This is a genomic window from Pseudomonas oplopanacis, from assembly GCF_057128725.1.
On the sequence record NZ_JBSKHV010000005.1, the window covers coordinates 168,899 to 226,569 of the forward strand.

Annotated in this window: 49 protein-coding genes (2 of these 49 running past the window's edge); 20 read left to right on the forward strand and 29 right to left on the reverse strand. The window is 59.6% G+C overall.

All coding sequences use genetic code 11. From position 1 onward, the window contains the following. From bufB to cfaB, 3 genes are all read left to right on the forward strand, one after another. Positions 1-568: the 3' portion of an MNIO family bufferin maturase gene (bufB, locus tag ACWKV5_RS13095; RefSeq protein WP_483841578.1), read on the forward strand. Its footprint begins 278 nt before the window's first position; the window shows 568 of its 846 coding nt (coding positions 279-846); the start codon falls outside the window, past its left edge; its stop codon occupies positions 566-568. Continuing rightward, positions 559-1,347 carry an HvfC/BufC family peptide modification chaperone gene (locus ACWKV5_RS13100; RefSeq protein ID WP_483841579.1) on the forward strand — a complete coding sequence of 263 codons (789 nt, stop codon included), beginning with the start codon at positions 559-561 and terminating at the stop codon, positions 1,345-1,347. The genes bufB and ACWKV5_RS13100 overlap by 10 nt, the downstream gene beginning before the upstream one ends. Before the next feature lie 84 nt (positions 1,348-1,431). Further along, positions 1,432-2,619, forward strand: a complete 1,188-nt coding sequence (gene cfaB / locus ACWKV5_RS13105; RefSeq protein ID WP_483841580.1) for a C17 cyclopropane fatty acid synthase CfaB — start codon at positions 1,432-1,434, stop codon at positions 2,617-2,619. On the opposite strand, the gene cls is transcribed toward cfaB, so the two are convergent. Next, positions 2,616-4,055, reverse strand: coding sequence for a cardiolipin synthase (cls, locus tag ACWKV5_RS13110; protein WP_483841581.1), 1,440 nt, complete (start codon positions 4,053-4,055; stop codon positions 2,616-2,618). The genes cfaB and cls overlap by 4 nt on opposite strands. A 131-nt stretch (positions 4,056-4,186) precedes the next feature. Here cls and ACWKV5_RS13115 point away from each other — a divergent pair, with 131 nt between their 5' ends. Beyond that, entirely contained in the window at positions 4,187-4,708 is a 522-nt protein-coding gene (locus tag ACWKV5_RS13115; protein ID WP_483841582.1) for a DUF3617 domain-containing protein, read from the forward strand. Between the two features lie 24 nt (positions 4,709-4,732). On the opposite strand, the gene ACWKV5_RS13120 is transcribed toward ACWKV5_RS13115, so the two are convergent. The 7 genes from ACWKV5_RS13120 to folE2 are packed head-to-tail and all read right to left on the reverse strand — an operon-like array spanning position 4,733 to position 10,873. Further along, positions 4,733-5,629 carry a His/Gly/Thr/Pro-type tRNA ligase C-terminal domain-containing protein gene (locus tag ACWKV5_RS13120; RefSeq protein WP_483841583.1) on the reverse strand — a complete coding sequence of 299 codons (897 nt, stop codon included), beginning with the start codon at positions 5,627-5,629 and terminating at the stop codon, positions 4,733-4,735. A gap of 32 nt (positions 5,630-5,661) precedes the next feature. Then, the gene (locus ACWKV5_RS13125) at positions 5,662-6,999 is read right to left on the reverse strand and encodes a dihydroorotase (RefSeq protein WP_483841584.1); all 1,338 of its coding nucleotides are present in this window, start codon (positions 6,997-6,999) and stop codon (positions 5,662-5,664) included. Between the two features lie 2 nt (positions 7,000-7,001). Further along, on the reverse strand, positions 7,002-7,562 hold the full coding sequence (locus ACWKV5_RS13130; protein WP_483841585.1) for a gamma carbonic anhydrase family protein: 561 nt from the start codon (positions 7,560-7,562) through the stop codon (positions 7,002-7,004). Further along, positions 7,559-8,434 (reverse strand): metal ABC transporter substrate-binding protein, encoded by an 876-nt coding sequence (locus ACWKV5_RS13135; protein ID WP_483841586.1) that lies wholly within the window; start codon positions 8,432-8,434, stop codon positions 7,559-7,561. The genes ACWKV5_RS13130 and ACWKV5_RS13135 overlap by 4 nt, the downstream gene beginning before the upstream one ends. 11 nt (positions 8,435-8,445) lie before the next feature. After that, complete coding sequence (locus ACWKV5_RS13140) at positions 8,446-9,312, reverse strand: metal ABC transporter permease (protein ID WP_483841587.1); 867 nt, start codon at positions 9,310-9,312, stop codon at positions 8,446-8,448. After that, on the reverse strand, positions 9,312-9,980 hold the full coding sequence (locus tag ACWKV5_RS13145; protein ID WP_483841588.1) for a metal ABC transporter ATP-binding protein: 669 nt from the start codon (positions 9,978-9,980) through the stop codon (positions 9,312-9,314). Before ACWKV5_RS13145 ends, ACWKV5_RS13140 begins: the two co-directional genes overlap by 1 nt. Beyond that, positions 9,977-10,873, reverse strand: coding sequence for a GTP cyclohydrolase FolE2 (folE2, locus tag ACWKV5_RS13150; RefSeq protein ID WP_483841589.1), 897 nt, complete (start codon positions 10,871-10,873; stop codon positions 9,977-9,979). Before folE2 ends, ACWKV5_RS13145 begins: the two co-directional genes overlap by 4 nt. 85 nt (positions 10,874-10,958) lie before the next feature. Here folE2 and ACWKV5_RS13155 point away from each other — a divergent pair, with 85 nt between their 5' ends. Continuing rightward, entirely contained in the window at positions 10,959-12,155 is a 1,197-nt protein-coding gene (locus ACWKV5_RS13155; RefSeq protein ID WP_483841590.1) for an N-acetylmuramoyl-L-alanine amidase, read from the forward strand. Here the strand turns inward: ACWKV5_RS13155 and ACWKV5_RS13160 are convergent. Further along, positions 12,152-12,529 (reverse strand): glutamine synthetase, encoded by a 378-nt coding sequence (locus ACWKV5_RS13160; protein ID WP_483841591.1) that lies wholly within the window; start codon positions 12,527-12,529, stop codon positions 12,152-12,154. The two genes, ACWKV5_RS13155 and ACWKV5_RS13160, sit on opposite strands and share 4 nt — an antisense overlap. Before the next feature lie 143 nt (positions 12,530-12,672). Between ACWKV5_RS13160 and zigA the strand changes: the two genes are divergently transcribed. Both zigA and ACWKV5_RS13170 read left to right on the forward strand, forming a co-directional pair. Then, positions 12,673-13,881 (forward strand): zinc metallochaperone GTPase ZigA, encoded by a 1,209-nt coding sequence (gene zigA / locus ACWKV5_RS13165; protein WP_483841592.1) that lies wholly within the window; start codon positions 12,673-12,675, stop codon positions 13,879-13,881. Continuing rightward, on the forward strand, positions 13,881-14,531 hold the full coding sequence (locus tag ACWKV5_RS13170; RefSeq protein WP_483841593.1) for a DUF1826 domain-containing protein: 651 nt from the start codon (positions 13,881-13,883) through the stop codon (positions 14,529-14,531). The genes zigA and ACWKV5_RS13170 overlap by 1 nt, the downstream gene beginning before the upstream one ends. Before the next feature lie 4 nt (positions 14,532-14,535). On the opposite strand, the gene ACWKV5_RS13175 is transcribed toward ACWKV5_RS13170, so the two are convergent. Further along, positions 14,536-14,892: an NADH:ubiquinone oxidoreductase gene (locus ACWKV5_RS13175; RefSeq protein ID WP_483841594.1), complete on the reverse strand. Its 357-nt coding sequence runs from the start codon at positions 14,890-14,892 to the stop codon at positions 14,536-14,538. A gap of 27 nt (positions 14,893-14,919) precedes the next feature. Between ACWKV5_RS13175 and ACWKV5_RS13180 the strand changes: the two genes are divergently transcribed. Further along, positions 14,920-15,885, forward strand: coding sequence for a CobW family GTP-binding protein (locus ACWKV5_RS13180; protein ID WP_483841595.1), 966 nt, complete (start codon positions 14,920-14,922; stop codon positions 15,883-15,885). Here the strand turns inward: ACWKV5_RS13180 and ACWKV5_RS13185 are convergent. After that, a complete protein-coding gene (locus tag ACWKV5_RS13185; RefSeq protein WP_123433186.1) occupies positions 15,882-16,295 on the reverse strand; it encodes a DUF3301 domain-containing protein in 414 nt (137 codons plus the stop codon). The genes ACWKV5_RS13180 and ACWKV5_RS13185 overlap by 4 nt on opposite strands. A 120-nt stretch (positions 16,296-16,415) precedes the next feature. Between ACWKV5_RS13185 and pdxY the strand changes: the two genes are divergently transcribed. Continuing rightward, on the forward strand, positions 16,416-17,288 hold the full coding sequence (pdxY, locus tag ACWKV5_RS13190; protein ID WP_027926264.1) for a pyridoxal kinase PdxY: 873 nt from the start codon (positions 16,416-16,418) through the stop codon (positions 17,286-17,288). 112 nt (positions 17,289-17,400) lie between these two features. Here the strand turns inward: pdxY and ACWKV5_RS13195 are convergent, their stop codons facing one another. Continuing rightward, positions 17,401-17,883 (reverse strand): acyl-CoA thioesterase, encoded by a 483-nt coding sequence (locus ACWKV5_RS13195; protein WP_123433184.1) that lies wholly within the window; start codon positions 17,881-17,883, stop codon positions 17,401-17,403. 201 nt (positions 17,884-18,084) lie between these two features. Between ACWKV5_RS13195 and ACWKV5_RS13200 the strand changes: the two genes are divergently transcribed. Then, positions 18,085-19,848: a cation:proton antiporter gene (locus ACWKV5_RS13200; protein WP_483841596.1), complete on the forward strand. Its 1,764-nt coding sequence runs from the start codon at positions 18,085-18,087 to the stop codon at positions 19,846-19,848. Between the two features lie 29 nt (positions 19,849-19,877). Here the strand turns inward: ACWKV5_RS13200 and ACWKV5_RS13205 are convergent, their stop codons facing one another. From ACWKV5_RS13205 to uvrD, 4 genes are all read right to left on the reverse strand, one after another. Beyond that, the gene (locus tag ACWKV5_RS13205) at positions 19,878-20,285 is read right to left on the reverse strand and encodes an SMI1/KNR4 family protein (RefSeq protein ID WP_007943369.1); all 408 of its coding nucleotides are present in this window, start codon (positions 20,283-20,285) and stop codon (positions 19,878-19,880) included. A gap of 285 nt (positions 20,286-20,570) precedes the next feature. Next, a complete protein-coding gene (locus ACWKV5_RS13210; protein WP_483841597.1) occupies positions 20,571-21,446 on the reverse strand; it encodes a Tim44 domain-containing protein in 876 nt (291 codons plus the stop codon). Between the two features lie 179 nt (positions 21,447-21,625). After that, complete coding sequence (locus tag ACWKV5_RS13215; RefSeq protein WP_483841598.1) at positions 21,626-22,066, reverse strand: EamA family transporter; 441 nt, start codon at positions 22,064-22,066, stop codon at positions 21,626-21,628. A gap of 159 nt (positions 22,067-22,225) precedes the next feature. Then, positions 22,226-24,409: a DNA helicase II gene (uvrD, locus tag ACWKV5_RS13220; protein ID WP_483841599.1), complete on the reverse strand. Its 2,184-nt coding sequence runs from the start codon at positions 24,407-24,409 to the stop codon at positions 22,226-22,228. Between the two features lie 258 nt (positions 24,410-24,667). On the opposite strand from uvrD, the gene ACWKV5_RS13225 reads away from it, so the two are divergent. The 3 genes from ACWKV5_RS13225 (at position 24,668) to ACWKV5_RS13235 (ending at position 28,965) form a co-directional block, all read left to right on the forward strand. Then, positions 24,668-27,538 carry an EAL domain-containing protein gene (locus tag ACWKV5_RS13225; RefSeq protein WP_483841600.1) on the forward strand — a complete coding sequence of 957 codons (2,871 nt, stop codon included), beginning with the start codon at positions 24,668-24,670 and terminating at the stop codon, positions 27,536-27,538. 135 nt (positions 27,539-27,673) lie between these two features. Then, the gene (hexR, locus tag ACWKV5_RS13230) at positions 27,674-28,540 is read left to right on the forward strand and encodes a transcriptional regulator HexR (protein ID WP_008027445.1); all 867 of its coding nucleotides are present in this window, start codon (positions 27,674-27,676) and stop codon (positions 28,538-28,540) included. A gap of 215 nt (positions 28,541-28,755) precedes the next feature. Beyond that, complete coding sequence (locus tag ACWKV5_RS13235) at positions 28,756-28,965, forward strand: PA3496 family putative envelope integrity protein (RefSeq protein ID WP_027926271.1); 210 nt, start codon at positions 28,756-28,758, stop codon at positions 28,963-28,965. Here ACWKV5_RS13235 and ACWKV5_RS13240 read toward each other — a convergent pair. Next, positions 28,907-29,869, reverse strand: a complete 963-nt coding sequence (locus tag ACWKV5_RS13240) for a LysR family transcriptional regulator (protein ID WP_027926272.1) — start codon at positions 29,867-29,869, stop codon at positions 28,907-28,909. The genes ACWKV5_RS13235 and ACWKV5_RS13240 overlap by 59 nt on opposite strands. A 192-nt stretch (positions 29,870-30,061) precedes the next feature. Between ACWKV5_RS13240 and ACWKV5_RS13245 the strand changes: the two genes are divergently transcribed. Together ACWKV5_RS13245 and oadA are read left to right on the forward strand one after the other, a co-directional pair. After that, positions 30,062-31,477, forward strand: coding sequence for an acetyl-CoA carboxylase biotin carboxylase subunit (locus ACWKV5_RS13245; RefSeq protein WP_046030798.1), 1,416 nt, complete (start codon positions 30,062-30,064; stop codon positions 31,475-31,477). 11 nt (positions 31,478-31,488) lie between these two features. Beyond that, positions 31,489-33,297, forward strand: coding sequence for a sodium-extruding oxaloacetate decarboxylase subunit alpha (oadA, locus tag ACWKV5_RS13250; protein WP_483841601.1), 1,809 nt, complete (start codon positions 31,489-31,491; stop codon positions 33,295-33,297). Positions 33,298-33,375: 78 nt separating this feature from the next. Here the strand turns inward: oadA and ACWKV5_RS13255 are convergent, their stop codons facing one another. Both ACWKV5_RS13255 and ACWKV5_RS13260 read right to left on the reverse strand, forming a co-directional pair. Then, positions 33,376-35,571: an autotransporter outer membrane beta-barrel domain-containing protein gene (locus tag ACWKV5_RS13255; protein WP_483841695.1), complete on the reverse strand. Its 2,196-nt coding sequence runs from the start codon at positions 35,569-35,571 to the stop codon at positions 33,376-33,378. 201 nt (positions 35,572-35,772) lie between these two features. Then, a complete protein-coding gene (locus ACWKV5_RS13260; protein WP_483841602.1) occupies positions 35,773-38,736 on the reverse strand; it encodes an autotransporter outer membrane beta-barrel domain-containing protein in 2,964 nt (987 codons plus the stop codon). A 225-nt stretch (positions 38,737-38,961) separates the two neighbouring features. On the opposite strand from ACWKV5_RS13260, the gene ACWKV5_RS13265 reads away from it, so the two are divergent. Beyond that, entirely contained in the window at positions 38,962-39,240 is a 279-nt protein-coding gene (locus tag ACWKV5_RS13265) for a helix-turn-helix domain-containing protein (RefSeq protein WP_483841603.1), read from the forward strand. A 69-nt stretch (positions 39,241-39,309) separates the two neighbouring features. On the opposite strand, the gene ACWKV5_RS13270 is transcribed toward ACWKV5_RS13265, so the two are convergent. From ACWKV5_RS13270 to ACWKV5_RS13280, 3 genes are read right to left on the reverse strand one after another with little or no spacing between them, the layout of a single operon-like run. Continuing rightward, on the reverse strand, positions 39,310-39,981 hold the full coding sequence (locus ACWKV5_RS13270; protein ID WP_483841604.1) for a GNAT family N-acetyltransferase: 672 nt from the start codon (positions 39,979-39,981) through the stop codon (positions 39,310-39,312). A gap of 17 nt (positions 39,982-39,998) precedes the next feature. Next, positions 39,999-40,445: a GNAT family N-acetyltransferase gene (locus ACWKV5_RS13275; RefSeq protein ID WP_483841605.1), complete on the reverse strand. Its 447-nt coding sequence runs from the start codon at positions 40,443-40,445 to the stop codon at positions 39,999-40,001. Between the two features lie 10 nt (positions 40,446-40,455). Further along, the gene (locus ACWKV5_RS13280) at positions 40,456-41,079 is read right to left on the reverse strand and encodes an FMN-binding negative transcriptional regulator (protein WP_483841606.1); all 624 of its coding nucleotides are present in this window, start codon (positions 41,077-41,079) and stop codon (positions 40,456-40,458) included. Between the two features lie 90 nt (positions 41,080-41,169). Here ACWKV5_RS13280 and pdxR point away from each other — a divergent pair, with 90 nt between their 5' ends. Continuing rightward, positions 41,170-42,717, forward strand: a complete 1,548-nt coding sequence (gene pdxR, locus ACWKV5_RS13285; protein ID WP_483841607.1) for a MocR-like pyridoxine biosynthesis transcription factor PdxR — start codon at positions 41,170-41,172, stop codon at positions 42,715-42,717. 5 nt (positions 42,718-42,722) lie between these two features. Here the strand turns inward: pdxR and ACWKV5_RS13290 are convergent, their stop codons facing one another. The 7 genes from ACWKV5_RS13290 to aspA all read right to left on the reverse strand — a co-directional run bounded on the left by ACWKV5_RS13290 (position 42,723) and on the right by aspA (position 55,422). Further along, entirely contained in the window at positions 42,723-47,270 is a 4,548-nt protein-coding gene (locus tag ACWKV5_RS13290; RefSeq protein ID WP_483841608.1) for a dermonecrotic toxin domain-containing protein, read from the reverse strand. A 150-nt stretch (positions 47,271-47,420) separates the two neighbouring features. Continuing rightward, on the reverse strand, positions 47,421-48,521 hold the full coding sequence (locus ACWKV5_RS13295; RefSeq protein WP_123433168.1) for a polyamine ABC transporter substrate-binding protein: 1,101 nt from the start codon (positions 48,519-48,521) through the stop codon (positions 47,421-47,423). A 12-nt stretch (positions 48,522-48,533) separates the two neighbouring features. Further along, positions 48,534-49,565, reverse strand: coding sequence for a histone deacetylase family protein (locus tag ACWKV5_RS13300; RefSeq protein WP_483841609.1), 1,032 nt, complete (start codon positions 49,563-49,565; stop codon positions 48,534-48,536). Between the two features lie 263 nt (positions 49,566-49,828). Further along, the gene (locus ACWKV5_RS13305) at positions 49,829-50,827 is read right to left on the reverse strand and encodes an AraC family transcriptional regulator (RefSeq protein WP_483841610.1); all 999 of its coding nucleotides are present in this window, start codon (positions 50,825-50,827) and stop codon (positions 49,829-49,831) included. Positions 50,828-51,000: 173 nt separating this feature from the next. Then, a complete protein-coding gene (locus ACWKV5_RS13310; RefSeq protein ID WP_483841611.1) occupies positions 51,001-52,005 on the reverse strand; it encodes an asparaginase in 1,005 nt (334 codons plus the stop codon). 77 nt (positions 52,006-52,082) lie between these two features. Continuing rightward, positions 52,083-53,534, reverse strand: coding sequence for an alanine/glycine:cation symporter family protein (locus ACWKV5_RS13315; protein ID WP_483841612.1), 1,452 nt, complete (start codon positions 53,532-53,534; stop codon positions 52,083-52,085). Positions 53,535-53,997: 463 nt separating this feature from the next. Then, positions 53,998-55,422, reverse strand: coding sequence for an aspartate ammonia-lyase (aspA, locus tag ACWKV5_RS13320; protein WP_027926288.1), 1,425 nt, complete (start codon positions 55,420-55,422; stop codon positions 53,998-54,000). A 180-nt stretch (positions 55,423-55,602) separates the two neighbouring features. On the opposite strand from aspA, the gene ACWKV5_RS13325 reads away from it, so the two are divergent. The 3 genes from ACWKV5_RS13325 to ACWKV5_RS13335 form a co-directional block, all read left to right on the forward strand. After that, positions 55,603-56,511, forward strand: coding sequence for a LysR substrate-binding domain-containing protein (locus ACWKV5_RS13325; RefSeq protein WP_027926289.1), 909 nt, complete (start codon positions 55,603-55,605; stop codon positions 56,509-56,511). A 330-nt stretch (positions 56,512-56,841) separates the two neighbouring features. Next, positions 56,842-57,333, forward strand: coding sequence for a 5-(carboxyamino)imidazole ribonucleotide mutase (gene purE, locus ACWKV5_RS13330; RefSeq protein WP_008030713.1), 492 nt, complete (start codon positions 56,842-56,844; stop codon positions 57,331-57,333). An 11-nt stretch (positions 57,334-57,344) separates the two neighbouring features. Next, positions 57,345-57,671, forward strand: partial view of a 5-(carboxyamino)imidazole ribonucleotide synthase gene (locus ACWKV5_RS13335; protein ID WP_483841613.1) — the beginning only. Its footprint extends 756 nt past the window's final position; only the first 327 of its 1,083 coding nucleotides appear in the window; the start codon lies at positions 57,345-57,347; the stop codon falls past the right edge of the window.

Sequence of the window (57,671 nt, forward strand, 5' to 3'; positions counted from 1 at the left end):
GATCTCTGATCACTTGTGCTGGAGCCGAGGCAACGCCCATCAGCTGCATGATTTGTTGCCGTTACCGTACACCGAAGAAAGTCTCTATTACGTGGCAGGCCGAGTGCGCCAGGTGCAAGACGTATTGCAGCAGCCACTGGTACTGGAGAACGTCTCCAGCTATGTGCGCAGTGCAGGCGATGATTTCAGCGAGTGGGAATTTCTTCATGCCCTGAGTCAGCTGAGCGATTGCGAGCTGTTGCTGGACGTCAACAATGTCTATGTCAGCTCACGCAATCATGGCTTCGACCCGTGGACCTTCATTCAAGGTTTACCGGCAAACAAGATTCGCCAACTTCACTTGGCGGGCCACAGCGACTACGGCGATTACGTCATCGACACCCATGACCATCCCGTCAGCGATCCGGTCTGGGCACTTTACCAACGAACCTTCGATTACCTCGGCCCGGTCGCCACGCTGCTGGAGCGCGATGACCATTTCCCGCCGTTTGAAGAACTGCTAACAGAACTGCAAAAAGCCCGGGAGCTCGGCGAGAGTTCGCTGGCCCGGAGACGAAAATGCGCCTGAACGAATGGCAACAGTCCTTTGAACGTTACCTGTCGGGAGAGTCTTCAGCGGCGGATGTGGCGCTTGGCTCAAGCCTTATCGGTGGACCGACGCTGGACGTCCGCACGGGGCTGGCGATTTATCACAATGCTTATCAAGCCCGGCTGCAGGAAGTGCTGCGCGGCGACTATCCCGCAGTCCTCAACTGGCTGGGTGACGACGAGTTCGAACAGCTCGCCGCAACGTATATCCGCCAGAATCCCTCGACTCATTACAGCCTTCGCTGGCTCGGCAAAGGCTTCGAAACGTTTATTCGCCAGCACCTGGTGCCTGAGCAAAGTGCGCCTCTGGCCGAACTCGCCGCCCTTGAGTGGGCTTTTACGCTGGCATTCGATGCGCCACCGGGAACGCCGTTGACGGTGCAGGACATGGCGGAACTGGCACCGCAAGACTGGCCGACGCTGCAAGTGCGTCCCAGCCCTTCGCTGCAATGGTTTGAATGTGCTTTCAACAGTGTGGCGCTTTGGCGATCGGCCAAGGATGAAACGCCGTTCCCTGGCAGTACGAGACTCGACGCTTCCAGCGTTGTGGTGATCTGTCGAAATGATCTTGTTTGCCAATATCGAAGCCTGGAGCTCGAAGAGGCCAACGCGCTAAAAGGACTGTTTGAGCAGGGCTGGAATTTTGCTGAACTGTGCTCTGAATTGACAGTCATCTATGGAGAGGGCGCACCACTTCAAGCTGTGACCTGGTTCAAGCAGTGGATTCACGAGGGTTGGTTACAGCGTAACGCATCATAGAAAACGGCTATTAATTCGATAGCCAGCTAATTTTCTAGGATGGTCTACCCTCACATCAGACGTCTGAAACCAGGGGAACACTCCATGCTCGCGCATCTTCCACCGGCCTTACAGAATCTGCAGCTACCGTTACGCCTGCGACTCTGGGACGGCCATGAATTTAATCTGGGGCCAACGCCCAGCGTCACGATTGTGGTCAAGGACCCACAAATGGTTACCCAGTTCACCCATCCAAGCCTGGACGCGCTCGGAGCGGCGTTTGTCGAGGGCAAGCTTGAGCTTGAAGGCTCCATCAGCGACGTTATCCGCGTCTGCGATGAGTGGAGTCAGGCGATGCTGGACGAAAACGACGACAATCAGCCGGTGCGTACCGTCCACGACAAAGAAACCGACGCCAAAGCCATCTCCTATCACTACGACCTTTCCAACGCGTTTTACCAGCTGTGGCTCGACAGTGACATGGCGTATTCCTGCGCGTATTTCGAGACCGGCAGTGAAACCCTGGAGCAGGCACAACAAGCCAAATTCCGTCATTTGTGCCGCAAGTTGCGGTTACAGCCGGGTGAATATTTGCTGGACGTCGGTTGCGGTTGGGGCGGACTGGCGCGGTACGCGGCGCGGGAGTTCGGCGCGAAAGTGTTCGGCATTACGCTCAGTAAAGAGCAACTCGCCCTGGCCCGTGAACGCGTGAAAGAGGAAGGCCTGGAGGATCTGGTCGAACTGCAACTGCTCGACTACCGCGACCTGCCTCAAGACGGGCGCTTCGACAAAGTAGTCAGCGTCGGCATGTTCGAACACGTCGGCCACGCCAACCTGGCTGAGTACTGCAAAACCCTGTTCGGCGCGGTGAAAGAGGGCGGCCTGGTGATGAACCACGGGATCACCGCCAAACACACCGACGGCCGTCCGGTGGGACGCGGTGCCGGCGACTTCATTGAGAAATACGTGTTCCCCAACGGCGAGCTGCCGCACTTGTCGATGATATCGGCAGAGATCAGTGAAGTGGGGCTGGAGATCGTCGACGTCGAGAGCTTGCGCCTGCACTACGCGCGCACTCTGGACCATTGGAGCGAACGTCTGGAAGACAATCTGGAGGCGGCGTCCAGGCAAGTGCCAGAACAAGCCTTGCGGATCTGGCGGCTGTACCTGGCGGGATGCGCTTATGCGTTTGCCCGGGGCTGGATCAACCTGCACCAGATCCTCGCGGTCAAAGCCCACCCCGATGGCAGCCATGAATTGCCATGGACCCGCGACGACATCTACAACCCTTAGAGAATCGGTGAAATAAGCCGGGCGACCCGCATGCCGACTTGTTGCAGGCGGTGGGTCTCCCGGCCTTCGTCTTTGGCGATTTCATGGGCCTGATCGAAGTCATCGTTAAGCATCTGTTCCACCTCGGCAGCAAACGCGCTGTCGACCGTCAACAACATCACTTCGAAGTTAAGCCGGAACGAGCGGTTGTCCAGATTGGCACTGCCGATGGCGCTGATTTCACTGTCGATCAACACCACTTTCTGATGCAGGAAACCGGGCTCGTAGCGGAACACCCGCACGCCGGCGCGTACGGCTTCGAAGGCATAAAGGCTGGAGGCGGCGTAGACGATGCGGTGGTCCGGACGCGAGGGCAGCAGCAGTCGCACATCGACACCACGAAGTACCGCCAGCCTGAGTGCGGCGAACACCGCTTCGTCGGGGATGAAGTAGGGGCTGGTGATCCACACCCGTTCAGTCGCGGCATGGATGGCTTCGACGAAGAACAATGAACAGGTTTCGTAGGAATCCGCCGGACCGCTTGCCAGCAATTGGCACAGTACGCCGTCGTCTGGATACACGTCCGGCAGGATCAGCGGTGGCAGCGAGCGTGCAGCCCAGAACCAGTCTTCGGCAAAAGACTCCTGCATACAGGCGACTACCGGCCCGCGCACTCGAACATGGGTATCGCGCCAAGGTGCCAGTGGTGGTTTCTCGCCCATGTACTCGTCGCCCACGTTGTGCCCGCCGACGAAGCCCAGCACACCATCGACCACTACAATCTTGCGGTGGTTGCGGAAGTTGACCTGGAAGCGATTGAGCCAGCCACTGCGAGTGGCGAACGCTTTGACCTCGACGCCAGCATCGCGCAACGGTTGCACGTAGCTGTGGGGCAGGGAGTGGCTGCCAATTCGGTCGTACAGCAGGTAAATCGCGACGCCTTCGGCCGCTTTCTTCAGCAGCAGGTTTTGCAGGCGTTGGCCGAGACGATCATCGTGGATGATGAAAAATTGAATCAGCACGGCTTCTTTCGCCTGGCTGATGGCGTCGAAAATCGAATCAAACGTGGCTTGGCCATTGATCAACAAATGCACTTCGTTGTTCGCCAGGCACGGCATGCGGCCCAGCTTCGGCATCGCCCGCAGCGACGCATAGGCATTGGAAGCACGAGCGGTCAGCGCCTCCTCGACCCAGGGGCGCCAGTTGAGCTCGGAGATGGCCTTGCGCATCTCTTCGTTGGCCTGGCGCCGCGCCTTGATGTAGCCATCAAAGGTACTGCGGCCGAAAACCAGATAGGGGATGAGCGTGAGGTAAGGCATGAACACCAGCGAAAGCGCCCAGGCGATCGATCCCTGGGCGGTGCGGACGGTGAGCACCGCGTGAATGGCAGCGATCAGGCCCAGCGTGTGAAGCAGTGCAATGGTGTAGCCGAAAATGTGCGGTCCAAAGTAATCCATGGGGCAGCCTTGCTCCTGAAGATTCAGTGCTTAACAGACCATGTTCCGTGCAGAATGTCGCTATTTAATTGGCCCATGAACCGAAGCCGATGCCCGGCGTCTAACGGCCACAACTGATCAGGAGTTACTCGATGAACGTTCGTCTGCTGGGTTTGGCCATGGCTATTGGTTTGTCACTTCCTTTGGCAGCGCAGGCGCAAATGCTGCAACCCGGGTTGTGGGAATTGACCACCAGCAACATGCAGGTCGATAACCAGAACCTGCCGGACTTGCAGCTGATCCTCGGGCAGTTGCAGAGCCAGATGACCCCGGAACAGCGCGCGCAACTGGAGAAACAGGGCATCACCATGGGCGGCAAAGGGATTCGGGCGTGCCTGACGCCGGAGCAGGTGAAGACCGACAATATTCCTCTGACCGACCCGCAATCGGGCTGCAAACAGGAAATCACCGACCGTACTGGTAACCAGTGGAAATTCCGTTTCAGCTGTCCGAAAGCGCAAGGCGCCGGTGTGGCTACTTTCCTCAGCGACCGTGAGTTCACCACCAAGGTCAACGGCACCTTCAATGCCACCGGCATCCAGCAAAAGGGTAGCCTGGAAAGTCGCGCCGTGTGGCTGGGGCAGGATTGCGGGACGGTCAAACCTCGCGCTTAAGACCTTCGCCGTTACACCCGTTCCCTACACGCTCGTGTGGGAGCGGGCGTGATTGAGCCACTGACACGCCGCCTCAACATCCATCCTGCCGAAATCCTCACCGGCACCGCTGCGCAAACTGACGAACTCACCTTCCTGTTCCTTCTCGCCCACAACCATCAGGTACGGCACTTTTTGACCGTGCTCGCGAATCTTGTGGCGGACCTTTTCATGCCGCAGATCCACATGGACGTGCACACCGCTTCGGCGCAATGCCTCGGTCACCGACTGGACATAACCCGCCTGACGCTCCGCCATGCTGACAATCATGACCAGGGGCGGTGCTCGCCAGCTGTCCAGTTCCTGTTGGCAAGACCAACACGTGCCGTAGATCCGTTGCTCAGATTTACCGTTGATGTGGTCGAGGGAGAATGCCTGCAACACCTTCGTGGCTGGAACGTGCGGGCCTGTCGTCAACTGTTCGAAGTCTCCCAGGCGGTATAGCGACAAATGCTCTGCTGGCTTCATTGTCTGTCGGCGGATCGAATGGTTGGTCGCGGCCAGCAATTGCATCCGGGCTTCGATGAGGGGCAGGTCGGACCGGGTCAGCGACTGCTTGACGGTAAATCCATAAAAGAACCCGTCACCCAGAGACGATCCAGACTGCAACTGCACATGGGGATAAAGTTGCTTGACCGCCATTGCCAGTATCAACGCGCAGGAGCGTCGAAGAATCTCCAGGCCGTCGGGCTCTTGAGGCGTGACGATGCTGACCCGTGCATCGCCCCGGATCACGTGTTCGCAGTCCACCAACACGCCGTCCACCCGACCGGCCACCGCCGCTTTGGCCAGTCCGGTGCTGATACTCGCGGCGAGTTCATACACGGACAAAGGCTGGCTGTATTCACGCAATGAACCATCGGGCAGGCGGATCTGAATCATGGTGATGCTCTCGAGTGCTTCTGTATTGCGCGCTAGCGCATAAACCGTAGAGGTAATCCCTGACAGTTGTCATTAAGACGTTTGTCGTGCCAGGCAATTTGCCCGGACACCAGCGTGGTATTGACGCTATGACGAAAACGCTGCCGGGCGAAGGGCGTCCAGCCGCATTGAGACAGGATGGGTTGCTGGGAAACGGCAACGCCATCAGGTTCGGATTTGATCAGAACGAGGTCGGCCCAATAGCCTTCGCGCAGATAACCGCGGTCGGGGATGGCGAACAAATCGGCTACGCGGTGACTGGTCTTGGCCACGAGGGTGGTTATCGGCAGGACTTCGTCAGCCATTAATTCCAGCAACGCGGGCAGGGCGTGTTGCACCAGCGGCAGGCCGGAAGGTGCCTGACGATAAGGCTGTTGTTTCTCCGCCCAGGTGTGCGGCGCGTGGTCGCTGCCGATCACATCGAGTCGATTGCTCAGCAATGCGTGGCGCAATGCATCGCGGTCGGCTTGAGACTTGATGGCCGGGTTGCACTTGATCAGATTACCGAGGCTCGAGTAGTCCCGATCATCGAACAGCAAGTGGTGCAGGCACACTTCGGCGGTAATGCGTTTCTGCGCCAGCGGCTTGTCTTCAAACAGCGCCAGTTCGCGGGCGGTGGTCAGGTGCAGCACATGCAACCGGGTGCCATGCCGCTTGGCCAGGTCCACGGCCATCGAGGAGGAGCGAAAGCACGCCTCGGCGTTGCGGATGAGTGGGTGGGCGGCCGCAGGAATATGTTCGCCGAACAGGTCTCGAAGGTTTGCGTCGTTGGCATTGATGCTGGGCGTGTGCTCGCAGTGGGCCAACAAAATCGTCGGCACTTGTGCGAATAGCCGCTCCAGAATCCGAGGATCATCGACCAGCATGTTGCCGGTGGAGGCGCCCATGAACACTTTGACGCCGGCGACTTCGCAAGGATTGAGCGCAGCGATGGTGTCGAGGTTGTCATTGCTGACGCCGAAATGGAACCCGTAATTGGCCACTGAACTGATCGCTGCGCGGCGCTTCTTGTCCGCCAGGTCTGCGAGGGTCAGGGTCGCCGGACGGGTGTTGGGCATGTCCATGAAACTGGTGATTCCACCGGCCACTGCTGCCCTCGATTCCGTGTAGAAACTGCCCTTGTGCGGTGCGCCGGGATCGCGAAAGTGCACTTGGTCGTCGATCATTCCGGGTAGCAGCCATTGGCCGTCGGCATCGATTTCCACGTCGGCATTTTCATCCTGGATGCTGCTGGCGATCTTCACGATCCGACCATTGCTGACCAGCAGATCTCCCTCGAACTCACGGCCCTCGTTCACCAGCCGGGCATTGCGAATCAGCACACTGCTCATGATCAGAACTCGTTTTGCAGCGCTTTGTAACCGCGCACCAGGTCGACGTTGGTGCGCGCCACGTCCTCGGAAAACTCCGAGGCGCTGACACTCACCGGTGGAAACTGCGACAGGTCGGTGTTCGGTCCGATGCGGGTGGTGGAGGGTACGTAAAAGTCATCGGGCAAGTCGCGACCGTCGACCACCGAGTTATGCCGCACCACGCAACCATCACCCACCGCGCAATTGAACAGCACGCTGTTGAAGCCGATGAACACCCGGTCACCGACGGAGCAAGGGCCATGCACAATGGAGCGGTGGGCGATCGAACTGAACTCGCCGATGGTGACGGCTGCGCCAGACTTGGAATGAATCACCACGCCGTCCTGGATGTTCGAGTTGGCGCCGATGGTGATTGGCTCCATCTCACCACTGGCGTCTACTTCGTCGGCACGAATCACCGCGTAAGGGCCGACGAAGACGTTCTCTCCAATCAGCACTTTGCCGCAGATGATGGCGGTCTTATCCACATAGGCGGACTGCGCAATTTGCGGTAAATCCCCTGAAGGGTTCTTGCGGATCATTGCTTGCTCAACGCTTGGTAGAGAGTGTTGAGGTTGTATTCGAACAGCCCGGCAAAGGTGCTGGCCGGCCCGGTGGCAGCGAGCGCGTCGGAGTACAACGTGCCACCGATCTGCGCGCCGCTTTCATCGGCAATCTGTTTGAGCAGTCGGGCGTCCTTGATGTTTTCCATGAACACCGCTTTGACCTTGGCCTGGCGTATCTGGGTGATCAGCGCAGCCACTTCGGCAGCCGAAGGTTCACGTTCCGTGGACAGTCCTTGCGGTGCCATGAAGTCGATCCCGTAGGCCTGACCGAGATAGCCGAAGGCGTCATGGGAGGTGACTATTTTGCGATTGCCCGGTGGCAGCGAACCGAGCTTGGCCTTGGCTTCGGCAAGCAGGGCGTAGATCTTTTTCAGGTAGGCCTGGCTGTTGCGTTGGTAGTCCGCCGTGTTCGCCGGGTCGGCTGCGATGAGCGCCTTGGTGATGTTGGCGATGTACAACTCAGTGTTCGCCAGGTTGTGCCAGGCGTGAGGGTCGGGAATGGTCTCGCCGTCTTCATCCAGAGAGCGCGGGATGACGCCGTGACTCGCACTGATCACCGGTGCTTTGGTTTCGGTGCTGGTCACCAGACGGTCCAGCCATGGCTCAAAACCCAATCCATTCTTGATGATCAGCTTGGCCCTGAGCAGCGCCTTGGCGTCGTCCGGCGTAGGCTCGTAGGTGTGGGCGTCGGCGTCCGGACCGACCATGTTGGTGATCTGGATATGCTCGCCGCCGACCTGATGGGTCATGTCGGCGAGGATGCTGAAGCTGGTGACCACCTGAAGTTTTTCCGCCGCAGACAGCGACATCGACAGCATCAAACTGAACAGCACAAGTAGAGCGCGCATCGGGCAACACCTCATTGGGATGTGAGCAAAGGCGGGCGGCGCAACAAACCGTGCACCGGACCGAACACCACGGACAGCAGATAAAGACCGCCGGCAACCAGCACAATCGCCGGACCGCTGGGTAGCGAGTAGTAGAACGACAGCAGTAATCCGAGCCACACCGAGAGGCAGCCGAGCATGGCGGCGATGACAATCAACACCGGCAAGCGGCGGCTCCAGAAACGCGACGCGGCGGCGGGCAACATCATCAGACCGACCACCATCAGCGCGCCGATGGCCTGGAAACCGATCACCAGATTCAGCACCACGAGCGTCAGGAACACACCATGGGCCAACGGTCCGAGGCGGCTGACGGTTTGCAGGAAGAGCGGGTCGAGGGTGTCCAGCAACAGCGGTTTATAGATCAGGCCCATGGCGATCAGGCTGAAGCCCGAGACCCACAACATGCCGGTCAACGTCGGGCCATCGACCGCCAGAGCGGAGCCAAACAACAGGTGCAAAAGGTCCAGGCGTTTGCCGGCGATGCCCAGGATCAGCACTCCGCTGGCGAGGGAAATTGGATAGATCGCTGCCAGGCTGGCGTCTTCTCGCAAGCCAGTACGGCGGGTGATCCATGCGGCCAGTCCGGCCATGCTCAGACCGGCGCCCAGGCCACCGAAGGTCAGTGCGGGCAAACTCAAACCCGCGAACCAGAAGCCAAGTGCGGCGCCGGGCAGGATGCCGTGAGCGACCGCATCGCCGATCAGGCTCATGCGCCGCAAGATCAAAAACACCCCCAGCGGTGCCGTGCTACACGCCAGGACGAGTCCGCCGAGCAGTGCCCGACGCATGAACACAAACTCGTGGAAGGGCTGCCAGAGTTGAGCAGCGGCGAGCATCAGGCCACCTGCGATTGTGGTTGTTGGTGGATCAGTTCGGTACTTGGTCCAAGTAGGCAACCGCTACTTTTGATCAGCAGCGTGTGTGGAATGTGTTGGCGCACGGCGGCCAGGTCATGGCACACCACAACCAGGGTTCGACCCTCGGCCTGCCATTGGTGGATGTGTTTCCAGAGCAGCGATTGACCGAGCTCGTCGAGCGCCGCGTGCGGTTCGTCGAGCAACAACAATGGCGTTTGCGCAAGGCTCAATCGGGCGAGCAGGGCGCGTTGGAGTTCTCCTCCGGACAAGGCCATCAACGGGCGGTGCTCCAGACCGCTGAGGCACCAATCTTCCAGCACGTTTTTCAGGCGTTGGCTGCGCTGTTCTGGCGATTGCTTGTTGCCCCAAAATCCGGCGGCCACCAGCTCTTGGAGACTGATGGGAAATTGCCGGTCCAGGTGTTGTTGCTGGGGGAGGAAGGACAGCGAGCCTTTGCGTGGAACATCGAGGATGACTTTGCCTGTGAGGGGTTTTTGTAATCCAGCGATGACTTTCAGCAAGCTGCTTTTCCCCGACCCGTTTGCACCGATCACGGCGGTCAGGCTTCCCTTGGGCAGTTCGAAATCCACGGGAGGGGTGAGTGGCTGGCCGGGGGCGCCCCAGCGCAATGCCTGGCAACGGATCATGCAGCCTCCCAATTCCAGCGGCTTTCGGCAACGGCATCATGGGCATGCAGGCTTTCGGCGTGGACGACCCGGATGTGAAAGGCGTGGATGCCGGGTGAGCGTTTCAGGGCGAGGTTCAAACGTCGCGCGGCGTCTTCGCAGAACATCAGGTTCTGACCATTGGCCAAGGCGAAAGCTTGTTCATCGGCGCGCTTGACCGCGGTTTGCACGGCGGTGCCGAGCGTGGCTTCGGCGTCGTTGATGAGGGCCATCAGTGGTAAGTCGTCCAGATAATCGTCCAGGCGTACGTTTAGGTGCGCTGTGCTGCGTTGACTGTGGGGCGTCGCAACGATGCCTTTTGTGGAACCGAGCCACGCCAACACATCGGCGTGTTGCAGCGATCGGTTCGCGAAGTCATCGACGAATTGCTGCTGAATCAACTGCCGTGACAGTGCCGCTGAACACGGGCAAGTCGAGGAATAAGCAACGTCGATTTTTAGTTCCACGTGGAACATCGCGTTTTTCAATCGCGCTTCGATGCTCACCGGATAGCGTTTCCAACCGGCCAGCGGGCTGATTAGCGCTGGCCTTTTGAGCAGCAAATCAGCGTGAATTTTCAAGTAGGCGTTGCGGGACAGTCCTTGATGACTGTCGAGAAAACTTTGCAGGATTCGTCGCAACAAGGTCGGTGTCAGGTTTTCCTGCTCGAGCATTTCCAGCGCCAGATACAACCGCGACATATGAATCCCGCGTGCCTCTCCATCATCAAGGCTCACGCCCGCATCAGCTGTTGCGCTCAGACGCTGGCCATCGAACAGAACAGGAAGAGCAATGCCGCACATGCCCACCCAGTCGAGCGGCAGGGCTTGGCGAGAGGCTTGCGCGGCGATATCCGGCAGAGTCAGCGCATTCATGAGCAGGTCCATCGTGGGAATCGATTCGGCATGTTATGTTATTACATTAAATTCGACCACGTCTTTTTCTCGAGCGGTTCTCTTCATGCACAGACGTCACTTGCTCAACCTGATTCTGGCCAGCGCAGCCTTCGCGTTGCCCTTTGGTGTCTCGGCCACGCAAATTCGCAACGCACGGTTGTGGCGGTCGGATGACAAGCTGCGACTGGTGTTTGATCTGAGCGGGCCGGTGCACTACAAAACCTTTTCACTCAGTGCGCCCGAGCGGTTGATCATTGATCTGAATGGCGCCAACGTGAGTGGCGATTTCAGTCAGCTATCCCTCGCCGATACGGTGATCCGCTCGATCCGCTCCGGGCATTTTGGTCTGGGGGATACGCGAATCGTCCTCGACCTCAACGGCCCGGTGCAGCTCAACAGCTTCTTGCTCCCGCCGCAGGATGGCCAAGGCCATCGGCTGGTGCTCGATCTGAAGTCCGCTGCGTCATTGCCCGTTACGGTGCCCTCTGAGGCGATTCAGGAGCCGGCGCACCTCAAGCGCGACATCATCGTGGTGGTCGACCCTGGTCACGGCGGGAAAGACCCTGGTGCGGTCGGCGCCAAAGGGGAGCGAGAGAAAGACGTGGTGTTATCCATTGCTCAGCTGCTGGCCAAGCGTCTGAAGCGCGAGAAGGGCTTTGACGTGAAGCTGGTGCGTAACGACGACTTCTTTGTTCCGCTGCGCAAACGGGTAGAGATAGCGCGCAAGCACAACGCCGACATGTTCATCTCGGTGCACGCGGACGCCGCGCCGCGTCTTACGGCTTCCGGTGCCTCGGTGTATTGCCTGTCTGAAGGCGGCGCGACCTCAGCCACGGCACGCTTCATGGCGCAGCGTGAGAACGGCGCGGACCTGCTGGGCGCCACTCGTTTGCTCAATCTCAAGGACAAGGACCCGATGCTCGCCGGGGTGATTCTCGACATGTCGATGAACGCCACCCTGGCCGCCAGTTTGCAGTTGGGCAGCACGGTTCTCGGCAGCTTGGCGGGGATCACCACGCTGCATCAAAAGCGTGTGGAACAAGCTGGATTTGCGGTGTTGAAGTCGCCGGACGTGCCGTCGATCCTGGTGGAAACCGGCTTCATTTCCAATGCTCGCGACAGCCAGCGACTGGTCACTACTCGTCATCAGCAGGCCGTGGCGGACGGTTTATTCGAAGGGTTGCAGCGCTATTTCCAGAAAAATCCGCCCGCCAACAGCTACATCGCCTGGCAACAAGCGCAGAAAAAAGCGCAGGTCTAGCAGCCGCTGATCCGGCTGCAGGTGAATTTGGCGCTGCTGCCACCCGAACTGGAGAAGCGATTGATGGTGGTCCAGCCCACCCGACGGTTGTAGCCAACCCAGGCTTCGCCGTCGGAAGCGATGCCGGTGAAAAAGGTCAGTTGCCCGTAGCGGCTGTTGGTCTGTGCCCAGTAGCGCTTGCCCGCCATTTCGAAGCCGCGCAGATAGATCGTGCTGCCGACGGTGTTGACGCTATAGGCATTGCCGTCGACATCCACACAGGCCAGCAGATTGGCGCTACGGGTGCATTGGGCCAGGCTCGGAACCTGCGCCCAGGCCTGTGTAGCCACCAGTAGCGAAACACTCATAAGCGCCAGTTTCAGGGCAATACGCATGGGGTTTCTCGGGGATTGGACGGCCTTTAGCATCGGTCGCTTTGTCGTCATGGGCAAGAGGAGAGTGGCTTGATTGCATTGTTATACTATAACATTGAATCAAGCCCGACACTGCGACCGGGCATCCTTGTGAGGAATACCTGATGCCCAATCGTCTCCCTGTGACCGTGCTCTCGGGCTTTCTCGGTGCCGGAAAAAGTACGCTGCTCAACTACGTCCTGCGCAATCGCGACAACCTGCGAGTCGCCGTCATCGTCAACGATATGAGCGAGATCAATATCGATGGCAGCGAAGTCCAGCGTGACGTCAGCCTGAACCGCGCCGAAGAGAAACTCATCGAAATGAGCAACGGCTGCATTTGCTGCACCTTGCGCGAAGACCTGCTCGAAGAAGTCAGCAAACTCGCCAGGGACGGGCGTTTCGACTACCTGTTGATCGAATCCACCGGCATCTCCGAACCGCTGCCCGTGGCGGAAACTTTTACCTTCCGCGATGAAGAAGGGCAAAGCCTGGCCGACATCGCGCGGCTCGACACCATGGTCACGGTGGTGGATGGCATGAACTTCCTGCTCGACTATCAGGCCGCCGAAAGCCTCGCTTCCCGTGGCGAAACGCTGGGTGAGGAGGACGAGCGCTCGATCACTGATCTGTTGATCGAGCAGATCGAATTCGCCGACGTCATCCTGATCAGCAAGATCGACCTGATCAGCCGCCGCGAACGCGAGGAACTGATCGCGATTCTTCAACGCCTCAACGCACAGGCAGACATCATCCCCATGGTCATGGGCGAAGTGCCCCTGGAAAAAATCCTCAATACCGGTCGCTTCGATTTCGAAAAAGCTGCTCAGGCGCCGGGCTGGTTGCAGGAATTGCGTGGCGAGCACGTGCCGGAAACCGAGGAATACGGCATCGCTTCGACCGCTTACCGGGCCCGCCGACCCTTTCATCCACAGCGCTTTTTCAGCTTCATCGACCGCCCTTGGGTGAATGGAAAACTGCTGCGCTCCAAAGGTTTTTTCTGGCTGGCCAGCAAGCCCATGGACGCCGGCAGCTGGTCCCAGGCAGGTGGCTTGATGCGTCATGGTTTCGCCGGGCGCTGGTGGCGGTTTGTGCCGAAAACCCAGTGGCCGCAGGACGACGAAAGCACGGCCGGGATCATGCAGAACTGGACTGCCGCCACCGGCGATTGCCGTCAGGAATTGGTGTTCATCGGGCAGAACATCGACTTTGCTGAGCTCACCGCCGAGCTCGACGATTGCCTGCTGACGGAGGCTGAAATGGCCTTGGGTGTCGAGGGTTGGCGATTGCTGCCAGACCCGTTTGGACCGTGGCACGAAGAGGCAGCCGCCTGATGTTGGCGCCGAGTCTGAAGCGGCGTTCGGTGGTTCATCCTGTCCAGGGCGAAACGCCGCAAACGCTCGCCAGAATTCTCGATGACGAGGTAAACCTCGCCATTTGGCAGCGTCAGCTTCCCGTGCATATTGTCGACTTCGGTCAGTTGCTGCTGTCGCTGAACGCGCCGTTGGCCGAGTCGCTGGTCTTGGAGCTCGCGAGCGATGACGCCGAACCCAATCTGCAAGGACTGGCCTCAGGTTTCAGCGATCTGCAAGGGTATGAGGGCTTCATTGCCGACGTGTCGTGGTTGGTCAGCGCGTTTGCCTGTTTGTTCGGCGCCAAGCGTATCGGTCTGCGTTTGCGGGTGCTGGACAAGGCCATGTGCCCGCGTTTCCACGTCGATCATGTGCCGGTGCGGTTGATCACTACGTATTCCGGCATCGGCAGTCAGTGGCTGCGAGAGGGCGTTATGGACCGTCGCCAGTTGGGAAAACCCGAGGCCGAGCCTGTACAGGATTCGTTGATCGAGCAGATCGCCAGTGGGGACGTGGCGCTGTTGAAGGGCGAAAAGTGGCATGGCAACGAAGGTTTTGGGCTGATTCACCGCTCGCCGCAACTGGCATCGGGCGAGCGTCGTTTGATCCTGACCCTCGATTGGCTCGGCTGACGCCTCAAGGCGTGAGCCAGTTGCCCTGGCTTTGCGCTTCGCAAAACGGCTTCAGATAGGCCGCATCGGTGGCCACGCCGTAATAGTGAATGTCCTGCCGGTAAGGCATATTGGCGACTTGAGCATTGCTGCACACCCCGAATGCGCCGGTTGGGCATTGGTCAACGTACTGCACGTCGACGGTCTGCCCGGCCAGATTGGGCTGGCAGAAGCCGTCGGCGAAGAGCTTTTCCGGGATGTTGCGGTTTTGCTGGCAGACTTTCACGTCCAATCTTGCGGATGTGGTATGTACCACGCAGGCTTGGGCAAACACTTCGCCGGAACACAGCGCCAGCAATAACGACAATCCCATCAATCGCATCTTTTACTTCCTCAGAAAACACCGACCATGTTGCAGAACATTCCCACGCACGTCATTGCCGGTCCATTAGGGGCTGGCAAAACCAGCCTGATCAAGCACCTGTTGGCGCAGCGGCCGGTCGGCGAGCGTTGGGCGGTGCTGATCAACGAATTCGGGCAGATTGGCCTCGACGCTACGTTGCTGACCTCGGATGCCGATGGTATCGCACTGGGTGAAGTGGCCGGCGGCTGTTTGTGTTGCGTCAATGGCGCGCCGTTTCAGATCGGGCTCGGACGGTTGCTGCGCAAGGCGAAACCGGATCGGCTGTTCATCGAACCCTCCGGTCTCGGGCATCCGGCCCGGCTGCTTGAACAGCTGAGTGAGGCGCCGTGGGTCGGTGTACTGGCGGTACAACCCTGTGTACTGGTGCTGGATGCCCAAGCGCTCGCGGCTGGCAAACCGCTGCCGGCGGCTCAACAGGAGACATTGAACAGCGCCGGCTTGTTGGTGTTGAACAAGGCAGAAAATCTCGACGTTGATGATCGTCAGCGAATCGCCGCGCAGTTACTGCCTCGTCCCCTGTACTGGACGCAGCAAGCTCAGTTGCCCTTGAGCCACTTGCCGGGGCTCCAGGCTCGGGCTGAAACGGGTGTGGATAACTTCGTCGTGCCCAAGGGGCTGGCGCAGCTGCCGGCCATCTGGACCGATCCCTCGCTACCGATTTGCTTGAGTCAGGAACAGGAGGGGGGCTGGAGCATCGGCTGGCGTTGGCATCCGAGCCAGAGGTTCGACGTGGCGCGCATGGGCCTATGGCTTGAAAGCCTGCCCTGGCGGCGGGCGAAGTTGGTTATCCACAGCGTTGACGGTTGGGTCTCGGCCAATGCGCTGGATAACTCGCAACTGGACTGGAAGCCCAGCGAATGGCGCCAGGATTCGCGGATAGAACTGATTTTCAGCGAGCCGCAGGAGGCTGATTTACTCCAAGCCGCTTTGGCGGGCTGCCGATCGGGTTAAGGGCGCCACTTGGTGTGTTCTTGCCGCCACTGGCTCAACTCGATCACCTCGGCGCGGGGCTTCACTACATCGACGACCGCCGGCGTGTCGTCGAAAGGCATCGGGTAGGGCGCCAGTTCGATTTGCGCGCTGTGGGCGCCGAATTGGGTGATGGTGCCGTTGTGACGGGTTTCGCCGGTCACGGTGAACTCAAAGTTGTACACGCGAGCCAGGCGGCGCCGGCCGTTGGCGTCTTTGATGAACGCGATCTTTTTCAAGGCCACGTTGCCGTCCAGCAACTCGATGCCAAGCTTGGCACAATGCTGCTTGACCCGCTCCAGCGCGCGCTCGCGCAAGCCATGGTTGTGCCACAACCACGCGCCACCGGTAGCGAGCAGCATCAGCACGAAGATATTTCCGAGGGTCAGCATCAACAGGTTGCTCCAACTAGATAGTGTCAGCTTAACTGCGTCGCCGGTCTGTCGTACAGGCTGCGTTTCGTCGCATACTGCGCGGCTCGAATTTCAATCGTTTTACGGAAAACTCACCGCATGAAACGTACGCCCCATCTGCTCGCCATTCAGTCCCATGTTGTGTTTGGCCACGCTGGCAACAGCGCTGCGGTTTTCCCGATGCAGCGGGTCGGGGTGAATGTCTGGCCGCTCAACACCGTGCAGTTCTCCAACCACACCCAGTACGGCCAGTGGACCGGTGAAGTGCTCGCGCCGCACCAGATCCCTGAGCTGGTCGAAGGCATTGCCGCGATTGGCGAGCTGGGCAACTGCGATGCGGTGCTGTCGGGTTACTTGGGCAGTGCTGCTCAGGGCCGGGCGATCCTGACCGGCGTGGCGCGCATCAAGTCGATGAATCCCAAGGCACTGTATTTGTGCGACCCGGTGATGGGCCATCCTGAGAAAGGTTGTAGCGTTCCGGCCGAAGTCAGCGACTTCCTGCTGGAAGAAGCGGCGTCGGTGGCTGACTTCATGTGCCCGAACCAGTTGGAACTGGACAGCTTCTCGGGACGCAAACCGCAGTCACTTTTCGATTGCCTGGCCATGGCGCGAGCGCTGTTGGCGCGTGGGCCGAAGGCGGTATTGGTCAAGCATCTGGACTATCCCGGTAAGCCGGCGGATGGCTTCGAGATGTTGCTGGTGACTGCCGAGGGCAGCTGGCACCTGCGTCGTCCGCTGCTGGCGTTTCCGCGTCAGCCGGTGGGCGTGGGCGACCTGACGTCCGGGCTGTTCCTGGCGCGGGTGTTGTTGGGTGACAGTCTGGTCGCTGCGTTCGAATTTACGGCGGCAGCGGTGCATGAAGTGCTGCTGGAGACTCAGGCCTGTGCCAGCTATGAGCTGGAATTGGTGCGGGCGCAGGACCGGATTGCTCATCCCCGTGTGCGGTTCGAAGCGACGGCGATCAGCCTCTGAATTTGCGTCGACGCCATTCGCGAGCAGGCTCGCTCCCACATGGATTCCCTGTAGGAGCGAGCTTGCTCCGGGCGGCGTTCCGACGATGACTATCTAAAGTCGACCACAGGTCTCAGGCATCACCCTTGATTTCCTGATAGCGCTTTTCCAGCTCCTGACGAATCTGCCGACGCTGCTGGGCCTGCATGAAGCGGCGTTTGTCTTCGCTGTTCTGCGGTTGCAGTGGTGGGACAACAGCCGGTTTGCGGTCGTCATCCACCGCGACCATGGTGAAAAAGCAGCTATTGGTGTGGCGTACCGAGCGCTCGCGGATGTTCTCGGTCACCACCTTGATGCCCACCTCCATGGAGGTGTTGCCGGTGTAATTGACCGAAGCCAGGAAGGTCACCAGTTCGCCGACATGAATCGGCTCGCGGAAAATCACCTGGTCCACCGACAGCGTCACCACGTAGCGACCGGCATAACGGCTGGCGCATGCATACGCGACTTCGTCGAGGTACTTGAGCAAGGTACCGCCGTGGACATTGCCAGAGAAGTTGGCCATGTCGGGGGTCATCAATACCGTCATCGACAGTTGTGCGTTTCCGGGTTCCATAGCGTTCTCACGGTTCAAGGCAGAATTTCAGGGGCGCACCTCTGCGGGTGCCTTGTCAGCTTTTCAAAACCAACAGTTATCGTGACGCCGGGCAGGTGGCTGCCGTCACGCCCGTTTCGATCTGTTTCCATATATTGCACCGCCTTTGCGGCGCAAGTCCCGGTGTTAACCTCCAAAAGTCCCCCTTAAGGAGCCCACGCCATGCATGCCATCAGTTTCATTCAGGATTTGGCAGTGATCATGTTGATCGCGGGCGTGGTGACCGTGCTGTTCCATCGCTTCAAGCAGCCGGTGGTGCTGGGCTACATCGTCGCCGGTTTCATCATCGGCCCGCACACGCCGCCGTTCGGGCTGATCCACGACGAAGAAACCATCAAGACCCTCGCGGAGCTCGGGGTGATTTTCCTGATGTTCTGCCTCGGCCTCGAATTCAGCCTGCGCAAGTTGTTCAAGGTCGGTGCGACGGCGTTCATCGCGGCGTTCCTCGAAATCGTGCTGATGATCTGGATCGGCTACGAGATCGGTCGCTGGTTTGACTGGAACACCATGGATTCGCTGTTCCTCGGCGCGATTCTGGCGATTTCCTCGACCACCATCATCGTCAAGGCACTCAACGACCTGAAGATGAAGAACGAGCGTTTCGCGCAGTTGATCTTCGGAGTGCTGATCGTCGAAGACATCCTGGGCATCGGCATCATTGCGTTGCTGTCGAGCATCGCCGTCAGCGGCACGGTCAGCTCCGGCGAAGTGTTTTCCACGGTCGGCAAGCTTTCGCTGTTCATGATTGTCGCGCTGGTCATCGGGATTTTGCTGGTGCCACGACTATTGGCGTACGTAGCTAAATTCGAAAGTAACGAGATGCTGCTGATCACCGTGCTGGGGCTGTGTTTCGGTTTCTGCCTGCTGGTGGTGAAACTGGAATACAGCATGGTGCTCGGTGCATTCCTGATTGGCGCGATCATGGCCGAGTCTCGGCAACTGTTGAAAATAGAGCGTCTGATCGAGCCGGTTCGCGACTTGTTCAGCGCCATTTTCTTTGTCGCCATCGGCCTGATGCTGGATCCGATGATCCTCCTGCAATACGCCTGGCCAATCGCGGTGATCACCGTGGCGGTGGTGCTTGGCAAGATGCTGTCCTGCGGCCTCGGGGCGTTTATCGCCGGCAATGACGGACGCACCTCACTACGCGTGGGGATGGGCCTTTCGCAGATCGGCGAATTTTCTTTCATCATCGCCGCGTTGGGCATGACGCTGCAGGTCACCAGCAACTTCCTCTACCCGGTCGCCGTGGCGGTTTCGGTGATCACTACGCTGCTGACTCCGTACCTGATCCGAGCGGCCGATCCGCTGTCGATCAAGCTCGCCGCGGTGATGCCGCAACGGCTGGGCCGGGTGTTGGGGATGTACGGCGAATGGCTGCGCAGTATTCAGCCGCAGGGCGAGGGCGCGCTGCTGGCGTCGATGATTCGGCGGATTTTGTTGCAGGTGGGGGTCAATCTGGCGCTGGTGATTGCGATTTTCTTCTCGGGGGCGTTCTTCGCCGAACGCATGTCCGCGTATCTGCAAGGCTGGATCAGCGACCCGAGCTGGCAGAAAGCATTGATCTGGGGTGGGGCGCTGCTGTTGTCGTTGCCGTTCCTGATCGCCGCCTATCGCAAGCTCAAGGCGCTGTCGCTGCTGTTGGCCGAGATGGGCGTGAAGCCGGAAATGGCCGGGCGTCACACACAGCGAGTACGTCGGGTGATCGCCGAAGTGATTCCGATCCTCTCGCTGCTGGTGATTTTCCTGCTACTGGCAGCCTTGTCCGCCAGTATTCTGCCGACCAACAAGTTGCTGGTACTGATCATCGTGGTCGCCGCCGCCGTGGCAGCATTACTCTGGCGCTGGTTCATCCGCGTGCACACGCGGATGCAGGTGGCGTTGCTCGAAACCCTGGACAACCACAATGATGCCCCCGGTCACTGACATCGCACCTGCTACAAAGCCGAGACGTCTCAGCTTTCCAGCCAGACGTCCCGCGCCCAGTGCCACACTGATTCCCAGGTTTCTTCGGCGATCAGTTCTTCTTCGGCCTGCCACAGCACCACGGTGCCGTCTTCTTCGACGAGGTAGTAGTCGTCACCGTCCTGGCAGATCGGGATCATACTGCGGTCAACGCCAGCGTCCCAGGCGTTGGCAGCAACGTCTGGCAGGTAGGTGTGGGATTGCGGGTCGGTGACAGTCACCGGCTCCAGGCTGCCGTAGACCACGTCGCTGACGGTCAGCAAAAATTCTCTGAAGACGAACGGAATATCGATGAACAGTTGTTCTTCGATTTCCACGATCTGGTCTTCGTCGGGCAGCTCCAAGGGGACCGGTACCGGTTCGTTGGCTTCACGCAGTTGTTCGATGATTTCTTCCACGTCCGGGATCCTCTTGCTTGATGGCGCGGTTTAGTTGGGGCGGTTTATACAGTAGCTCGCTATAGATGCAACCGCGAAATAGAAAACCCCAGCCAAGGCTGGGGTTTTCATTACAGCACGCTAGGTTCTGTCTGGAACGTGCCTGCGCGTCGATCATACTGCGTTAAAAACAGGTTCGAAATGCTCATTGACTAACGTCAAGTCGGGTGCGACCCCAGCCGTTTCTCACCTGTTTTTGCCTTGTCTGATCTTAGCTCGGCACCTTCCAAACAGAACCGGGTCGTATCAGCCGTTCTGGCGGATACCGGCCACCAGCCAAGGCTGGTTTTCGCCCTGCGGACGTTCCATGTTCCAGCTTTCGCTGAACACTTCGCCCTGATCGAAACGTGAAGTCTTCGACACGCCGCTGAAAGTCAGGGTGGCGATGGTCTTGTCGGCACGATCATCCACGCCGTCCAGTTGAACATTGAGGTTATCAATGTAGGTGGACTGGAAGCCGTCGCCCAGGTCAGCACGTTCGCGCTTGAGGAACTCGAGCATTTGCGGGGTCACGAACTCGGCGATCTTGTCCATTTCGTTGGCGTCCCAATGCTGCTGCAGGGACTGGAAGTGGTTGCGGGCCGCTTCAATGAAGTTCTTTTCATTGAACCAGGCTGGCGCATTGATAACCGGACGAGCGGCAACCGGAGCAGCCGAACCACCGAAGATCGAACCGCCAGCAGGCTGCTGGTCGAACACTTCACGCTGCATCGGTGCGTGGCCAGCTGGAGCCATGTGCTCCTGTTGCTTGCGACGACGAGCGGCGATGAAGCGGAAGATCAGGAAGGCGATGACCGCCATGATCAGGATGTCGAAGATCTGCATGCCCTGGAAGCCACCGCCCATGAACATGGAGGCCAGCAGGCCACCGGCAGCGATGCCGGCCAGAGGGCCGAGCCAGCGCGAAGCACCGCCAGCCTTGGCGGCAGCGCCTGCGGCACCGGCAGCACCAGCGGTCGCCGCAGCGCCGCCCATGCCTGGAGAAGAAGGCGCCATTTGGCTGGTCTGGTGGGTCGGCGCAGCGCCGACGCTTTTGCCGCCACCAAAGCGCTTGGCGTTGGCGTCGAGGCTCATCGTCAGGCCGATGCACAACGCCATGGCGATGCTAAGAAAACGTTTCATAAAGGGTAATCCCATTTGTGGATGGCACGCGCGCCATGTTGCACAGCTGAAGTGTTACTGGCTAGCGGCAGAGTGTTTCGGGCTTTTGCCTGACAGGTTGCGTTCAGCTTCAGTCAGCGCAATAAGGCCTTTTGACTTTCGTCCGTAGGACGAGTGGATAGCTTATGTAGGAAGGATGCCTAGCGTCGCAGCGCCAGCATGACCACACCGGCCGTAATCAGGCCGATTCCGCCCCATTGGCGCAGGTCGAGTTTTTCGCCCAGCAGAATCACGCCGAGCACCGCCACCAGCACCACGCTGAGCTTGTCCACAGGAGCAACCAGCGAGGCCGGCCCCAGTTTCAGCGCGCGGAAGTAGCAGATCCACGAGGCGCCGGTGGCCAGTCCCGACAGCAGCAAGAACAGGTAGCTCTTCGCCGAGATCGATCCTAATGATTGATATTGGCCCGTGGCGTACAAAATCAAGGCCAGGCTGACCAGTACCACTACGGTGCGTAGCAGGGTGGCGAAGTCGGAATTGACGTTTTCGATGCCGATTTTGGCGAAGATCGCGGTCAGGGCGGCAAACGCCGCCGACATCAGGGCCCAGAATGTCCAGGAAGAAAAGAAGCCTGAGCCCATTATTTCGCGCCTTAAAAGATCAACCTGCCGGGGTGGGGTTGAGCACAAACCCTGTGGGAGCGAGCCTGCTCGCGAAGGATGCACCACGGTTTATCAGATATACCGCGGCGCTTTCATTCGCGAGCAGGCTCGCTCCCACAGAAAAGCTATTAGATAGCCCTAAACAGCTTCCAGCTTCGCGTAACCCAGCATCAGCCACTTGCTGCCTTCGCTGAAGTTCACCTGCACCCGCGCCTGCGCGCCGGAACCCTCGAAGTTGAGGATCACGCCGTCACCAAAGATCGAGTGCCGTACAGTCTGACCCAGGCTGAAGCCGGTTTCCGGGATCTCGCTGCCGCTGAACAGGTTGCTGCCACTCATCGATTGATTGCCACCGAACGGACGGCTGACACTGTTCGACAAGCGCACTTCCTGGATCAGGCCTTTCGGCACTTCCCGTACGAAACGCGAGACCTTGTTGTAGGTTTCGCTGCCATACAGGCGTCGGGTTTCAGCATAGGTCATCACCAGATTCTGCATGGCCCGGGTGATGCCGACGTAGGCCAGGCGGCGTTCTTCCTCAAGACGGCCGGGCTCTTCCAGGCTCATCTTGTGCGGGAACAGACCTTCCTCCATGCCCACCAGGAACACGTAAGGGAATTCCAGGCCCTTGGCGCTGTGCAAGGTCATCAGCTGAATGCTGTCTTCGTGCTCCTCGGCCTGAGTATCGCCGGCTTCCAGCGATGCATGGCCAAGGAACGCCGCCAGCGGCGTCAGGTCTTCGTCTTCTTCGGCGTTTTCGAAGTTGCGCGCGGCGCTGACCAGTTCCTCAAGGTTTTCTACCCGAGCCTGGCCTTTCTCGCCTTTTTCCGCCTGGTGATAGGCAATCAGCCCGGATTGCTCGATGACCGTCTGGGTCATCAGGTGCAGGGGCATTTCCATGCACTTGGCAGCGAGGTTCTCGATCAACTCGATAAAGGCACCGAGCGCGCCGGCAGCACGACCGGTCAGGCCTTTATTGGCGACCAGCAGGCGCATGGCTTCCCACATCGACACATCGCTGTGACGGGCATGGTCGCGAATGGCTTCGACGGTCTTCTCGCCGATGCCTCGGGCCGGAACGTTGATCACCCGCTCCAGTGCCGCATCGTTGCCTCGGCCTTCCAGCAAGCGCAGATAAGCCATGGCGTTCTTGATTTCTGCCCGCTCGAAGAAGCGCTGACCGCCATAGATGCGGTACGGAATGCGCTCGCGCAGCAAGGCTTCTTCCAAAACGCGCGATTGGGCGTTGGAGCGGTACAAAATCGCGATATCGCTGCGAGCCAAGCCGGTTTTCAGCGCGCTTTCGATGGTTTCCACCACGTAACGTGCTTCGTCGTGTTCGTTGAACGCAGCGTACAGGTTGATCGCTTCGCCTTCGCCGCCATCGGTCCACAGCTCTTTGCCCATGCGCCCGGTGTTGTTGGCGATCAGGGCGTTTGCCGCTTTGAGGATACCGGCGGTGGAGCGGTAGTTCTGCTCCAGACGAATGGTCTCGGCATCCGGGAAATCATCGGAGTACTGATAGATGTTCTCGATTTTCGCGCCGCGCCAGCCGTAGATCGACTGATCGTCGTCGCCCACCACCATCAGGCTGTCGCCGCCCTTGGCCAGCAGACGCAACCAGGCGTACTGCACGGCGTTGGTGTCCTGGAACTCGTCCACCAGAATGTGGCGGAAACGTTTCTGATAATGAGCCAGCAAACCCGGGTGGTCGCGCCACAAATCGAGGGCGCGCAGCAGCAATTCGGAGAAGTCGATCACGCCGGCGCGCAGGCAGGCAGCCTCGTAAGCCTCATAAATACTGCGCATGGTCGCCAGGAACATGTCGCCACTGGCTTGAATATGTTGCGGACGCAGACCTTCGTCTTTCTGCCCGTTGATGAACCACTGGGCCTGACGGGCCGGCCAGCGTTGTTCGTCCAGGCCCAGCTCGCGGATCACCCGCTTGACCAAGCGTTGCTGGTCGTCGCTGTCGAGAATCTGGAAGGTCTGGCTCAGCCCGGCTTCCTGCCAGTGCGCCCGCAGCAAGCGGTGCGCCAGGCCGTGGAAGGTGCCGACCCACATGCCGGCGGGGTTGAGCCCCATCAGCTGCTCGATGCGCTGACGCATCTCGGCCGCGGCCTTGTTGGTGAAGGTCACCGACAGGATGGAGTGCGGCGAGGCGTTTTCGACCTGGATCAACCAGGCGATACGGTGCACCAGCACTCGGGTTTTACCGGAACCAGCACCGGCCAGGACCAACTGACGACCCACGCGGGCAGCTACGGCCTGGCGTTGGGCATCGTTGAGGGAGTTCAGCAGAAGGGAGAGATCATCGCGCATCGGGGCATTCTAGGGTGCGCCGCCACACCGGGCAAACCGAGCTTTGCATTAGCCGATGAAAGATCCACGGAGGACGACCGGTCAGTCACTGGCTGCAGGCGTTGGCGGGCCGCGCTCCAAGGGTTTTGACAGGGTCTCGGGCTGCGTAAATATTGTTGAATTTATGATCTGGGGCAGTTTGGCAAGTGCATTGGCTTGTGTATGCTCCGTCGACGTTTCGGGCTCATGCTCATCATTATAAGAACAAGAACATTGCCTATGACCCTCAGCACCGACCTGTCGGGCCCCACGGTGGAGCCGCGGGTTATCCGCAAGCAGTACGCCATGGAAATGGCGGTCGAACGCACGCGCCTGCTTTATCAGGGGTCATTGCTGCCCACGTTATTCATGTTGATCAATGGTCTGGTCTGCGCCGGTTTGCTCTGGAGCCCGCAGCGCTACTTCCTGGTCAGCGTCTGGCTGGTGTGGCTGTTGTCGCTGGTGGCGTTGCGGGTGATTCAAGTCGCGGCCTTCGATTCGGCGATTCCCAACCGCCAGGCGCATCCGATCTGGCGTCGCATGTTTTTGCTCGGCTCTGGCCTCACCGGCCTGACCCTGGCCGGTGCCAGTATTGCCTTGGTGCCTGCCGACAACTTCATGCAGCAGGCATGGGTGTTCGGCCTGATGGGTGCCGCCGCTCTTTCTGCCAGCGTGGCGTACGCGGTCAGCCTGCCGGCGTTCCTGTCCTTTACCTTGCCCTGCCTGTTGCCGGCCATCGCCTATTTATTCTGGGGCGGCGACGCACAGGATCATGGCTGGGGCTGGTTCGGCTTGATTTTGTTGGGCGCGCTCAGCGTGATTGCCTGGCAGGTCAATCGACTGATCGACAGCGGAATGCTGCGTCGTTTCCAGAATCAGGCGTTGATCGAGCATTTGCAGCAAGCACAAACCCGCAGCGATCAGCTCAATCACGAACTGGCCAAGGAAATTGATCAACGCCGTGCTGCCGAAGAAAAGCTGCGTGAAGCCCAGGTCGAGCTGGAAAACCGTGTCGCCCAGCGCAGCCTGGAGCTCGACGTCGCCAACCAGGCCCTGAGCAAGAGTGAAGCTCGGCTGGCGTTGGCATTGAAGGCCAGCGAATTGGGGCTGTGGGACTGGAACCTGCAAACCGACGAAGTCCATCACACGCAGATCCAGGAGTTGTTCGGCCTCGCGCCGGAGTATGTGACGGCCATGCTCCGCCACCTTCGCCCGCGGTTGCACCCCGAAGACCTGCCGGCGCTGAAGCGCGCGTTGATCGAGCATTTGAAAGGCCGCAGCGAGGATTACCAGATCGAATACCGCGTGCGGCATGGCGACGGCCACTGGGTCTGGATCGAGGACCGAGGCCGGGCCGTCGAGCGCAGCAAAACGGGTCGGGTGATCCGCATGGTCGGCACCCGTCGCGACATCAGCGCCACCAAGGTTCAGGAAGAACAGCGCCAACTGGCCGCCACTGTGTTCGAAGCCGCCAGCGAAGGTATCGTGATTTTCGACCCTGATTACGCGCTGATCGCGGTCAATCAGGCCTTCAGTCGAGTCACCGGTTATGACATCGATGACATGCTGGGGCGCAATGTCGTCGAGCTACCGTGCAGTCGCGATGCTCGCCGCCATTACGGCGCTATTCATCAGGCGCTGGAGCAGCACGGGACGTGGCAAGGCGAATTGGTCGAGACCCGTAAAAACGGCGAGCTCTACCCGCAATGGCTGCAACTGAACGCCGTTCGCGATACTCGAGGAAATGTCAGTCATATTGTCGGCTTCTTCGCCGATCTATCGGCTCGCCGCGAATCCGAAGAGCGCATGCGCTACTTGACCCACTATGACGAACTGACGGGCCTGGCGAATCGCTCGTTGTTCCGGGAACGGTTGCGCGAGGCCCATCAGCGGGTGCGCCAGGGTGGACGCAGCCTGGCGTTGCTGCACATCAATCTGGACCGCTTCAAACTGCTCAATGACAGCCTGGGCCATGACGTCGCCGACCAACTGCTGCAGAAAATGTCCCGGCGCCTGGTCAACGCGCTGCCAGAGGCCGACACGATTGCCAGGCTTTCGGGCGACGAGTTTGCAGTACTGTTTGATACCTACGGCAACCTGTCGAGCCTGGCGCGGGTGGCGACGCGGTTGTCGACCAAACTGCGATTGCCAGTCTCCGTCGATGGCCATGAGCTGGTGGTCAGTGCGTCCATGGGCATCAGCATGTTGCCCGACAACGCGCGGGAAATTTCCGCGTTGGTCAGTCAGTCGAACATGGCCATGCAGCATGCCAAACACTTGGGCGGCGACAACTTCCAGTTTTATACCGAAAGCCTGCAAGCCAGCACCCTCGAGCGTTTGCAGCTGGAAAACCAGCTGCGCAAAGCCATCGAAGAAAAGCAGTTGAAAGTCTTTTACCAACCCAAACTCTGCCTCGCCACGGGCCGCTTGAATGCCGCCGAAGCGCTGGTGCGCTGGGATCACCCGACCATGGGCCGGGTGCCGCCGGCGGATTTTATCGGTCTGGCCGAGGAAACCGGGCTGATCGGCCCGATTGGCGAGTTCGTCTTGCGCCAGGCCTGTTGGCAAGCCTGCGAATGGCAGCGGCAGGGGCTGGAACCGATCCGCGTGTCGGTCAACCTGTCAGTGCATCAATTGCGTCAGGGCAAGCTGGTCAGCCTGGTGCGCCAAGTGCTGGAAGAAACCGGCCTGGCACCGCACTACCTGGAGCTGGAGCTCACCGAAAGTCAGTTGCTGGACAGCGTCGAGCACATCATCGCGACCTTCCAGCAACTGCGGGATCTGGGGGTTAAGCTGGCTATCGACGATTTTGGTACCGGGTATTCGTCCCTGAGCTACCTCAAGCGCATTCCGGTGGACTACGTGAAGATCGATCAGGCGTTTATCCGCGGGCTGGGGGAGGGCACTGTGGATGCGGCCATTACTCGGGCGATCATTGCGATGGCGCATGGTTTGTCGCTGAAAGTAGTGGCCGAAGGCGTGGAGCGGCAAGAGCAGCTGGAGTTTTTGAAAGCCGAGCGCTGCGATGAAGTGCAAGGCTATTTGATCAGTCGCCCCGTTGAGGCTGATGAACTGGCCAAGCTGTTACATAAGGACGCGAACCCCTCGTAAGTGCTACATGGAGCGCATGTGGCGTGGAATGGGGACATGGAGTTACGCATTGAGCAGGCAAAAAGCCAATTCTTGTAGTATAACTACAAGCTTGCTACATCTCCGGCAACTGCCAATAACAAAGAGTCCAGCCCTTTGAATCTGCTGCAACACATCGCCCAGTCACGCCATCTCTTACGCAAGTCGGAGCTCAAGGTCGCCGACCACGTGCTGCTTGATCCTGCGGCGGTGATGCACAGCTCCATGGCCGACCTGGCCCACAGCGTCGGAATCAGCGAGCCAACCATCGTGCGCTTTTGCCGCGCCATCGGTTGCTCCGGTTTTCAGGATCTGAAACTGAAGCTGGCGCAGAGCCTGGCGGCCGGTGCGAGCTTCGGCCAGTTTGCGATCCATGAAGACGATTCCGTTGCCGACTACAGCCTGAAAATCTTCGATACCACCCTGCACACCTTGATGGAAGTTCGCGAGAAGCTCGATCCGGTGGAATTGCAGCGGGCGGTCTCGCTCATGTCCCAGGCTCAGCGCGTCGAGTTCTATGGCTTTGGCGCATCGGGCGCCGTGGCGGCCGACGCCCAGCACAAATTCTTCCGTTTGCTGCTGACCGCGGCGGCGTACTCCGACCCGCACATGCAAGCGATGTCGGCCGTGACGTTGAAGCCAACCGACGTGGCGATCTGTATTTCCCAGTCCGGGCGCTCCAAGGATCTGCTGATCACGGCCAACCTGGTGCGTGAAAGTGGCGCTTCGCTGATCACCTTGTGCCCGAGCCAGACGCCATTGGCTGAGCTGTCGACCGTCAACCTGGCGATCGATGTGCACGAAGACACCGAAATCTACACGCCGCTGACCTCGCGTATTGCTCACCTGGTGGTGATCGATGTGTTGGCGATGGGCGTGGCCATGGCGCGCGGACCGAGCCTGGTCAATCACCTCAAGAGCGTCAAACGCAGCCTTCGCAGCTTGCGGCTGTCGCCCAAGTCGGTGAAAGCGCTGGACGATTGATTCTGCTTGAATTGTGGCGAGGGAGCTTGCTCCCGCTGGGTCGCGAAGCGGCCCCAAAATGTTGCGACTGCTGCGCAGCCGAGCGGGAGCAAGCTCCCTCGCCACAGGTGCGGCGCCAGCTCACTAATATTCACTAGTCTGTAACCTTCGAGCCGCCAAACCGTCATCCCCCGCGCCTATCTTGAAACTCCCGTAATCGCCTTGGGAGACTCGAAATGGCCCAGCCCTACGAAGAACGCAACAGCGCCGCCAAGACTCGCCGTCAGCAAGAAGATCAACGCCGCATGGAATTCCGTCGCGCCATCGAAGATCGCTGCGAACGCCGCCAACTGCTGGCCGAGATCGGTGATTTCCCGGAGCTGGAACTCAATTACTGGCAGGCGGCACCGACAACTTCCCGTCGAAACGCTCAACCAGCGCGCTGATCTGCACCCGCTCACTGCGGATAAACGCAAGGAACGCGTGCGCCACCGGTGACAGCCGTTTGGCCTTGGCTTGCACCAGACACCAGCTGCGGTAGAGCGGCAACTCTTCGACCGGCAATTCAATCAAGCCGCCGGTCGCCAACTCAAGGTTCAGGGCGTGCCGCGTCAACAGCGCTACGCCCAGACCCGCCAGCACACATTCACGCTGAGCTTCGGCTGACGAGACCTCTTGGGTCTGGTTGAAGTGCACGCGCTTTTCCTTGAAATACTCTTCGCAGGCCAGTCGCGTCCCGGAACCGGATTCGCGCATCAGCAGGGTGTAGGGCTCGAGGTCTTGCAGGCGCAGCGGCCCCATGTGGCACAGCGGATGATCCGGTGGCGCCACCGCCACAATCGGGTTGTTGAGGAAAGGCAGGAACTCCAGCCCCATGTCCTGCGGCACCATCGACATGATCACCAGGTCATCGCGGTTATCAGACAGGCGACGAATCACTTGGCCCCGATTGACGACCGTCAGTTGCAGATTGACCTCGGGATGCTGGCGCTTGAATGCGGCAAACAGGTGCGGGACGAAATACTTGGCGCTGGACTCCACGGCCAGTTTCAGCTGCCCTTGCAGTGAGCCCTGCATGTCCGAAAGCTGCATGTCGAGGTTTTCCAGACGCCCGAAAATATCCCGGCTGGCACGTTGGAGTGCTTCGGCGGCCTCAGTCATGTAGAGTTTTTTGCCAACGTAATCGAACAAGGGCTGACCAATCAGCTCTTCAAGTTGCCTGATCTGTAGGCTGACGGCCGGTTGTGTGAGCGACATTTCGTCGGCTGCCCGACTGTAGGACCGCAGATCACAGACTTCATTGAAAATCTGCAATTGACGCAATGTCATACGCATCAATGACTTACGCATTATCTAGTCGCTCTCGGCACAGGCTGATGCCACGACTATAAGTCTTTACTTATGCCTAACCCAATAATTATTCATTTTTGTTAATCCCTTGCGGGGGCTAGTGTGGGCCTGCGACTGAATTGAAACATTTGGTCACGCGTCGACCTGGTCTAGCAGGTCGTGGTTACCACCGGCTCAAGGGAACCTCCAAAAGTGATAAAAAAGATCCTGATCGCCAACCGTGGTGAGATTGCCGTACGAATCGTGCGTGCCTGCGCCGAGATGGGCATTCGCTCGGTCGCGATCTATTCCGACGCCGACCGTCATGCCTTGCATGTGAAGCGCGCGGACGAGGCCCACAGCATTGGTGCCGAGCCACTGGCCGGTTATCTGAATGCGCGAAAACTGGTGAACCTGGCCGTGGAAACCGGTTGTGATGCGTTGCATCCCGGCTACGGCTTCCTCTCGGAAAATGCTGAACTGGCCGATATCTGCGCCGAGCGCGGCATCAAGTTCATTGGTCCATCGGCTGAAGTCATCCGCCGCATGGGCGACAAGACTGAAGCCCGCCGCAGCATGATCAAGGCCGGCGTGCCGGTCACGCCGGGCACCGAAGGCAACGTTGCGGACATCGCCGAAGCCTTGGTTGAAGGCGACCGTATTGGTTACCCGGTGATGCTCAAGGCAACCTCCGGTGGTGGTGGTCGTGGTATCCGTCGCTGCGACAGCCGCGAAGAACTCGAACAAGCTTTCCCTCGCGTGATCTCGGAAGCCACCAAGGCGTTCGGTTCGGCGGAAGTGTTCCTGGAAAAATGCATCGTCAATCCAAAGCACATCGAAGCGCAGATTCTCGGCGACAGCTTTGGCAACGTGGTGCACCTGTTCGAGCGTGATTGCTCGATCCAGCGTCGCAACCAGAAACTGATCGAGATCGCCCCGAGCCCGCAACTGACCCCGGAACAGCGCGCCTATATCGGCGACCTGTCGGTGCGTGCAGCCAAGGCCGTGGGATACGAGAACGCCGGTACCGTGGAGTTCCTGCTCGCCGAGGGCGAGGTGTACTTCATGGAGATGAACACCCGGGTGCAGGTGGAACACACCATCACCGAAGAAATCACCGGCATCGACATTGTGCGTGAGCAGATCCGCATCGCGTCCGGCCTGCCGCTCTCGGTGAAACAGGAAGACATCCAGCACCGCGGTTTCGCGCTGCAGTTCCGGATCAACGCCGAAGACCCGAAAAACAACTTCCTGCCGAGCTTCGGCAAGATCACCCGTTATTACGCACCCGGCGGTCCCGGCGTGCGCACCGACACGGCGATCTACACCGGTTACACCATTCCACCGTTCTACGATTCGATGTGCCTGAAACTGGTGGTGTGGGCGCTGACTTGGGAAGAGGCGATGGACCGTGGCTTGCGAGCCCTGGACGACATGCGTCTGCAAGGGGTCAAGACCACCGCCGCGTACTACCAGGAAATCCTGCGTAACCCGGAATTCCGCAGCGGCCAGTTCAACACCAGCTTCGTTGAAAGCCACCCTGAACTGACCAACTACTCGATCAAGCGCAAACCCGAAGAGCTGGCCCTGGCCATCGCCGCCGCCATCGCCGCCCACGCAGGCCTGTGAGGAATATAACAATGACCAAGAAGATTCACGTAACCGACACCATCCTGCGCGACGCCCACCAATCGCTGCTCGCCACCCGCATGCGCACCGAAGACATGCTGCCGATCTGCGACAAGCTCGACAAAGTTGGCTACTGGTCGCTGGAATGCTGGGGCGGCGCGACGTTCGACGCCTGTGTACGTTTCCTGAAAGAAGACCCGTGGGAGCGTCTGCGCCAACTGCGCGCGGCGCTGCCTAACACTCGCCTGCAAATGCTCCTGCGTGGCCAGAACCTGCTGGGCTACCGCCATTACAGCGACGACGTGGTCAGAGCCTTCGTCGCCAAGGCCGCGGTCAACGGCATCGACGTGTTCCGCATCTTCGACGCCATGAACGACGTGCGTAACCTGCGCGTGGCTATCGAAGCGGTGAAGGCAGCGGGCAAACATGCCCAAGGCACCATCGCTTATACCACCAGCCCGGTGCACACCATCGACGCGTTCGTGGCACAAGCCAAACAGATGGAAGCCATGGGTTGCGACTCGGTGGCGATCAAGGACATGGCCGGTCTGCTGACTCCATACGCTACCGGCGAACTGGTACGGGCGTTGAAAGCAGAACAGTCGCTGCCAGTGTTCATTCACTCGCACGACACCGCTGGTCTGGCGACCATGTGTCAGCTCAAGGCAATCGAAAACGGCGCCGACCACATCGACACCGCGATCTCCAGCTTCGCCTCGGGCACCAGCCACCCGGGTACCGAGTCGATGGTTGCTGCCCTTAAAGGCACCGAGTTCGACACTGGCCTGAACCTGGAACTGCTGCAAGAGATCGGCCTGTACTTCTACGCCGTGCGCAAGAAGTACCACCAGTTCGAAAGCGAATTCACCGCCGTCGACACCCGTGTACAAGTCAATCAGGTACCGGGCGGGATGATTTCCAACCTGGCCAACCAGTTGAAAGAGCAGGGCGCACTGAACCGCATGAGCGAAGTGCTGGCTGAAATCCCGCGCGTTCGTGAAGACCTAGGCTTCCCGCCGCTGGTAACGCCGACCTCGCAAATCGTTGGCACCCAGGCGTTCTTCAACGTGTTGGCTGGCGAGCGCTACAAGACCATCACCAACGAAGTGAAGCTCTACCTGCAAGGCGGCTACGGTAAGGCGCCGGGTACCGTGAATGAACAACTGCGTCGCCAGGCCATCGGCAGCGAAGAAGTGATCGACGTGCGTCCAGCCGATCTGCTCAAACCGGAAATGACCAAACTGCGTGCTGAAATCGGCGCCGTGGCCAAGTCCGAAGAAGACGTGCTGACCTACGCCATGTTCCCGGACATCGGCCGCAAGTTCCTCGAAGAACGCGCTGCCGGCACCCTGACACCTGAAGTACTCCTGCCGATTCCTGAAGCCGGCGGCGTCGCCTCGGCCGGTGGCGAAGGCGTACCGACCGAGTTCGTCATCGACGTCCACGGCGAAACCTACCGCGTCGACATCACCGGTGTCGGCGTCAAGGCCGAAGGCAAGCGCCACTTCTACCTGTCCATCGACGGCATGCCGGAAGAAGTGGTGTTCGAACCGCTCAACGAATTCGTCAGCGGCGGCAGCAGCAAGCGCAAGCAAGCCAGCGCGCCGGGCCACGTCAGCACCACCATGCCGGGCAACATCGTCGATGTGCTGGTCAAGGAAGGCGACACCGTGAAAGCAGGGCAAGCCGTGCTGATCACCGAAGCGATGAAGATGGAAACCGAAGTCCAATCGGCCATCGCCGGCAAAGTCACCGCCATCCACGTGGCCAAGGGCGACCGGGTGAATCCGGGCGAAATCCTGATCGAGATCGAAGGCTGATTTAACAGCCTCGATACAACGCTTTAAACCTCGGGGGGGCATGTGCTCCCCTTTTTTTTCGCCGCGTATTTGTGACGGTCAGAAATTCATCCGCCATTGGCCGGTGACACCATGGCTTCGGCTTTCCGTGCCGACCTCCCCGTTAAGACTGACGCCCAAGGTATGTCTGGCCGACAATCCCAGGTCCAGCCCTGCATCGACGCTATAGATGTCACGGTCCAGCAGCGCACCGGAAACGGTGTAGTTTCTACCGCCCGTTGCCAGTTGTTGGCGAGTGTCGCTGGTGACATCGCCGTAGGTGTGTTTCCAACTGGCACTCAATCGCGGCGTCAGTTGCATGCCGTTGTTCAGGGAATTGCGTTTCGCCAGGCGCAGGCCGACCGTGCTGCTCAGGTTGTTCTGGGTCTGGCCGTGAACTTTCAAGGCCGCTGCGCCACCTTTTTCCGTGTAGGTGTCGCGCTGATAGCGTTCGTAGCCAAGGCTGGCGAACGGCTCGATGCTGACATTGGCACGCCCCAGGTTGTAACCCGCTTCAGCGAAGGCCTGTTGGGTGTTGGCATCGTAACGGCCTTCGGGGCGGTCGCTGAAACCATTGAAGGCCACTCGGCGCTTGGTATTGCCGTCGTGATTGCCATAGGTCGCACCCAATCGCAGCGACATGGGGCCGTTCTGGCGCAGGGCATAAGCGCCCAGATACCAGCTGTCGAGACCGCCATCGAGGTCGCTACTGTCGAGGCGTGTTTCGGCTTTACCGCCCATCACGCCGATACGCCATTCATCATCGATGCCCCAATCCGCGCCGAGGACCAAGCCTTGAGTGGAGTGTTTCAGTGGCTCAAAGTCACGGTCCAGTGTGCCGCCATGACCTAACGCTTGGAGCCAGACCCTGCCATTGTCGTCGCTGCCCGATGCCAGGCGTGGTGCGTTCCTGCGGTTGCTGCCTTTGTTGTAGGTGCTGGCGCTGTCCAGCTGGCGCATGGCCGAGAGCACGGTAGTGCCCACGGGGTTGGCGCTGGCGAGCGTTGCCTTGGCGAGGTTGGCGGTACTGTCGCCGGCCAGTTGTTCGATGGCATGAGCGGCGGTTGTTTTGTCGCTGCCGAGCAGCGCCACGACTGCGGCGTTTGCAGGGCTGGATGGTGTTGAGGTCTCGGGGGTGGCAACTGGTGTGGTGGCCACAACAGAAGTACCGATGTTCTCAGCGGGATTCAGGGCCGCAGCAATGGGAGCGGTATTGTCCGGTGGCGCCTGAGCGGGCTCAGCACCCCTCGGCTCCTGAATGCTTGCGCCAAACTCTCGTCCGTTATCGGATTTTGCAACGTCGGCGAAAGGTACGTCGTTACGTGCGTAAGTCAGCCCGACCCTCTTTTTGCCGTAATCAGGCGTCACTGTCATGAAGGCCAAGTCGTTGACGATTTTGCCAAACTCGCCTTTCACCTCTTTGGCTTCGATGATCGTGTACTGACTGCTTTGCGGATATTCACCCGGCGCAGAAACAATTTTCAGTGTGGCTTCACCGAGGCTGGCGGTGCCGCTGACCTTGATGGTTTCTCCATGGCCATCGGGGGAGACCTCGTAGGCAAGTACAGCGGCGCTGGAAAGGCCCAGGTTTCCTTTGACCGTTGGGGCGCCTTGCAATTTATTGACATTGAGCTGACCCAAGACATCCAGCCCACCGACAGTGCCTTTGCCTGCAAACGTGCCGATGCTCTCTACGGTGACAGCTCCCTTGATTACGCCATTGTTGAGGAGTATCCCGGCGGTACTTGCCCCACCATTGATTGTCCCGTTGTTAGTCAGGCTACCGTCATTCAGCACGGCCACGCCCTCTTTGAAGTCTCCTTCACTGGTCAGCGTCCACGCTCCCTGCGAAACGTACAGGCCATTGATGTTACGGGTGTTCCCCAAGTGGCCGCCGTCAGTACCGATCAGATGTATGACGTTGGTTCCTTTACCGCCATCGATCCGACCTTCGAAGCTGGCGCCATTGTTGATGATGAAGAGGTCATCTCTGCCGTCCGGCTTCACGGAAACGTCCTTCAACGCGGGCTGTGGTGAGTTGAACTCCCGGGTGAAGGTGTCTGGCGAGCGGATAAAGGCTTGAAGCCTGTCATACGGATCTACCGAGGCAGAATCAGGTTGCTGGATAACCTCCGCGAGGCTCGTTGACTCAGTGAGTTCCGGCGGCTCTTGAGCGTTTGAAAATCCGGTGCAACCCAACGCAAGCGCAATGGCCAGCGCCAGATGATGTGGTCGATAGTTGTGTTGAACAGACATTAAATTTGGCCTCAATTGAAAGGAGACCAAACTCTATGGAGAGCGCTTCGATACCGATGTCAGCCCGTTCCGGCGTGTTTGCAGGCGGTGTCAGAAGCTCGATGCAGAAAATCCACCGCTGATTAAACACAGCGGTTTTTAACGCTTCGGACCGATGACCTTTTCTTACACTAAATCGAGACGCTGCCTGCAATCACCCTCTCAGAAACTCATCTGCCACTGCCCGATCAACCCGTGGTTACGGCTGTTGTTGCCGATCTCGCCGCTGTAGCCAATGCCCACCGAATGCCGAGCCGAAATGCCTAGATCCAGACCAACCTCCAGCACCAGGCTGTCTCGATCCAGTGAGCTGCCATCCACACTGAACGCCGTGCCACCCGCCACAAACGCCTGACGCGTCGAGCTGCTGACATCGCCATAGGTGTGCTTCCAGCCGGCGGTCATGCGTGGGGTCAGGCTCATGCCATTGTCCAACGCATTCAAGTGCGCCAGATGCAGGCCAAAGGTACTGCTGAAGTTGTCCTGGGTTTGCTCCTCGACTTGAAGGGCGGCGGAACCGCCTTTTTCCTGGTAGCTGTCACGGTGATAACGCTGGTAGCCAAGATTGGCGAAGGGTTCTGCGCTGAGCCGGCCGCTGCCTATTGCGTAGCCGAGTTCGGCGAAGGCCTGTTGGCTGTCGGCATCGTAATCGCCTTTCGGACGGTCGCTGAAGCCGTTGAAGGCGACAGTGCGTTTGCTTTCACCTTGGTGACCGCTATACGCCGCGCCGAGGCGCAAGGCGAATGGGCCGCTTTGACGTGACGCATAGACACCGGCGTGCCAGCTTTCGACATTGCCATCAACACCCGTGGCGTCCAGATCCGTCTTCGAGTAACCGCCAAGCACCCCCAGGCGCCATTGCGGATTGAGCGCCCAATCGGCACCGATCACGCTGCCTTTGGTGCGTTGCTCCAGACCGCTGCTGCCGTGTTCGCCATCGAGCTTGCCGTAGCCACCGATGGCTTGCAGCCAGAGTCGACCCTGAGCGTTGGGGTCATTGAGGTTGCGGGCTTCGAGTGGGACACCGTTGGCGGCGAGCACCGGCGTGTCACGTTGATCGAGGCCGACCAGCAACCCCGAACCGCCACCCATTTGTTGCATCGCCGACAGCATGCTGCTGCCGATCTGGCTGCTGGCACCGAGCGTTGCGCTGGTCAGGTTGGCGTTGCTGGCGCCGGACAGTTGCTCGATCGCGTTGCCAGCCGTGGCGTTGGTGGTGTTGAGCAAGGCGTTGTAGAGCGCGTTGTTTTTGCCCATCGACGCCAGACTGTTGGCAGCGCTGCTGCCGTTGCTGGTCACCGCGAATTCGTTGAAGGCGACATCGTTGCGGGTGTAGGTCAGGTCGACTTGGGTCGGCGTGTAAGCGAGCGTCGGTGTGAGGAATGCGTAGTCGCTGGTGACCTTGCCGAAGTTGCCGTTGATGCTTGCGGCTTGCAGCACGGTGTATCGGCTCTGCCACGGATACGTGCCGCTGCCGGGGTTCACTGCCAGGGTGGCGCCGTTCAGATTGGCCACGCCACCGACCTTGATCGGCGCGCTGCTGCCATCGGCGTTGACGCCGTAGGCCAGGGTTGAGCCGCTGCCCATGGTCAGGTCATGGGTGATGCTCGCGATGCCGAGCTGAGTATTGGTGCGCAAGGTCCCGTTTACCCGCAAATTACTCACCGAACCGCCGCCGGCATACACGCCACCTGCGTCGACGGTCACGGTCCCGGCGATCTCACCCTGGTTGATCAGCGTGGCGCCGTCGCGTATCGCGCCGCCGTCGCTGAAATCACCGTTGCCGGTCAGGGTCCAGACACCTTGCTTGACCTCCAGCCATTCGAAGTTGCGACTGGTGCCGAAACTGCCTCCCCGCGCGTCGTCCATCAGCACGCGGTCGTAACCGCTGCCGCCATCGACCACGCCGACAAAGCGGCTGCCATTGCGCAAGGAAAGGCTGTCGCTACCGCTGCCCAGGTCCAGCGCGAGGCCGTTGCTGCCGCTGATCGTGCCGCCGTTGATCACGTTGTCATCGAACTCACCGACAAATTTCACGCCGAACCCATTGAGGCCCTGAATCGTGCCGAAGTTTTCCAGTGTGGTCGCCGCCACGCCTGAACCACCGCTGCCATCGTCCACCAGAATTGCGCTGTTGGCGCCGCTGATCAGCGCGCCGTTGGCGTTCAATACGTAACCGCCGCCCAAGGCGATGCCTTCACTGCCGTTGGCGAAACCACCCTTGTCCACACCGCCCGCGCCGACACCTTGAATGGTGCCGTAGTTTTCGATGTGCGCGAGTTTGTCGATGTCCACGCCATCGCCGTCACCGTTGGGTTGCAGGCCCGAATAAGCACCGGTGATGGTGCCGTGGTTGATCACTGTGCCGTCGCCGTCGGAGCCATAACCCGAGCCGTTGCGACCGGTGACTGTCCCGTAGTTGACGAGCGTGGCGCCGAGGTCGGTGGTGATGCCGTGACGGCCACCGGAAATGTTGCCGTAGTTGGTCACCGTCACGCCGGTTGCAGTGTCGATGTCGATACCGTCGAATTTCTCGTCAGCATTGTGCGAGTCGCCGGTAGAAATCTCGCCGTAGTTGGTGATCGTCGCGTTGGCGCCGGTCTTCATGCCGTCGCTGGCGTCCCCGCGAATCAATCCGCCCGCGCGGTTGATGATCGTCGTTTTGACGCCTGCGCTGCGCAACGCATCCAGATCCAGCCCTTGCCCGGTGGTGGAGCGGATGATGCCGCTGTTGTCGATCAGCAGGCTGCCGCTGGCGAAGTTGCTGTCGATGCGCAACGCATCGTTGAAGCCAAGGATTTGCCCGCCGGCGCGGTTGTAAATGCTGTAGTTGCGCGCTTGCGTCAGGTCGCCGCTGCTGTCGATCGCCCGGCCGCCAGTGGAAATAATCTTGCCCGCGTTATCGATCACCACGCCGACGCCGCTGGTGCTGTCCTTCAGACTCACCGTCTTGCCCGCGTTGGTGATGCTGCCCGGTGCCGAAATCTTCAACGTGTCGCTGCCGCCCAGGGTTTGCGCCGCCGTGGTGGGCGTATCGATCTGCACGTTTTTGAAGGGGGCGGCGAGGGTGCCGGTGCTGATCAGCAATGCGATGCTGAACGCGAGACGCTGGGGCGAGAAGGGCATGAGTGGACAGCCTTTTTGTTATAAGCGGGCTGTGTTGTATAGCGGATGGTTTTTACAGAATGATGTCGCAGTGAGAGCCATGTGCAATTTGATGCGGATCCTGCGACGTGCAATGCAGTTGAAATGCATTTTAATGCGTAAATTGATTGCGCAGGCAGCCAGCAACTGCACTATATTGCATGTATCGCATCACATTTGGATGTTGTTACGCACCAGGGGGCTGAAATGACCATTTCCATTGATGCGCGGGCTTTGTTGATCGAAAGCATTCAAGAGGCGCTGGCTCAAGGCACTCTTGAGGTTGGCGAAGCGGTTCGTCGATTACGCGTAGAGGTCACCGGCCTGCACCAGACTCAATTTGCAAAAATGTGCAAAATCTCGGTGCGCACGCTGGTACATATCGAACATGGCGAAGGCAATCAGACGCTGAAATCGCTGAATGCCGTGTTCAGGCCGTTTGGCTTGAAGATGGGGGTAGTGCGGATTCGGCGCGACATTAGTTGAAGCTACAGCGCAAAATTTGTGGCGAGAGAGGTTGCTCCCTCGCCACAGGGGAAGAAAAACTGTAGTCGCTTACCCGCGGCACTCCACCAACGTTTTCACCTGCCCCGATCCCGTCTGATTCTCATCGCTCAACCAGCGCTCAAACCCTGCGCCAATCGCCGGCCATTCCGAGTCCAGAATCGAATACCACGCGGTATCGCGGTTCTGTCCCTTCACCACCATGTGCTGGCGGAAAACCCCTTCAAAACTGAAGCCCAAGCGCTCGGCCGCGTATTTGGAGCGAGCGTTGCCGTTGTTGCACTTCCACTCCAGGCGTCGATAGCCCAGGGCAAACGACTCCTTGGCCAGCAGATAAACCGCCTCGGTACTTTTCGGTGAGCGCTGCATTGGCGCGCCGAACGTGACGTGACCGATTTCGATTCGGCCCTGAGCCGGCACGATCGACATCAGGCTGAGAATGCCCTGTACCTCACCGCTGGCACGGTCGATCACGCTGAAGAAATACGGGTCGCTGTTGGCCGCATGGTTGTTCAGCCAATCGTTGAACACGCTACGTTCCGGGAAAGGTCCATAAGGCAAATAGTCCCAGAGTTTTGGATCGGCACCGGGGCCTTGCAAGGCCTTGAACAGACCTTCGGCATGACGCGCCGGGTCGAGTTTTTCCAGGCGAATGAAACGCCCTTCGAGGGTTTGAACGGTGGGCGCCGGGACGCCTTTCCAATCCGCGAGTGATGTCGACATGCTGTTCTCCTTGAACCTTAAAGGGCTTTGCGAAACTGGATGAAACCGGGACGTTCGGCGATGCGCTCGTAGAGCTGGATCGCGGTGGCGTTGGTTTCATGGGTCAGCCAGTGGACTTTGCAGCACCCGTCCGTTTTGGCGGTGGCGTAGACAAATTCGATCAGTTTGCGGCCAACGCCGGTACCGCGGGTTTCCGGCGTTACCAACAGGTCTTGAAGGTAGCAGGAATTTTCGATGCTCCAGTTCGAGCGATGGTAGATGAAGTTCACCATGCCGACCGCTTTGCCCTCGAGCCACGCCAACGCCGAATGCGTCGTTTCTGTCGGGTCGAGCATGCGTTGCCAGGTGCTGTCAGTGACCGCCTCGGGCAACTCGGTGTTGTAGAAACGCAGGTAGGCTTGCCACAGCGGCAGCCACGCGGCGTGATCGTCGGCGCTGACCTGGCGGATTTCAATCTGACTCATGTCTATTTCCTTAACGCATCAAGTGGGCGAGGGCCTGATCGTGCACATCGGGGCTGGCGGCGAGCCCTTCGCGCACACCGGCGATGTCTTCGGCGCTGCGGTTCTGACTGAGTTTGCGTTTACCTTCCAGGCGCTGGATCGGCAGGGCAAACCCGACAATTGCCTTGAGCATGCCGTCGATGTAATCAGCAGGAGCGTCGGCGACCTTCCACGGCTGGGCGCGGCCGGCTTCGTGACGATCAGTCAACGCGCTGACCAGGTTGAGCAGGCGCTCGGCATCGGTGAATACATCGGCGGTGCCGTAGGCGTGTACCGCGACATAGTTCCAGGTCGGCACGACTTTGCCGTGCTCGGCTTTGCTCGGATAAAAACCGGGACTGACGTAGGCATCGGCACCGGCAAAGATCACCAGCGCTTGCGCGCCGTTCTGCAATTCCTTCCACTGCGGATTGGCCCGGGCGAAGTGGCCGTAGAGGGTGCCATTCGGACCTTCGTCAGGTTTGAACAACAGCGGCAGATGACTGGCTTGCAGACCTTGCTCGCCGTGGGTAACCACCATGGCGAGGCGGGTGCCGAGGATCTGCTGGCGCAGTTCATCGAAATCTTTGATGGCAAAGCTGCTGGGGTTGTACATGGAAATATCCCTTGGCGAATGCCTCCATCCTAGGCAGGCTATTGGTCTGTTGTAAGAGCCATTAATGACCAATTTCATAGGTCCATTGTCATGACCGATGTGCTGCTTTCCTTGTCGTTCAATCCTGCCGGTATCGAACTTGATCGCCGTCAGGGCCTGAGTCTTCAGCTCTACCAAGCCTTGCGCCTGCGAGTACTGGATGGACGACTGGCCAGCGGTACGCGATTACCGGCCAGCCGGGACTTGGCGGCGGCGCTGGCGATCTCTCGCAACAGCGTGGTGCGAGCCTACGATCAGCTCTATGCCGAAGGCTTTATCGAAGGGCGTGTGGGTGACGGGACTTACGTCGCTCAGCTGCCCCAAACCGCGATACCCACCAAAAAATTATCCACAAAAGTATCCACAGGGTTGTCAACAGGGTTATCCACAGCCTTATCCACAAATTGGCTGGATTTACCTGTGATTTCATCCAGTAAAGTTATCCACAGCGGCGCATTGGGTCGCGTTGAAAAGAACCATTTGGCCTTGCCGCCGAGTGGCCCACCGCGTGCCTTTAGGGTCGGCGTGCCGGCATTTGATCTGTTTCCTTTCGAGGTCTGGGCCAAGCTGAACGCGGCTTTCTGGCGCAAGCCGGATTTGCAGCAGTTGTGTTATGGCGATCCGGCGGGCGATGAGCGCCTGCGTGGAATGATTGCCGCCTATTTGCGCAGTTCACGCGGCATGCAGTGTTCGGCTGAGCAAATAGTGATCACCAGTGGCGCGCAGCAAGGGATTAGCCTTTGTGCACAGCTGCTGGTGGAACCGGGTGATGGGGTGGCGATTGAGAATCCGGGGTATCGGGCGGCGGGTCATGCGTTCGCCGTGGCGGGTGCGCGATTGCACGGTGTGGCGGTGGACAGCGAGGGCATCGACTGTCGCGAATTGGCTGTGCTCGAGGATTGTCGCCTGGCGTATGTCACGCCGTCGCATCAATACCCGACCGGGGTGGTGATGAGCCTGGCGCGGCGTCTGGAATTACTGGCCTGGGCTGAGCGCACCCAAGGCTGGATTGTCGAGGATGACTACGATGGCGAATACCGTTACAGCGGCGCGCCACTGGCGCCGTTGGCGGCACTCGATCGACAAGGACGGGTTTTGTACGTCGGGACCTTTGGCAAAGTCGCCTTCCCGGCTCTGCGCCTGGGTTACCTGGTGTTGCCGCCGGCGTTGGTGCAGGCGTTCTCTCAACGGCGGGCGGTGGACGTCCGGCACTCCGAAGTGAGTACTCAAGCGGTGATGGCCGAGTTCATGGCCGCCGGACATTTTCAGCGGCATATTCGCCGCATGCGTCGCGCCGCCCTGAGTCGACGCAATACATTGCTGGCCGGTTGGCCGAAGGACATCCCCGGTATCGGCAACCTGCCGAGTGTTGCGGCAGGACTGCATTTGACGGTCGCGGTCGACTCTCAAGCCCGTGAGCGCGAACTGGTGGAAAAAGCCGCCAGCGTCGATGTCGAGATCAACGCATTAAGCAGTTATTGGTTGCCGGACACACAGACACCGGTGGACCAGCGGGCCGGGCTGGTCCTGGGTTTTGCGGCGGTACCCGAGGCGGCGATCAGTGCTGCACTCGGGCGTCTGGAAAAAGTCTGGCGCTGATCTACCTACAAGAAGAACAGTGCATCGGCCAGGCGATGGTTGATTTCCGCACGATAAATGGCAATGGATTGAAGTGCGTTCAAGCGGGTGTGCTTTTCATAGGCCCCGCCTGACCCGCGTTGTTCGACGGTCTTCAAGTGCGCTGCGGTGAAGGCTGTTCTCGGGCTGTCGGATGCCGGGTAATGAAAGTGCGCATACCAAAGGACTTTGCGGGTTTCGTGATCGCGAATCTCATACTCATCCAGATAGTCTTTGCGCGGTCCCTTCAAGCGTCGATGCTCCGGCAGTGGTTTGCCGATCCTGTGGATGGTTACCTCGCCCTTGCTGTGCAGCCATTCAACACGCCCAGCAGTGGGCAGCTGTCGCTTGGTCATGCTGATACGGATATCGGTGCCTTTTTTGTAAAGCGCAGCCGCTTCATCGTCTAGTGTTTTTTTGACGGTGACAGCCGACCCCGGGCCGCTTTCGGTGGCATTGTTATCGGTCAGGCCTTCCTCGATAGCGCCCGACGCTGTTTCCATTCGGCGGGCGTGCTGATGAAACATCTCCTCGATTTCCAGCGGAATACGGCGATCACCTTTTGAGTGGGCCTCGGTACGTCGCACGAAAGATTCCTGCTGTTCCAGTAATGCTTCACCGTTTTGCACGCTGACCGCCAGCGTTGGAGGAATGATGACGGGTACGGCCGTTTTGACAGGCACATGTTCGAACCAGACGCCGGGTGTTTTCTCATGGAACGTAGCGATCACCTTCCCGGTGAGGGGGGAGGTCACGTCGACCAGATCGGAGTCGGTAGAGTTCGCGCGCGTTCGCGGCTTGCCGACGACGGAGCCTTTGAACCGCGTTTTGATGAGGCGATGCGGGGCCATTACCGGTCGCGACGGTCCCGGAACCGGTTCGAGGGTCTTGCGTTCATGCAGCAACCCCGACAGGTGTTTCACGGCGCGCTCATTGAACGCTTCGATACGTTGACGCATCAAGTCCAGTGACGGTTGCAGCAACTGTCCAGGGTACTCATCGGGCAAGTCGAGAATACGTTGGTCGATGGTTGTGAACTGCTCCACCAGATCGCTGAATCCTTCAATCCGTTCGGGTAGCGCCAGGGGATTGTCCTTGGCGAGGTCCAGTGACGACTGGATGGTGAGGCCCGCGTCTTCGACAAGGGTTACCAGCGCCTTATGGGCAGGCTCGGTGGCGACCGTGCCGGTGTCATTAAGGCAGAGCTCCTGAGCGAGGCTGATCTGAAACAGCTTCAGGTCGTGCAGGTCAAAGATTGGCAGTCCTTTCGTGTATTCCCTGGCGGTTTCGGCACCTTCTCTGCCCAGTCGGTTCAACTCCTCGATCCGGGCCTGGGCAAACTCGATTTTGTCGATAAAGCCCTGGGTTATATCGCTGGTCTGTTGATGAACCTGCCGTCGTGTCTGGGTGGATTCGTTCGGCTCTCCGTCAAACAGAGCCAGCGAGCGACGCATGCAAGTGCCAAATACAGCGTTTTGCCGGTTGAACCACATCTCCGTCAGCAACAGCTGTTGATCCAGACAACTGACCAGGACGGCGCGGTAATTGATGATGGACTCAAGCACGTTGAATGCCTTGAGCTGATCAATGTAGACGTCGTAAACGGCCAGCTGTTTATCCAGCGTTTCGATCAGTCTGCGACCATTGGGATCATCAACGCCTGATGCGGACGAGGCAGCTGCTTTCTCGGCGGATTCGAGTGCGGTCTTCAGCGCCATTTTGTTCGTATCGAAGGTCTCCAGTTGCTTACGCAGCGTCTCTTTACGCTGTGCATTTTCCCGCACCAATTCTTTTCGGCTACGGCCACCGCCGCGCAACCTCAGGCGTGTGTCGACGACCCATTGTCCGTTTGCGGAATGAGTCAGCAGGGGGCCAGTGCCTGGTGGGGACTGACGGCTATCGATGATTTGCACGAACTCGTTGTCGTTGATCATGACTTCGAACCAGCGCTGGCCAACCTGGGCGTACCATTTATTGTTGAGCGGGCTCAAAAAACGATGGGGGCCGACTTCGTTTGAGGGGCTTGCCAGGCCTGCAGGTTTTGCAATAGCCAACCCGTCCAGCAGAGTCCCCAGGCTTGTTCGCGCGAGGGCACCGTGGGCATACAAATGGGTCTTGTGATTCGCTGGCAGCCGTTGACCGGTGATATCGCGAAGCTGGGTCACGGCGATTGTCGGCCTCGGCGTGGGCTGTTGCTCCAGCGTCAACACCGTCTTTTCAACCACGCGGCTGGCGGTGTGGCGCGTCGCTGCGTAATGGGCCAGGACCATGCCGAGTGACAGGAACAGGTCGGTCAATGCCGTCCATGCATCGTCACTGTCGCCTTTCTCGCTGGCTTGATTCGCATCTTCCAGGTCGCTCATGATTTGCCAGACCCAGGCCGCGCTGGCTGCCGTTTTACCCAGGAATGGCAGTGCAATGTTGAACAGCGCCCATGCCCCATGCTTGAGGGTCTGCCAACGACTTTGGGCATTGGAGACCGACTGCCGGTCCGCCAGGGTGATCATTGCGTTGGCATTGGCGGTGAACAGTGTCGCCAGTGCAGGTTCCTCCAGAGGTGTGGCCGCTAGCCTGACGGTGCCCATCATGCCGAGGGCCGACGTTGGATCGACCAGCCATTGCGACAGTGTCCAGACCGACGGCAGTTGGCCGGGAAATACGTACTGTGAGTAGTTGAAGCGCACATCGTCCGGCAACCAGGCCAACACCGATTGGCGAAGCGTCTGGTTATGTTTTATCGCATACAGCAGGTTGGTTTCGCCGGGATATTGCAACAGCGGCGGATCAAGCAGCGGACGAAAAAGCAGGCACGGACCCCTGTCGGCGAGACGTGGCCCGATGACAAACATGTTTGCAACCTCGTCGGCCTTGTTGCTTATGCGGCCCCCGGGAATGAACGCGAGCGGACGAATGATGATTTCCTGGCCGTCCACAAAACGCTCGGCAGGCTTTTCCTGCATCGCCGCAACCACGTACCGGCACCCCTGATCATCGATACCGGCCTCGCCACGAATTTTGTGCTGCAGCGTCTGAAGTGGCAGCTGGATGCGCAGGTGGCTGGCGAACAGGTGTTGCCGACGTTGTGTTTCCTTCGTGTCACCGAGCAGTTTCTGCTTGATCAGCGCGGGATAGGCTTCACCGATGTTGACCTCGGTGACCAGCTTTTCCAGGTAGGCCGGTGTCATCCAGGTCTCAACGGCGTTGCCGTCGGTGCGGTGAACGGTCTTGTTACCCAACGGCAGGGCTATCAGATTCTGCAGGGCCAGGTCGATCAGCGACAGTGTGACGGTTTCGGTTTTACCCGGTACGGCAATGGCGCCCAGGATCACCGGGCTGGTGATACTGAGTTCAAGCGTTTCGAGCCTGGCGTCCGTCGCCTCCGGGTGATCTTTCAGCACTTGGTCTTTCAGTGCTTGCAGCGTAAACGCCGGGAGCGGTGGAATGTCATCCAGAAAGGATTTGCCCGCCTGTTGCTCCCGAAGCTGCGCCAGGTCCATCAAGTGTCGGCTGTAGCTGGTCAGGTCCGCCGGTTGAGCATTGAGCAGCCAGTCGGGCAGCAAGTGTTCGATCTGGCTGAAGCGCCCTTCGTCAGAGTCCTTTCGGTTTCTGATAGCGTCGATGGCTCGGCGGGCAAGACCACCTTTCGTAACGGTGTCTTGAAGCTGGCCGATCGCTGCGACTTCGAGCGCAATTAGCGCAGTGGCTTGATGGTCGAAAAAATTGCCGGTGGGCTCATATAAACGCCACCGCAAAGTATGCGGCGCCGATGTGGTTGCAACGCGTGCAGGCAGTGTTTCACCGAATGATTCCAGCGAGTCGTACCGTTTGAAGCCCTCCGTGATCGAGTGGCTGATCACCAGCGTGCGTTTGCCCAGCGTGCCCACCAGTACGGCCACGTCCAGCACCCACAGATGCTTGTCCGGTTCATCGATGTCGATCAGGCAGGCCCTTGATGTGTAGGGATCGTTACGGTGTCGGGTGGTTTTATCCGGGTGGTTGAACAAGGCCAGTGCCATGGCCTTTTGATCCTCATCCCAGCCTGAAGCCTGCTCGATGTTCCAGAGGTTGTGCAGTGAGTCCGAGAGTTGATGCCAGCGCGGTGTTTCGCCCTCTGTCTGCTGGTTCCAGTAATCCAGTTGCTGCTCTTGATAGGACACGAACAGCAGCGGGATCAGTTGATTGATCAACCGACCTATGTCGTCGATCTTGACGGGCAACTGGATCGCAGGCTTCACCCCCGGTTGCAAGGTCAGGAAGTGTTCCCCGTCAATGTAGGTCGCGGTCTGCGCCGACAGCGTGAGCCGCACCAACACATCGGTCAACGATTCGAACCGGCGTGGGCCGGGCATGACCTCGCTCTCGGTGACGGTCCAGGTCGGCGTCACGACCATGGCCTTGACCGGATCGATACCCAGGTTCGGGTAGGCGCTGTCGAGTGCCGTGCGCAGCGCGTTCGACGCCACCTCCCAGAGCGAGGGGCCAGTGACCAGTTGGGTCAATACATCTTCGGAGCGGGTGGACGAGGTGTCGGGCATGGCCATTTCCTTTGTGCCGATAAGAACGCTGGCCACGGGGCCGCGCTGGATCAGGGCAAGGTAGAGGGCTGTCGAAGGCCGAAGGTGGTAGATAGTTATCGCAGGCAAAAAAAGACCCGCTCATTGGCGGGTCTCCTCTTCCAACACGGTTCAGGTGCCTGACTTGATCTTGGTCCAGGCCCGGGTGCGCGCACGTTCGGCATCGCGCGGCAGTGGTTGCAGGGTGTACAGCGTGCTCATCGCCGTTTCGGTCGGGTACAGGTTCGGGTTGTTGCGGATCGCCGGGTCGACCAATTCGGTGGCGTCCTTGTTCGGGTTCGGGTAGCCGACAAAGTCGCTGACCGGCGCGATGACTTGAGGTTGCAGCAAGTAGTTGATGAAGGTGTAGGCGTCTTCCGGGTTCTTCGCACCTTTGGGAATCGCGAGCATGTCGAACCAGATCGGCGCGCCTTCTTTTGGCAGGCGCATGTCGACGATCACGCCGTTCTTGGCTTCCTTGGCGCGGTTGGCCGCCTGGGAGAAGCTGCCGGAATAACCGACCGCGACGCAGATGTCACCGTTGGCGATATCGGCCATGTACTTCGAGGAGTGGAAGTAGGTGATGTACGGGCGGATCTTCATCAGCAGCGCTTCAGCCTTGTCGTAGTCCGCAGGCTTCTTGCTGTTCGGGTCGAGGCCAAGGTGTTGCAGGGCCAGCGGCAGGATCTCCGACGGCGAGTCGAGCAGGGCGACGCCGCACTGCTTGAGCTTGCTGATGTTCTCTTCCTTGAAGATCAGGTCCCAGCTGTCCACCGGCGCATCGGCACCCAGTACCGCTTTGACCTTGTCCGGGTTGAAGCCGATCAGGATGGTGCCGTACATGTAGGGCACGGCGAATTTGTTGCCCGGGTCGTTGGCCTCGATCAGCTTCATCAGCTTCGGATCGAGGTGATTCCAGTTCGGCAGCTTGCTGCGGTCCAGCGGCTGGAACACACCGGCTTCGATTTGCTTGGCGAGGAACACGTTGGACGGCACCACCACGTCATAACCGGAGTTTCCGGTCAGCAACTTGGCCTCCAGCGCTTCGTTGGTGTCGAAAATGTCGTAGACCAGTTTGGTCTGGGTGTTCTGGGCCTTGAAGTCTTCCAGCGCCTTGGGCGTGATGTAGTCGAACCAGTTGTAGACGCGCAACGTTCGCTCTTCAGCATGAACCGCACCACTGAGCACCGTGGCGCACAGGGTGGGGATGATAAAACGCTTGAGTCTGTTCATTGTTCTAATTCCTCATTGGGCGCTTTCAAAACCTTCGAGAACGTTCACGGCATTGATGCCGATTTCTTCTACCGCGTAACCGCCTTCCATCACGAACAGCGTCGGCTTGCCGAGACGCGCGATGCGCTCGCCCATGGCCAGGTAATCGGGGCTGTCGAGCTTGAATTGGGAGATGGGATCGTCCTTGAACGTATCGACGCCCAGGGAAACGACGACAATGTCGGCGCCGTAGTTTTCGATCTCTTTGCAGGCCTGATCCAGCGCTGCACTCCATGTGTCCCAACCGCTGCCGGCGGGCAGAGGGTAGTTGAAGTTGAAGCCTTCACCCGCGCCTTCGCCGAGCTCGTCTTCATAGCCGAGGAAGAACGGGAACTCGGCTTCTGGGTGGCCGTGGATCGAGGTGAACAGCACGTCGCTGCGTTCGTAGAAAATCGATTGGGTGCCGTTGCCGTGGTGGTAGTCGACGTCGAGGATCGCGACCTTTTTGTGGCCCTGATCGAGGAATGCCTGGGCGGCGATGGCGGCATTGTTGAGGTAGCAATAACCGCCCATCAAATCGCTGGCGGCGTGGTGTCCCGGTGGACGGCACAGGGCGAAGGCACTGCGCGCACCGCGCTGGATTTGTGCTTGGGCGGTCAGCGCCACTTGCGCCGCGCTGTACGCTGCTTGCCAGGTGCCGGCGGTGATCGGTGCGCCGCCGTCGAAGCTGTAATAGCCGAGTTGGCCGTGCAGGCTGGCGGGCTTGATGGCGCGCAAGGTTCGGGCCGGCCAGGTGTAGGGCAGCAAGTCGCCGTCGGTATTGAATTCGGTCCAGCGTGCCCAGGCACCTTTGAAGAAGTCGAGGTAGTCACGGCTGTGGATGCGCGCGATCGGGTCGAGGCCGAAATCCTGCGGTGCTTCGACCGGGCCGAGGTTCTGGTTCTTTACGCGTTGCAACACATGGTCAGCACGCGACGGCATTTCGAAGCAGGGCTTGAGTTGCCCGTCTATCAATTCGCAACGGCCATGGTGCAGGTGGTGATCGTCCGAGTAGATCGTCAGCATTTTCTTGTTCTCCGCAGGCTGATTCGGTTGAACACAGTCTTGCGGCAGGCGGCGTTTGGGAGAACGGCAGGAAAGGCCAAAAGGGGATTGATATGGCCAAAAGGTTTGACCGAAATTCGCCCCTTGATGGTGCGGCTGTGCCCATTGTTGGATATCTAATGCGGACAGTGTGGGAGCGAGCCTGCTCGCGAAAGCGGCGTGTCAGACGATTCCAGTGTTGGCTGTGCCGCCGTCTTCGCGAGCAGGCTCGCTCCCACAGGGGGTTACCGGTGGGGCCTGAACTGACTCGGCGCCACACCACTCCAGCGCACAAATGCATGACGAAAACTCGCGGTCTCGCTGAAGCCCAGCGCCTCGGCGATCCGGTAGATCGGCGTCTGGTCTTCACAGAGCATTTGCTTGGCCTGCTCGAAACGCAGTTCATCGAGCAATTCCTGATAGCTGCACCCCGAATCCTTGAGGTGCCGACGCAAGGTCCGCGCCGAACAATTCATCTGCTCCGCCAGTCCCTCAAGCCCCGGCGCTGCATTCAACTGCGCGCTGAGCAACTGCCGAATTCGCCCCAGCCACGCCTGGCGCCCGGTGAACTCGGTGTTCTGTTTGCGGCAGCGTTCGGCCATGGCTTGATGGGTGATGACATCGGCGAGCGGCAATGGCTGGTCGAGCCAGTTGCGATCGAACGCAAACGCGTTGTCCCGCGCTTCGAAATTCAGCTCGCAAGCGAAGTGCTCTGCGTACGTGGCCTGATAGTCCGGTGCGGTGTGTTCGAAGCGTGCGGCCAGCAGCGGTAGCGGGTGACCGAGCAGGTCGTCGCAGATCACTTTCAACGACACCAGGCAGAATTCGGCATTGAACACCGCCATTGCCGGGCTCTCCCGGTAATCCGCCGCGACGAACCAGACACGCTCGCCGTCGTCTTCCAGGCTCAGTTCGAAAAGTGTTCCCAACAGCGCCGGATAGCGCATCGCCAAGCGCAAAGCGTCACCGAAGGTGGCACTGGTGAGCAACGCGTACCCGAGCATGCCGTAGCACGAAACGTGCATTCGCCGGCCCAGTTCCAGGCCGATGTCACGCTTGAGCGCGACCGCGTTGGCGCAGACCTGCATCTCCTGATTGGTGGTGATGCGCGTGTCCGCCCGGTTCAGGTCCGCCGCGCTGATGCCGCTTCCGGCGAGCAAGTCCTCGCTGGACAGGCCTTGGTCCTTGAAGGTGTTGAGCACCAGGGAGACGGCGTTGAGGGTGGTGAGGTGGGAGTGGAGCATGGGTGGCTTCCAGCCGTGGAATGGCTGGAACGCAGCAAGTTATATGCCTGATGGAGATCCCTGTGGGAGCGAGCCTGCTCGCGAAGGTGGCGGCACATCCAACAATGATGTGACTGATATATCGCATTCGCGAGCAGGCTCGCTCCCACAGGGTTTTGTGTCGTGCCTTAAGATCAGACGAGTTCGCCGCAGAGGTCGAGTTCTACCAGGCGACGCACTTCTGCGTTATCCAGTCCTGCACCCAACAAAGCATGCAACTTGCCGAACGCCGCCTCACGGGTCATGCCGCCACCCGACAGTACGCCAACGCCACGCAAACGGCTGCCGGCCTCGTACACGTCCAGTTCAACACCCCCTTCATGGCACTGCGTCACGGCGACCACCACAACACCTTTGTCCCGCGCCCGTTCCAGGCTGGCGAGAAACTCGGGGTTATCACTCGGCCCGGTGCCACTGCCGTAGCACTCCAGCACCAGACCTTGAATGCCGCTGGCGAGCAGGCCATCCAGAATCTCGGCACCGATACCAGGGAACAGCGGCAGTACGGCGACTTTCGCCAATTGCTTGGGCTGGTTGTAGGTCAGCGATGCCGGCAAGGAAGAAGCCTTCACACCGCCACCCTGGCGCTCAAGCCGCTTGAACGGATGACGACCGAAACTGCGCACTTTCGCGCAACGGGTCGGGTCCAGCAGTTCGCCGTGGAAGTACAGATGAACCCCCGGTGCCAGGCCATGGCCGAGGGCGACCAGCGCACCGCTGAGGTTTTCCCAGGCATCGCTGTCGGTCACGCCGGCCGGCAGCATCGAGCCGGTGAAACACACGCGGGCATGCAGGCCGAGCAATTGAAAACTCATGGCCGCCGCGCTGTAGGCGAGGGTGTCGGTGCCGTGCAGGATCAGCACGCTGTCGCAGCCCTGCACATCAACTGCGTCGACCACGGCTTCGCGCAGTTGCTGCCAGTACGTGGGGGTCATGTTGGCGCTGTCGATCAGCGGCGACATCTCGCGAAAGCGCCACTGCGGCACCACCAGTTCAGGCTGGCTGTGCAGGTATTCACGCATCCGCGCTTCGAAACCGGACGCCGGGGCCAGGCCGTGGGCGCTGGCTTGCATGCCGATGGTGCCACCGGTGTAGAGCACCATGACGTGCTGGGCGGCAGGGTAGGTCGAGGAATTCATGGAGGTTCTCCGAGAACAATGAGTTCCTGTGGGAGCAAGCAAGCTTGCTCCCACATGGGATACCGCACTTTAACCGATCAGCGTTGCGCTGCGGGTACGCCTTGTGGCTCGGCTTCTGCCTTGGCGACCGCCGCTGGCGGGTTGGCCGGCCAGGCTTGCAGGTCCAGGTCCAGATCCGGGAATTTGCTCGAATCGAACACCGGGGTCTTGATCCCGGCAGCACGCTGGTCATCGTAGTCACGCAGGATGCGCATGCCGACCTTGAACAGCAGGAACAGCGCGATCAGGTTCACGAACGCGAGCATGGTCATGGTGATGTCGGCAAAGGCGAACACGGTGCTCAGATTTTCGATGGCACCCCAGAAGATCAACACCAACACCAGTGCGCGGTAGCCGATCAGCGCCTTGCGGTTTTCACCGATCAGGAAGCGCAGGTTGCTCTCGCCCAGGTAATAGTTGTAGAGAATCGAGGTGAACACGAACAACGACAGGGCCACGGAAATGAACATCCGGCCCCAGTCACCAACGACCGCCGCCAGCGAGTTCTGGGTCAGGGCAATACCGTCGCCTTCGAAGCCCGGGGTGTAGAAGCCCGAGAGCAGGATCAGCAGCGCGGTGCAGGTGCAGATCACGAAGGTGTCGAGGAACACGCTGAATGCTTGAACCACGCCTTGTGCCACCGGGTGTTCGACCGACGCGACTGCTGCCACGTTGGGCGCACTGCCCAGGCCCGCTTCGTTGGCAAACACGCCACGCTTCACGCCCATCACAATCGCGCTGCCGATCAGGCCGCCGAACGCCTGGTCGAGACCGAACGCGCTTTTAACGATGGTCATCAACATCGCCGGGACGTGATCGAATTGCAGCACGATCACGTAGATGGTCACGCCGATGTACACCAGGGTTTTCACCGGCACCAACAGGTCGGCGACCTTGGCGATGCGCTTGATCCCGCCGATGAACACCAGGCCCAGCAATACTGCCAGCGCGATGCCGGTGTAGGTGGTGTCGAGGCCGAAGGCGTTGTTCAGCGAGTGAGTCACGGCGTGGGATTGCAGGCCGTTGAAGGCAAACCCGAAGGTCACCAGCAACAGGAACGCCATGATCATGCCCAGCCAGCGTTTCTGCAGGCCGTGCTGAATGTAGTAGGACGGGCCGCCACGGTAGGTGCCGTCGGAATCGCAGCGCTTGTAGAGCTGGCCGAGGGAACATTCGAAGAAGCTGCTGGACATGCCGACCAGCGCGGTCACCCACATCCAGAACACCGCACCTGGCCCGCCGAGGGTCACGGCAATACCGACACCGGCGATGTTGCCTGCACCGACGCGGCCGGCGAGGCTGAGCATCAGGGCCTGGAACGAACTGAGTTGACCGGCGCTGCTTTTGAGGCTGTCGCCGAAGACCGAGAACATGTGGAAGAAGTGGCGCAATTGAACGAAACGCGAGCGGATCGTGAAGTAGCTACCGAGCCCGACAATGAGCACGATCAGTACTTTCCCTGAGAGGAAGTCGTTAATGACTTCGAGCATGGATTATTCCTCGCTGTTTTTTGTTTAGGCAAATGTTGGGCAGGCAGCAACATCGCGTTACACCGCTGTGCGCGTGGCACGACAGGTGAGGCGCGTGTTCGTCCCGGTCCCATTTCGCAGGTTTGTTATTAGTTCGGGTTTCGCATGGGTTTGGGCCTCGTTACCGACGACCGCTCATGCGAAGAGGGGCGGCACTATACCTAGGAGAGTGCCGTCCGTCTGCACAGTTGTGGTGCAAGCGATAACGCGAAGCCTTTGAAACACCTGACATTTTTGCGCCAGGTTATGTGGGAACTGCTTTTCTGTGGGAGCGAACTCGCTCCCACATTTCTCAGTCTCCAGACATTCATTTGCTGCCAAAAAGTTAAAAAAAAGGGCTTGGGGATAAATCCCCAAGCCCTCAAAAGGTGAGAGGTGTCTAGTCCCTCGACCTGGTGAGCGGTGCTACAAGTAACGCGTCGGTTCAGGCTTTAAGCGGAACCAGACGTGGAGCAATCATGTTTTCCGGGCGCAGGATGTCGGCGAGCATGGCGTCGTCGAGCAAGCCTTCTTCGCGCACCAGTTCCAGCACGCCGCGGCCGCTTTCGAGGGCGATACGGGCGATGCGGGTGGCGTTTTCATAGCCGATGTACGGGTTCAGTGCGGTGACCAGGCCGATCGAGTGCTCGACCAGTTCGCGGCAGCGCTCTTCGTTGGCGGTGATGCCGGTGATGCAGTGCTCGCGCAACATGTCCATGGCGCGTTGCAGCAGACGGATCGAGTCGAAGATCTTGAACGCGATCAGCGGCTCCATCACGTTCAGTTGCAGCTGGCCGCCTTCGGCCGCGATGGTCAGGGCCAGGTCGTTACCGATGATCTGGAATGCCACCTGGTTAACGGCTTCCGGAATAACCGGGTTGACCTTGCCTGGCATGATCGAGCTGCCTGGCTGACGCGCTGGCAGGTTGATTTCGTTGATGCCGGTGCGTGGGCCGCTGGACAGCAGGCGCAAGTCGTTGCAGATCTTCGACAGTTTGACCGCGGTACGCTTGAGCATGCCGGAGAACAGTACGAAGGCGCCCATGTCGGACGTGGCTTCGATCAGGTCGGCGGCCGGCACCAGCGGTTGACCGCTGATCAGTGCCAGGCGCTGAACGGCCAGGTGCTGGTAACGCGGGTCGGCATTGATGCCGGTACCGATCGCAGTACCGCCCAGGTTCACTTCGGTCAGCAGTTCAGGAGCCAGTGTTTTCAGACGCGCCAGGTCTTCGCCCAGGGTCGTGGCGAATGCACGGAATTCCTGGCCCAGGGTCATCGGCACGGCGTCTTGCAGCTGGGTACGACCCATCTTCAGGACGTGGCTGAATTCTTCACCTTTGGCGGCGAACGACTGGATCAGGCTGTCGAGGCTGGCCAGCAGTGCGTCGTGACCCAGCAGCAGACCCAGGCGGATCGCGGTCGGGTAGGCGTCGTTGGTGGACTGCGCCATGTTCACGTCGTTGTTCGGGTGCAGGTATTGGTATTCGCCTTTCTGGTGACCCATGGCCTCCAGAGCAATGTTGGCGATGACTTCGTTGGCATTCATGTTGGTTGAAGTGCCAGCGCCGCCTTGAATCATGTCCACCACGAACTCTTCGTGGAAATCGCCGCGGATCAAACGTGCGCAGGCTTCGCTGATGGCAGCGTGCTTGGCTTCGCTCAGGTGACCCAGTTCGCGGTTGGCGTCAGCGGCGGCCTGTTTGACCATCGCCAGACCGACAACCAGCTTCGGGTAATGCGAAATCGGAACGCCGGAGAGGCGGAAGTTATTCACCGCTCGCAGGGTCTGGATGCCGTAATACGCTTGAGCAGGTACTTCGAGTACGCCAAGCAGGTCTTTTTCTGTGCGGAAAGATGCAGCGGAGGACATGATAGAAATCATCTCGATATGGACCCGGTCTGTGCCGGAACACCGCAAATGCTAGGCTTGTGGAGAATTTTCGGCCAATGCTGTTAAACACTGGCCTATGCACATTCGGCATAATGCCCATGTGACGCCGCGTGTGCGGCAAGCGTGTGACCTAAATTGGTGCGTGTCCGGGAGGGCGTGATGAATCTGGAAAGTAAATGGCTTGAGGACTTCAGCGCCCTGGCCGCCACCCGCAGCTTCTCCCAGGCTGCGGAACGCCGCTTCGTGACACAACCGGCGTTCAGCCGGCGGATCCGCAGCCTTGAAGCCGCGCTGGGGCTGCAACTGGTCAATCGCTCGCGCACGCCCATCGAGCTGACGGCGGCGGGGCAGTTGTTTCTGGTGACGGCGCGGACCGTGGTCGAGCAGTTGGGCGAAGTACTGCGCCATCTTCATCACCTCGAAGGCGGGCAGGGCGAAGTGATGCAAGTCGCCGCCGCTCACTCTTTGGCGCTGGGTTTCTTTCCGCGTTGGATCGCGCAACTGCGTAACGAAGGTTTGAACATCGCGACGCGCCTGGTCGCAACCAACGTCGGTGACGCGGTGCACGCGTTGCGCGAAGGCGGCTGCGATTTGATGTTGGCGTTCTATGACCCGGATGCGGCGTTGCAGATGGACCCGGAAATCTTCCCTTCGCTGCACCTCGGCCATACCGAAATGCTCCCGGTGTGCGCGGCGGATGCGGACGGCAAACCGTTGTTCGATCTGGAAGGCGAGGGCAGTGTGCCGCTGTTGGCCTACAGCGCCGGCGCGTTTCTCGGTCGCTCGGTCAACATGCTGTTGCGCCAGCGGGCGCTGCGTTTCACAACTATTTATGAAACCGCCATGGCCGACAGCCTGAAAAGCATGGCGCTGGAAGGCTTGGGCATTGCCTGGGTGCCGCAACTCAGCGTGCGCGCCGAACTGGCTCGCGGCGAACTGGTGGTGTGTGGCGGCCCGCAATGGCATGTGCCGCTGGAGATTCGGCTGTACCGCTGCGCGCTGGTGCGCAAGGCCAACGTGCGGTTGCTGTGGCGCAAACTTGAAGGCGGCGCCGCGCAAGGCACTTGAACACACCGACCATCCCTGTGGGAGCGAGCCTGCTCGCGAAAGCGCACTCATGTTCAACATCTAAGTTGACTGTCACACCGCCTTCGCGAGCAGGCTCGCTCCCACAAGGGATTTGTGGTGTAGTTGGCTGACTCGCAAGTCAATAAAACCGGCCCTTTGCGCCGTATGACAGATGGTCGTTTCGGGGGCTGTTTATCTGTGTCATTACGGTATACTGCGCGGCCTTCGGCCGGTTCGCCCGGCCATAATTCGTACAATCAAGCCACGCATCCTGCGTGGCTTGTTGTTTTTTGACGCGCCTGCGGGCGCCCAGAGAGAAGAGGCACGACGATGAGTGCACTGGTTGGCGTGATCATGGGCTCCAAGTCCGATTGGTCCACCCTTAGCCACACCGCCGATATGCTGGAAAAGCTCGGCATCCCTTACGAGGTGAAAGTGGTCTCTGCCCACCGCACCCCGGACCTGCTGTTCCAGTACGCCGAAGAGGCTGAGGCCCGTGGCATTGAGGTGATTATCGCCGGTGCCGGTGGCGCGGCCCACTTGCCAGGCATGTGTGCGGCCAAGACCCACCTGCCTGTGCTGGGCGTACCGGTGCAGTCGGCGATGCTGTCCGGCGTCGATTCGCTGCTGTCCATCGTGCAGATGCCGGCCGGCATTCCGGTTGCGACCCTGGCCATCGGCAAGGCTGGCGCGATCAACGCCGCGCTGCTGTCGGCGAGCATCCTGGGCGCCAAGCATCCGCAGTTCCACGAAGTGCTGAAAACTTTCCGCGCTGAGCAGACAGACAGCGTCCTGGACAATCCAGACCCACGCATCGCCTGAGGTTGTTGACGATGAAGATCGGTGTAATCGGTGGCGGCCAGTTGGGTCGCATGTTGGCGCTGGCGGGCACCCCGCTGGGTATGAACTTCGCTTTCCTGGACCCTGCGCCGGATGCTTGCGCAGCCGCGTTGGGCGAACACCTGCGGGCCGATTACGGCGATCAGGATCACCTGCGTCAGCTCGCCGATGAAGTCGATCTGGTGACCTTCGAATTCGAAAGCGTGCCGGCCGAAACCGTGGCGTTCCTCTCGCAATTCGTGCCGGTCTACCCGAGCGCCGAAGCCCTGCGCATCGCCCGTGATCGCTGGTTCGAGAAGAGCATGTTCAAGGACCTGGGG

Coding starts and splice junctions, on each gene's coding strand:
- ACWKV5_RS13315 (WP_483841612.1), bottom strand. CDS start 53,534: ATGCTCGAAGTCATTAACGACTTCCTCTCAGGGAAAGTACTGATCGTG.
- ACWKV5_RS13215 (WP_483841598.1), bottom strand. CDS start 22,066: ATGGGCTCAGGCTTCTTTTCTTCCTGGACATTCTGGGCCCTGATGTCG.
- ACWKV5_RS13300 (WP_483841609.1), bottom strand. CDS start 49,565: ATGCTGACGATCTACTCGGACGATCACCACCTGCACCATGGCCGTTGC.
- uvrD (WP_483841599.1), bottom strand. CDS start 24,409: ATGCGCGATGATCTCTCCCTTCTGCTGAACTCCCTCAACGATGCCCAA.
- ACWKV5_RS13310 (WP_483841611.1), bottom strand. CDS start 52,005: ATGAATTCCTCGACCTACCCTGCCGCCCAGCACGTCATGGTGCTCTAC.
- zigA (WP_483841592.1), top strand. CDS start 12,673: ATGCCCAATCGTCTCCCTGTGACCGTGCTCTCGGGCTTTCTCGGTGCC.
- folE2 (WP_483841589.1), bottom strand. CDS start 10,873: ATGAATGCGCTGACTCTGCCGGATATCGCCGCGCAAGCCTCTCGCCAA.
- ACWKV5_RS13235 (WP_027926271.1), top strand. CDS start 28,756: ATGGCCCAGCCCTACGAAGAACGCAACAGCGCCGCCAAGACTCGCCGT.
- ACWKV5_RS13175 (WP_483841594.1), bottom strand. CDS start 14,892: ATGCGATTGATGGGATTGTCGTTATTGCTGGCGCTGTGTTCCGGCGAA.
- ACWKV5_RS13160 (WP_483841591.1), bottom strand. CDS start 12,529: ATGCGTATTGCCCTGAAACTGGCGCTTATGAGTGTTTCGCTACTGGTG.
- ACWKV5_RS13195 (WP_123433184.1), bottom strand. CDS start 17,883: ATGGAACCCGGAAACGCACAACTGTCGATGACGGTATTGATGACCCCC.
- ACWKV5_RS13180 (WP_483841595.1), top strand. CDS start 14,920: ATGTTGCAGAACATTCCCACGCACGTCATTGCCGGTCCATTAGGGGCT.
- pdxY (WP_027926264.1), top strand. CDS start 16,416: ATGAAACGTACGCCCCATCTGCTCGCCATTCAGTCCCATGTTGTGTTT.
- ACWKV5_RS13275 (WP_483841605.1), bottom strand. CDS start 40,445: ATGAGTCAGATTGAAATCCGCCAGGTCAGCGCCGACGATCACGCCGCG.
- aspA (WP_027926288.1), bottom strand. CDS start 55,422: ATGTCCTCCGCTGCATCTTTCCGCACAGAAAAAGACCTGCTTGGCGTA.
- purE (WP_008030713.1), top strand. CDS start 56,842: ATGAGTGCACTGGTTGGCGTGATCATGGGCTCCAAGTCCGATTGGTCC.
- ACWKV5_RS13120 (WP_483841583.1), bottom strand. CDS start 5,629: ATGATTCAGATCCGCCTGCCCGATGGTTCATTGCGTGAATACAGCCAG.
- ACWKV5_RS13170 (WP_483841593.1), top strand. CDS start 13,881: ATGTTGGCGCCGAGTCTGAAGCGGCGTTCGGTGGTTCATCCTGTCCAG.
- ACWKV5_RS13185 (WP_123433186.1), bottom strand. CDS start 16,295: ATGCTGACCCTCGGAAATATCTTCGTGCTGATGCTGCTCGCTACCGGT.
- ACWKV5_RS13200 (WP_483841596.1), top strand. CDS start 18,085: ATGCATGCCATCAGTTTCATTCAGGATTTGGCAGTGATCATGTTGATC.
- oadA (WP_483841601.1), top strand. CDS start 31,489: ATGACCAAGAAGATTCACGTAACCGACACCATCCTGCGCGACGCCCAC.
- pdxR (WP_483841607.1), top strand. CDS start 41,170: ATGACCGATGTGCTGCTTTCCTTGTCGTTCAATCCTGCCGGTATCGAA.
- ACWKV5_RS13135 (WP_483841586.1), bottom strand. CDS start 8,434: ATGCGCGCTCTACTTGTGCTGTTCAGTTTGATGCTGTCGATGTCGCTG.
- cls (WP_483841581.1), bottom strand. CDS start 4,055: ATGGATTACTTTGGACCGCACATTTTCGGCTACACCATTGCACTGCTT.
- ACWKV5_RS13255 (WP_483841695.1), bottom strand. CDS start 35,571: ATGTCTGTTCAACACAACTATCGACCACATCATCTGGCGCTGGCCATT.
- ACWKV5_RS13305 (WP_483841610.1), bottom strand. CDS start 50,827: ATGCTCCACTCCCACCTCACCACCCTCAACGCCGTCTCCCTGGTGCTC.
- ACWKV5_RS13325 (WP_027926289.1), top strand. CDS start 55,603: ATGAATCTGGAAAGTAAATGGCTTGAGGACTTCAGCGCCCTGGCCGCC.
- ACWKV5_RS13210 (WP_483841597.1), bottom strand. CDS start 21,446: ATGAAACGTTTTCTTAGCATCGCCATGGCGTTGTGCATCGGCCTGACG.
- ACWKV5_RS13270 (WP_483841604.1), bottom strand. CDS start 39,981: ATGTCGACATCACTCGCGGATTGGAAAGGCGTCCCGGCGCCCACCGTT.
- ACWKV5_RS13130 (WP_483841585.1), bottom strand. CDS start 7,562: ATGATCCGCAAGAACCCTTCAGGGGATTTACCGCAAATTGCGCAGTCC.
- ACWKV5_RS13225 (WP_483841600.1), top strand. CDS start 24,668: ATGACCCTCAGCACCGACCTGTCGGGCCCCACGGTGGAGCCGCGGGTT.
- ACWKV5_RS13280 (WP_483841606.1), bottom strand. CDS start 41,079: ATGTACAACCCCAGCAGCTTTGCCATCAAAGATTTCGATGAACTGCGC.
- ACWKV5_RS13265 (WP_483841603.1), top strand. CDS start 38,962: ATGACCATTTCCATTGATGCGCGGGCTTTGTTGATCGAAAGCATTCAA.
- ACWKV5_RS13155 (WP_483841590.1), top strand. CDS start 10,959: ATGCACAGACGTCACTTGCTCAACCTGATTCTGGCCAGCGCAGCCTTC.
- ACWKV5_RS13290 (WP_483841608.1), bottom strand. CDS start 47,270: ATGCCCGACACCTCGTCCACCCGCTCCGAAGATGTATTGACCCAACTG.
- ACWKV5_RS13140 (WP_483841587.1), bottom strand. CDS start 9,312: ATGCTCGCCGCTGCTCAACTCTGGCAGCCCTTCCACGAGTTTGTGTTC.
- ACWKV5_RS13115 (WP_483841582.1), top strand. CDS start 4,187: ATGAACGTTCGTCTGCTGGGTTTGGCCATGGCTATTGGTTTGTCACTT.
- ACWKV5_RS13260 (WP_483841602.1), bottom strand. CDS start 38,736: ATGCCCTTCTCGCCCCAGCGTCTCGCGTTCAGCATCGCATTGCTGATC.
- ACWKV5_RS13240 (WP_027926272.1), bottom strand. CDS start 29,869: ATGCGTAAGTCATTGATGCGTATGACATTGCGTCAATTGCAGATTTTC.
- ACWKV5_RS13100 (WP_483841579.1), top strand. CDS start 559: ATGCGCCTGAACGAATGGCAACAGTCCTTTGAACGTTACCTGTCGGGA.
- ACWKV5_RS13295 (WP_123433168.1), bottom strand. CDS start 48,521: ATGAACAGACTCAAGCGTTTTATCATCCCCACCCTGTGCGCCACGGTG.
- ACWKV5_RS13145 (WP_483841588.1), bottom strand. CDS start 9,980: ATGATCCGTTGCCAGGCATTGCGCTGGGGCGCCCCCGGCCAGCCACTC.
- ACWKV5_RS13125 (WP_483841584.1), bottom strand. CDS start 6,999: ATGAGCAGTGTGCTGATTCGCAATGCCCGGCTGGTGAACGAGGGCCGT.
- cfaB (WP_483841580.1), top strand. CDS start 1,432: ATGCTCGCGCATCTTCCACCGGCCTTACAGAATCTGCAGCTACCGTTA.